General features: G+C 68.1%; 54 protein-coding genes, 1 tRNA gene and 1 pseudogene (1 of these 56 running past the window's edge). 36 read left to right on the top strand and 20 right to left on the bottom strand.

What is annotated here, in order from left to right; translation table 11 throughout:
* The 10 genes from eccB to eccE form a co-directional block, all read left to right on the top strand.
* Positions 1-215, top strand: the end of a protein-coding gene (gene eccB / locus A5732_RS08125; protein WP_076053779.1) for a type VII secretion protein EccB. 1,399 nt of this gene lie to the left of the window's left edge; the window shows 215 of its 1,614 coding nt (coding positions 1,400-1,614); its start codon lies beyond the left edge, outside the window; its stop codon occupies positions 213-215.
* Positions 212-4,180 carry a type VII secretion protein EccCa gene (gene eccCa / locus A5732_RS08120; protein ID WP_076101908.1) on the top strand — a complete coding sequence of 1,323 codons (3,969 nt, stop codon included), beginning with the start codon at positions 212-214 and terminating at the stop codon, positions 4,178-4,180. The genes eccB and eccCa overlap by 4 nt, the downstream gene beginning before the upstream one ends.
* A gap of 43 nt (positions 4,181-4,223) precedes the next feature.
* A complete protein-coding gene (locus A5732_RS08115; RefSeq protein ID WP_064953654.1) occupies positions 4,224-4,532 on the top strand; it encodes a PE family protein in 309 nt (102 codons plus the stop codon).
* A gap of 2 nt (positions 4,533-4,534) precedes the next feature.
* Positions 4,535-6,031: a PPE family protein gene (locus A5732_RS08110; RefSeq protein WP_076101907.1), complete on the top strand. Its 1,497-nt coding sequence runs from the start codon at positions 4,535-4,537 to the stop codon at positions 6,029-6,031.
* A 63-nt stretch (positions 6,032-6,094) separates the two neighbouring features.
* On the top strand, positions 6,095-6,388 hold the full coding sequence (esxG, locus tag A5732_RS08105; protein ID WP_007768837.1) for a type VII secretion system protein EsxG: 294 nt from the start codon (positions 6,095-6,097) through the stop codon (positions 6,386-6,388).
* Between the two features lie 32 nt (positions 6,389-6,420).
* A complete protein-coding gene (locus A5732_RS08100; protein WP_007768835.1) occupies positions 6,421-6,711 on the top strand; it encodes a WXG100 family type VII secretion target in 291 nt (96 codons plus the stop codon).
* 11 nt (positions 6,712-6,722) lie between these two features.
* Positions 6,723-7,610, top strand: a complete 888-nt coding sequence (locus A5732_RS08095; protein ID WP_076101906.1) for an ESX secretion-associated protein EspG — start codon at positions 6,723-6,725, stop codon at positions 7,608-7,610.
* Positions 7,611-7,685: 75 nt separating this feature from the next.
* Positions 7,686-9,110 (top strand): type VII secretion integral membrane protein EccD, encoded by a 1,425-nt coding sequence (gene eccD / locus A5732_RS08090; protein WP_142256575.1) that lies wholly within the window; start codon positions 7,686-7,688, stop codon positions 9,108-9,110.
* The gene (gene mycP, locus A5732_RS08085) at positions 9,107-10,516 is read left to right on the top strand and encodes a type VII secretion-associated serine protease mycosin (RefSeq protein ID WP_076101904.1); all 1,410 of its coding nucleotides are present in this window, start codon (positions 9,107-9,109) and stop codon (positions 10,514-10,516) included. The genes eccD and mycP overlap by 4 nt, the downstream gene beginning before the upstream one ends.
* The gene (eccE, locus tag A5732_RS08080; protein WP_081396003.1) at positions 10,513-11,541 is read left to right on the top strand and encodes a type VII secretion protein EccE; all 1,029 of its coding nucleotides are present in this window, start codon (positions 10,513-10,515) and stop codon (positions 11,539-11,541) included. Before mycP ends, eccE begins: the two co-directional genes overlap by 4 nt.
* Here eccE and A5732_RS08075 read toward each other — a convergent pair.
* Entirely contained in the window at positions 11,531-12,730 is a 1,200-nt protein-coding gene (locus A5732_RS08075; protein ID WP_076101902.1) for an alpha/beta hydrolase family protein, read from the bottom strand. The genes eccE and A5732_RS08075 overlap by 11 nt on opposite strands.
* A gap of 164 nt (positions 12,731-12,894) precedes the next feature.
* On the opposite strand from A5732_RS08075, the gene A5732_RS08070 reads away from it, so the two are divergent.
* On the top strand, positions 12,895-13,680 hold the full coding sequence (locus A5732_RS08070; protein WP_076053793.1) for a trans-aconitate 2-methyltransferase: 786 nt from the start codon (positions 12,895-12,897) through the stop codon (positions 13,678-13,680).
* A 32-nt stretch (positions 13,681-13,712) separates the two neighbouring features.
* Here A5732_RS08070 and A5732_RS08065 read toward each other — a convergent pair whose 3' ends face one another.
* A complete protein-coding gene (locus tag A5732_RS08065; RefSeq protein WP_076053795.1) occupies positions 13,713-15,143 on the bottom strand; it encodes a sulfatase family protein in 1,431 nt (476 codons plus the stop codon).
* Between the two features lie 68 nt (positions 15,144-15,211).
* The gene (gene bluB / locus A5732_RS08060) at positions 15,212-15,880 is read right to left on the bottom strand and encodes a 5,6-dimethylbenzimidazole synthase (RefSeq protein ID WP_064953646.1); all 669 of its coding nucleotides are present in this window, start codon (positions 15,878-15,880) and stop codon (positions 15,212-15,214) included.
* A gap of 76 nt (positions 15,881-15,956) precedes the next feature.
* On the opposite strand from bluB, the gene A5732_RS08055 reads away from it, so the two are divergent.
* The gene (locus A5732_RS08055; RefSeq protein WP_076053797.1) at positions 15,957-16,238 is read left to right on the top strand and encodes a hypothetical protein; all 282 of its coding nucleotides are present in this window, start codon (positions 15,957-15,959) and stop codon (positions 16,236-16,238) included.
* Here the strand turns inward: A5732_RS08055 and A5732_RS08050 are convergent.
* A complete protein-coding gene (locus tag A5732_RS08050) occupies positions 16,222-16,704 on the bottom strand; it encodes a hypothetical protein (RefSeq protein ID WP_076053798.1) in 483 nt (160 codons plus the stop codon). The genes A5732_RS08055 and A5732_RS08050 overlap by 17 nt on opposite strands.
* 80 nt (positions 16,705-16,784) lie before the next feature.
* Here A5732_RS08050 and A5732_RS08045 point away from each other — a divergent pair, with 80 nt between their 5' ends.
* Entirely contained in the window at positions 16,785-17,462 is a 678-nt protein-coding gene (locus A5732_RS08045; RefSeq protein WP_076101901.1) for a phosphatase PAP2 family protein, read from the top strand.
* A 99-nt stretch (positions 17,463-17,561) separates the two neighbouring features.
* A complete protein-coding gene (locus A5732_RS08040) occupies positions 17,562-18,221 on the top strand; it encodes a L,D-transpeptidase family protein (protein WP_064953740.1) in 660 nt (219 codons plus the stop codon).
* A gap of 4 nt (positions 18,222-18,225) precedes the next feature.
* On the opposite strand, the gene A5732_RS08035 is transcribed toward A5732_RS08040, so the two are convergent.
* Positions 18,226-18,702, bottom strand: coding sequence for a nuclear transport factor 2 family protein (locus A5732_RS08035; protein ID WP_371915806.1), 477 nt, complete (start codon positions 18,700-18,702; stop codon positions 18,226-18,228).
* Between the two features lie 4 nt (positions 18,703-18,706).
* Positions 18,707-19,327: a TetR/AcrR family transcriptional regulator gene (locus A5732_RS08030; RefSeq protein ID WP_076101900.1), complete on the bottom strand. Its 621-nt coding sequence runs from the start codon at positions 19,325-19,327 to the stop codon at positions 18,707-18,709.
* A 38-nt stretch (positions 19,328-19,365) separates the two neighbouring features.
* On the opposite strand from A5732_RS08030, the gene A5732_RS08025 reads away from it, so the two are divergent.
* The 4 genes from A5732_RS08025 to A5732_RS08010 all read left to right on the top strand — a co-directional run bounded on the left by A5732_RS08025 (position 19,366) and on the right by A5732_RS08010 (position 24,770).
* The gene (locus A5732_RS08025) at positions 19,366-20,595 is read left to right on the top strand and encodes a hypothetical protein (RefSeq protein ID WP_076101899.1); all 1,230 of its coding nucleotides are present in this window, start codon (positions 19,366-19,368) and stop codon (positions 20,593-20,595) included.
* 153 nt (positions 20,596-20,748) lie between these two features.
* A complete protein-coding gene (locus tag A5732_RS08020; protein WP_076101898.1) occupies positions 20,749-22,710 on the top strand; it encodes an Hsp70 family protein in 1,962 nt (653 codons plus the stop codon).
* 131 nt (positions 22,711-22,841) lie between these two features.
* Entirely contained in the window at positions 22,842-24,290 is a 1,449-nt protein-coding gene (locus tag A5732_RS08015) for a DUF7159 family protein (protein WP_076101897.1), read from the top strand.
* 114 nt (positions 24,291-24,404) lie between these two features.
* Positions 24,405-24,770: a hypothetical protein gene (locus A5732_RS08010; RefSeq protein ID WP_371915815.1), complete on the top strand. Its 366-nt coding sequence runs from the start codon at positions 24,405-24,407 to the stop codon at positions 24,768-24,770.
* A gap of 13 nt (positions 24,771-24,783) precedes the next feature.
* Here A5732_RS08010 and A5732_RS08005 read toward each other — a convergent pair whose 3' ends face one another.
* Positions 24,784-25,467, bottom strand: coding sequence for a DUF3060 domain-containing protein (locus A5732_RS08005; RefSeq protein WP_076101896.1), 684 nt, complete (start codon positions 25,465-25,467; stop codon positions 24,784-24,786).
* A 58-nt stretch (positions 25,468-25,525) separates the two neighbouring features.
* Here A5732_RS08005 and A5732_RS08000 point away from each other — a divergent pair, with 58 nt between their 5' ends.
* Positions 25,526-26,545 (top strand): NADP-dependent oxidoreductase, encoded by a 1,020-nt coding sequence (locus A5732_RS08000; RefSeq protein WP_076053616.1) that lies wholly within the window; start codon positions 25,526-25,528, stop codon positions 26,543-26,545.
* On the opposite strand, the gene A5732_RS07995 is transcribed toward A5732_RS08000, so the two are convergent.
* Positions 26,542-27,159, bottom strand: a complete 618-nt coding sequence (locus tag A5732_RS07995) for a hypothetical protein (RefSeq protein WP_076101895.1) — start codon at positions 27,157-27,159, stop codon at positions 26,542-26,544. The genes A5732_RS08000 and A5732_RS07995 overlap by 4 nt on opposite strands.
* Positions 27,160-27,465: 306 nt before the next feature.
* On the opposite strand from A5732_RS07995, the gene A5732_RS07990 reads away from it, so the two are divergent.
* Complete coding sequence (locus A5732_RS07990; protein ID WP_076053620.1) at positions 27,466-28,293, top strand: glycoside hydrolase family 16 protein; 828 nt, start codon at positions 27,466-27,468, stop codon at positions 28,291-28,293.
* On the opposite strand, the gene A5732_RS07985 is transcribed toward A5732_RS07990, so the two are convergent.
* Positions 28,294-29,736: a glycosyltransferase family 39 protein gene (locus A5732_RS07985; RefSeq protein WP_253189025.1), complete on the bottom strand. Its 1,443-nt coding sequence runs from the start codon at positions 29,734-29,736 to the stop codon at positions 28,294-28,296. It lies immediately after the preceding gene.
* Between the two features lie 231 nt (positions 29,737-29,967).
* On the opposite strand from A5732_RS07985, the gene A5732_RS07980 reads away from it, so the two are divergent.
* The 3 genes from A5732_RS07980 (at position 29,968) to A5732_RS07970 (ending at position 31,728) form a co-directional block, all read left to right on the top strand.
* Positions 29,968-30,273 (top strand): hypothetical protein, encoded by a 306-nt coding sequence (locus A5732_RS07980; RefSeq protein ID WP_076101893.1) that lies wholly within the window; start codon positions 29,968-29,970, stop codon positions 30,271-30,273.
* A 74-nt stretch (positions 30,274-30,347) separates the two neighbouring features.
* Positions 30,348-31,001: a GAP family protein gene (locus A5732_RS07975; RefSeq protein ID WP_171974980.1), complete on the top strand. Its 654-nt coding sequence runs from the start codon at positions 30,348-30,350 to the stop codon at positions 30,999-31,001.
* A gap of 55 nt (positions 31,002-31,056) precedes the next feature.
* Positions 31,057-31,728 carry a GAP family protein gene (locus A5732_RS07970; RefSeq protein WP_076053645.1) on the top strand — a complete coding sequence of 224 codons (672 nt, stop codon included), beginning with the start codon at positions 31,057-31,059 and terminating at the stop codon, positions 31,726-31,728.
* Here the strand turns inward: A5732_RS07970 and A5732_RS07965 are convergent.
* Positions 31,716-32,489, bottom strand: coding sequence for a hypothetical protein (locus tag A5732_RS07965; protein WP_076101915.1), 774 nt, complete (start codon positions 32,487-32,489; stop codon positions 31,716-31,718). The two genes, A5732_RS07970 and A5732_RS07965, sit on opposite strands and share 13 nt — an antisense overlap.
* A 28-nt stretch (positions 32,490-32,517) precedes the next feature.
* Between A5732_RS07965 and A5732_RS07960 the strand changes: the two genes are divergently transcribed.
* Positions 32,518-34,017 (top strand): bifunctional phosphatase PAP2/diacylglycerol kinase family protein, encoded by a 1,500-nt coding sequence (locus A5732_RS07960; RefSeq protein WP_076101891.1) that lies wholly within the window; start codon positions 32,518-32,520, stop codon positions 34,015-34,017.
* Here the strand turns inward: A5732_RS07960 and xylB are convergent.
* The 4 genes from xylB to A5732_RS07940 form a co-directional block, all read right to left on the bottom strand.
* On the bottom strand, positions 33,962-35,404 hold the full coding sequence (xylB, locus tag A5732_RS07955) for a xylulokinase (RefSeq protein WP_076101890.1): 1,443 nt from the start codon (positions 35,402-35,404) through the stop codon (positions 33,962-33,964). The two genes, A5732_RS07960 and xylB, sit on opposite strands and share 56 nt — an antisense overlap.
* The gene (locus tag A5732_RS07950) at positions 35,401-36,804 is read right to left on the bottom strand and encodes a mannitol dehydrogenase family protein (protein ID WP_076101889.1); all 1,404 of its coding nucleotides are present in this window, start codon (positions 36,802-36,804) and stop codon (positions 35,401-35,403) included. The genes xylB and A5732_RS07950 overlap by 4 nt, the downstream gene beginning before the upstream one ends.
* Positions 36,805-36,853: 49 nt before the next feature.
* On the bottom strand, positions 36,854-37,198 hold the full coding sequence (locus A5732_RS07945) for a DUF732 domain-containing protein (protein WP_064954578.1): 345 nt from the start codon (positions 37,196-37,198) through the stop codon (positions 36,854-36,856).
* A 192-nt stretch (positions 37,199-37,390) separates the two neighbouring features.
* A complete protein-coding gene (locus A5732_RS07940) occupies positions 37,391-37,732 on the bottom strand; it encodes a DUF732 domain-containing protein (protein ID WP_076053632.1) in 342 nt (113 codons plus the stop codon).
* A 119-nt stretch (positions 37,733-37,851) separates the two neighbouring features.
* On the opposite strand from A5732_RS07940, the gene A5732_RS27295 reads away from it, so the two are divergent.
* Both A5732_RS27295 and A5732_RS07935 read left to right on the top strand, forming a co-directional pair.
* Positions 37,852-37,995: a hypothetical protein gene (locus A5732_RS27295; protein ID WP_170880058.1), complete on the top strand. Its 144-nt coding sequence runs from the start codon at positions 37,852-37,854 to the stop codon at positions 37,993-37,995.
* Positions 37,996-38,142: 147 nt separating this feature from the next.
* On the top strand, positions 38,143-38,682 hold the full coding sequence (locus tag A5732_RS07935; RefSeq protein ID WP_064954580.1) for a hypothetical protein: 540 nt from the start codon (positions 38,143-38,145) through the stop codon (positions 38,680-38,682).
* A 211-nt stretch (positions 38,683-38,893) separates the two neighbouring features.
* On the opposite strand, the gene A5732_RS07930 is transcribed toward A5732_RS07935, so the two are convergent.
* Positions 38,894-39,709 carry a L,D-transpeptidase gene (locus A5732_RS07930; protein WP_076101888.1) on the bottom strand — a complete coding sequence of 272 codons (816 nt, stop codon included), beginning with the start codon at positions 39,707-39,709 and terminating at the stop codon, positions 38,894-38,896.
* Positions 39,710-39,984: 275 nt separating this feature from the next.
* On the opposite strand from A5732_RS07930, the gene A5732_RS07925 reads away from it, so the two are divergent.
* Positions 39,985-42,609 (top strand): ATP-binding cassette domain-containing protein, encoded by a 2,625-nt coding sequence (locus A5732_RS07925; RefSeq protein ID WP_076101887.1) that lies wholly within the window; start codon positions 39,985-39,987, stop codon positions 42,607-42,609.
* A gap of 4 nt (positions 42,610-42,613) precedes the next feature.
* On the opposite strand, the gene A5732_RS07920 is transcribed toward A5732_RS07925, so the two are convergent.
* Both A5732_RS07920 and A5732_RS07915 read right to left on the bottom strand, forming a co-directional pair.
* Positions 42,614-45,799: a serine/threonine-protein kinase gene (locus A5732_RS07920; RefSeq protein WP_076101886.1), complete on the bottom strand. Its 3,186-nt coding sequence runs from the start codon at positions 45,797-45,799 to the stop codon at positions 42,614-42,616.
* Between the two features lie 113 nt (positions 45,800-45,912).
* A complete protein-coding gene (locus tag A5732_RS07915) occupies positions 45,913-46,716 on the bottom strand; it encodes a mycofactocin-coupled SDR family oxidoreductase (protein ID WP_076101885.1) in 804 nt (267 codons plus the stop codon).
* A gap of 183 nt (positions 46,717-46,899) precedes the next feature.
* Here A5732_RS07915 and A5732_RS07910 point away from each other — a divergent pair.
* The 5 genes and pseudogenes from A5732_RS07910 to A5732_RS07890 all read left to right on the top strand — a co-directional run.
* A pseudogene (locus tag A5732_RS07910) lies at positions 46,900-47,079 on the top strand (DUF4926 domain-containing protein); the annotation flags it as partial.
* A 463-nt stretch (positions 47,080-47,542) separates the two neighbouring features.
* Positions 47,543-47,872 carry a hypothetical protein gene (locus tag A5732_RS07905; RefSeq protein WP_076101883.1) on the top strand — a complete coding sequence of 110 codons (330 nt, stop codon included), beginning with the start codon at positions 47,543-47,545 and terminating at the stop codon, positions 47,870-47,872.
* 207 nt (positions 47,873-48,079) lie between these two features.
* Positions 48,080-48,409, top strand: a complete 330-nt coding sequence (locus A5732_RS27725) for a tyrosine-type recombinase/integrase (protein WP_081396004.1) — start codon at positions 48,080-48,082, stop codon at positions 48,407-48,409.
* Between the two features lie 233 nt (positions 48,410-48,642).
* The gene (locus A5732_RS07895; RefSeq protein WP_076101882.1) at positions 48,643-49,242 is read left to right on the top strand and encodes a hypothetical protein; all 600 of its coding nucleotides are present in this window, start codon (positions 48,643-48,645) and stop codon (positions 49,240-49,242) included.
* On the top strand, positions 49,239-49,994 hold the full coding sequence (locus A5732_RS07890; RefSeq protein ID WP_076101881.1) for a hypothetical protein: 756 nt from the start codon (positions 49,239-49,241) through the stop codon (positions 49,992-49,994). Before A5732_RS07895 ends, A5732_RS07890 begins: the two co-directional genes overlap by 4 nt.
* A gap of 449 nt (positions 49,995-50,443) precedes the next feature.
* On the opposite strand, the gene A5732_RS26960 is transcribed toward A5732_RS07890, so the two are convergent.
* From A5732_RS26960 to A5732_RS07880, 3 genes are all read right to left on the bottom strand, one after another.
* Positions 50,444-51,250, bottom strand: coding sequence for a hypothetical protein (locus tag A5732_RS26960; protein ID WP_142256574.1), 807 nt, complete (start codon positions 51,248-51,250; stop codon positions 50,444-50,446).
* 71 nt (positions 51,251-51,321) lie between these two features.
* Complete coding sequence (locus tag A5732_RS26955) at positions 51,322-51,912, bottom strand: hypothetical protein (protein ID WP_142256573.1); 591 nt, start codon at positions 51,910-51,912, stop codon at positions 51,322-51,324.
* Positions 51,913-52,134: 222 nt separating this feature from the next.
* A tRNA-Gly gene (locus tag A5732_RS07880) sits at positions 52,135-52,208 on the bottom strand.
* A 158-nt stretch (positions 52,209-52,366) separates the two neighbouring features.
* Here A5732_RS07880 and A5732_RS07875 point away from each other — a divergent pair.
* The 4 genes from A5732_RS07875 to A5732_RS07860 all read left to right on the top strand — a co-directional run.
* Positions 52,367-53,002 carry a hypothetical protein gene (locus tag A5732_RS07875; protein WP_216351571.1) on the top strand — a complete coding sequence of 212 codons (636 nt, stop codon included), beginning with the start codon at positions 52,367-52,369 and terminating at the stop codon, positions 53,000-53,002.
* A 30-nt stretch (positions 53,003-53,032) separates the two neighbouring features.
* Complete coding sequence (gene dcd / locus A5732_RS07870; RefSeq protein WP_076101878.1) at positions 53,033-53,605, top strand: dCTP deaminase; 573 nt, start codon at positions 53,033-53,035, stop codon at positions 53,603-53,605.
* 107 nt (positions 53,606-53,712) lie between these two features.
* A complete protein-coding gene (locus A5732_RS27555) occupies positions 53,713-55,773 on the top strand; it encodes a DUF7159 family protein (RefSeq protein WP_076101877.1) in 2,061 nt (686 codons plus the stop codon).
* A 244-nt stretch (positions 55,774-56,017) separates the two neighbouring features.
* Positions 56,018-57,293, top strand: a 1,276-nt coding sequence (locus A5732_RS07860; RefSeq protein WP_076101876.1) for a DUF7159 family protein, incomplete at its 3' end; no start/stop codon positions are given.

Here is a 57,293-nt window from a genome sequence, read left to right as displayed (position 1 = left end):
TCGACAACGAGTCGGAGCACTCCGCCGCCGGACACGGCAAAACGGTTGAGGCCCTTGGTCTTAACGGATCGCCGGTCCCCGTTCCGTGGTCGGTGCTGTCGCTGTTCGCGAATGGTCCGACGTTATCGCGCGCCGACGCGCTGCTGGCTCATGACGGGTTGACGCCCGATCAGAAGCCCGGCCGTGTGGCATCTGCCGAGGGAGCCCCCCGATGAGCCGACTGATCTTCGAAGCGCGCCGCCGTCTGGCGCCGCCGGTCACCCGCAAGGGCACTATCGCCATCGAGGCGCCACCCGAGCTGCCCCGGGTGATTCCGCCGTCGTTCCTGCGCCGTGCGATGCCCTACGTGCTGGTGATCCTGATCGTCGGCATGATCGTCGCCCTGTTCGCCACCGGGATGCGGATGATCTCCCCGCAGACGCTGTTCTTCCCGTTCGTGCTGTTGCTCGCCGCCACCGCGATGTATCGCGGTGGCGACAACAAGATGCGCACCGAGGAGGTCGACGCCGAGCGCGCCGACTACCTGCGCTACCTGTCGGTGGTTCGGGACAACATCCGCACCCAGGCCACCGCGCAGCGCGCCGCGGCGCAGTGGTCCCACCCGGAGCCGTCCGCGCTGGCGACCGTGCCCGGATCGCGCCGCCAGTGGGAGCGTGACCCGCACGACCCCGACTTCCTGGTGCTGCGGGCCGGCCGTCACCACGTGCCACTGGCCACCGCCCTGCGGGTCAACGACACCGCGGACGAAATCGACCTGGAACCGGTGTCGCACAGCGCATTACGCAGCCTGCTCGACACCCATCGCACCGTGCGCGACGTGCCGACCGGAATCGACCTGACCAAGGTCTCCCGGATCACCGTGCTGGGCGCGGAAGACGAGGCGCGGGCGGCGCTGCGCGCCTGGGTCGCTCAGGCCGTGACCTGGCACGACCCGACCGTGCTCGGCGTCGCGCTGGTCACCCCGAATCTGGAGAGCGCGGACTGGTCCTGGCTGAAGTGGTTGCCGCACATCGACGTTCCGGGTGAGCTCGACGGCGTCGGGCCGGCCCGCTTCATGTCGACCAACGCCGACGACCTGGTCACCAGCCTGGGTTCGGCCCTCGTCGATCGTCCGGCGTTCACCGGCGAGCCCGCCGATGCGCTGCGTCACCTGCTGATCGTCATCGACGACCCCGACTACGACCTCAACGCGTCGACGCTGGCGCTGGGCCGGGCCGGTGTCACCGTCGTGCAGCGCAGCGCCACGGCGCCGAACCGTGAACAGTATTCGGATCCGGAAAAGCCGATCCTGCGCGTCTCCGGCGGTGCCATCGAACGCTGGCAGACCGGCGGCTGGCAGCCCTACATCGACGACGCCGACCAATTCGGCGCCGACGAGGCCGCGCACCTCGCGCGCCAGTTGGCACGCTGGGACTCCAACCCGACCCACACCGGGCTGCGCTCCGCGGCCACCCGCGGTGCCACGTTCACCACGATGCTGGGCATTTCGGATGCCTCTCAGCTGGACGTGCCCACGCTGTGGGCGCCGCGCCGCCGCGAGGACGAGCTGCGTATCCCGATCGGCGTCACCGCGACCGGTGAACCGCTGATGTTCGACCTGAAGGACGAAGCCGAGGGTGGCATGGGCCCGCACGGGCTGATGATCGGTATGACGGGTTCGGGTAAGTCCCAGACCCTGATGTCGATCCTGTTGTCGCTGTTGACGACTCATTCGGCCGATCGGTTGATCGTCATCTACGCCGACTTCAAGGGTGAGGCCGGGGCCGACAGCTTCCGCAACTTCCCGCAAGTCGTCGCCGTCATCTCCAACATGGCCGAGAAGAAGTCGCTGGCCGACCGCTTCGCCGACACACTGCGCGGCGAGGTGGCCCGCCGGGAGACGCTGCTGCGGGAAGCGGGCCGCCGGGTCCAGGGCAGCGCGTTCAACTCGGTGGTGGAGTACGAGGCCGCCATCGCCGCCGGACACGACCTGCCGCCGATCCCGACGCTATTCGTGGTCGCCGACGAGTTCACCCTGATGCTGGCCGACCACCCCGAATACGCGGAGCTGTTCGATTACGTTGCGCGTAAAGGCCGCTCGTTCCGCATCCACATCCTGTTCGCGTCGCAGACGCTGGACGTCGGCAAGATCAAGGACATCGACAAGAACACCTCCTACCGCATCGGTTTGAAGGTGGCCAGTCCCAGCGTTTCCCGCCAGATCATCGGTGTGGAGGACGCCTACCACATCGAGTCCGGCAAGGAGCACAAGGGCGTGGGCTTCTTGGTGCCCGCCCCGGGTGCGACGCCGATCAAGTTCCGCAGCACCTACGTCGACGGCATCTACGATCCGCCACAGAAGGCCAAATCCTTTGTCGTGCCGTCTATCCCGGAGCCGAAGCTGTTCACGGCCGGGCGCGTCGAACCGGACCAGGACACGGTGATCACCGCCCCCGAGGAAGACGAATTCACCGGACCGCCGCGCAAGCTGATCGCCACCATCGGCGACCAGCTGGCGGGCTACGGTCCGCGGGCGCCGCAGCTCTGGCTGCCGCCGCTGGACGAGCCGATCCCGTTGACCGCCATGCTGGCCCGCGCCGGCGTGCCGCCCCGGCAGTGGCAGTGGCCGCTCGGCGAGATCGACAAGCCGTTCGAGATGCGCCGCGATCCGCTGGTGTTCGACGCCGCCTCGTCGGCCGGGAACATGGTCATCCACGGCGGCCCGAAATCGGGCAAATCGACCGCGCTGCAGACGTTCATCCTGTCCGCGGCCAACCTGCACTCGCCGCGCGAGGTCACCTTCTACTGCCTGGACTACGGCGGCGGCAAGCTGCGGGCGCTCGAAGACCTGGCGCACGTCGGCAGCGTGGCGTCGGCGCTGGAGCCCGAACGCATCCGGCGCACCTTCGGCGAACTCGAGCAGCTGCTGCTGTCGCGGCAGCGCCGAGAGGCGTTCCGGGACTCCCGCGGTGCGGCCCCCGACGACGGGTTCGGCGAGGTGTTCCTGGTCATCGACAACCTGTATGCGTTCGGCCGGGACAACACCGACCAGTTCAACACCCGAAACCCATTGCTGGCCAGGGTAAGCGAGCTGGTCAACATCGGTCTCGCCTACGGCATCCACGTCGTCATCACCACCCCCAGCTGGCTCGAGGTTCCGCTGGCCATGCGCGACGGCCTCGGATTGCGGCTCGAGCTCAAGCTGCACGACGCGCGGGACAGCAACGTGCGGGTGGTCGGCGCCCTGCGTCGCCCCGCCGAAGCGGTGCCGCACGACCAGCCGGGACGCGGATTGACCATGGCCGCAGAGCATTTCCTGTTCGCCGCCCCCGAGCTGGACCAGGTCGCGGCCCTCAATGCGCGCTACCCGGGCGTCACGGCGCCGCCGGTGCGGCTGCTGCCGACCAACCTGGTGCCCGAAGCGGTCGGGTCGTTGTATCGCGGGCCGGAGCAGGTCGTCATCGGCCAGCGCGAGGAGGACCTCGCGCCGGTGGTGGTCAACTTCGCCGAGAACCCGCTGCTGATGGTGTTCGGCGACAGCAAGTCCGGGAAGACCACGCTGCTGCGCCATCTCATTCGCACGGTGCGGGAGCACTCCACGCCCGATCAGGTGGCCTTCACGGTGCTGGACCGGCGGCTGCACCTCGTCGACGAGCCGCTGTTCGCCGACAACGAGTACACCGCCAACATCGACCGCATCATCCCGGCGATGCTGGGGCTGGCCAACCTCATCGAATCGCGCCGGCCGCCGGCCGGCCTGTCACCCGGCGAGCTGGCCCACTGGCGCTACGCGGGCCACACCCACTATCTGATCATCGACGACGTCGACCAGATACCGGATTCGCCGGCGATGAGCGGCCCCTACGTCGGGCAGCGGCCGTGGACCGCGCTGATCGGATTGCTCTCGCAGGCAGCCGATTTGGGGCTACGGGTGATCGTCACCGCACGCGCCACCGGCTCGGGGCACGCTCTGATGACCAACCCGCTGCTGCGCCGGTTCAACGACCTGCAGGCGACCACGTTGATGCTGGCGGGTAACCCGCAGGACAGCGGCAAGATCCGCGGTCAGCGGTTCGGCCGGCTGCCTGCGGGACGGGCGATCCTGCTGGGCGACAGCGACGCCCCGACGTACGTGCAGTTGGTCAACCCGTTGGTCGGGGAGTCCGTGATAGAGGGCGCTACAGACGGTTTCGCCCACTGATGTTTATCCAAGTCCGAAGAGAAGGACCAGGAAAGGAGTAACCATGACCTTACGAGTGGTTCCCGAAGGTCTGGCCGCGACCAGTGCGGCAGTGGAGGCCCTGACGGCACGGCTGGCGGCCGCGCATGCGGCGGCGGCCCCGGCGATCACCGCGGTGGTGCCGCCGGCGGTCGATCCCGTATCGCTGCAAACGGCGGTCGGATTCAGCGCTCAGGGCCAGGAGCACTCCGCCGTGGCCGCCCAGGGCGTCGAAGAGCTTGGCCGCGCCGGCGTCGGCGTCGGGGAGGCCGGCGCAAGCTATCTCGCGGGCGACACCGCGGCCGCTGCGACGTTTGGAATCGCGGGCGCCTGACGATGACATCCCCATTCGGACCCATCTGGATGGCTTCGCCACCCGAGGTGCATTCGGCGTTGCTCAGCGCCGGTCCAGGCCCGGGGCCGCTGTTGGCGGCCGCCGGGGCGTGGACCTCGTTGAGCACCCAATACGCCTCGGCGGCAGCCGAACTCGGTGGGCTGTTGGGGGAGGCCCAGGCGGGGGCCTGGGAGGGGCCGAGCGCTGAGCAGTATGTGGCGGCCCACCTGCCGTACCTGGCGTGGCTGCAGCAGGCCAGTGTCGACAGCGCGGGTGCCGCCGCGCAGCAGGAGGTCGCGGCGACGGCGTACACGGCCGCATTGGCGGCCATGCCGACGCTCGCGGAACTGGCCACCAATCACACCGTGCACGCGGTGTTGGTGGGGACGAATTTCTTTGGCATCAACACCATTCCGATCGCGGTCAACGAAGCCGACTACGCACGCATGTGGGTCCAGGCGGCCACCACCATGGGCACCTACCAGGCCCTGTCCGGTTCGGCCCTGGCCGCGTCGCCGCGCACCATGGCGGCGCCTGCCATCGTGAATCCCGGCGGCCAAGCCAACAGTCTCGCGTCCAACGCCACGCAGAACAGCCCCGCGGATTGGTGGCAGAACTTCATCCAGCAGCTGTCCAAGTTCTTCCAGGACTTCTTCCAGAACATCCAGCAGATGATGCAGAACTTCTTCTCGAATCTGCCGGCGTTCCTGGCCGCCAACGGGCCGCTGCTGTTCTTCGTCGCCTACCAAGTGTTTTTCAACGCCGTCGGCTGGCCGACCTGGGGTGCGATCCTCACCGCGCCGTTCCTGATCCCGCTACTGCTGGGAATCGGGCTCAGTTCGCTGCTCACCACGCCCGTCGTCGAGGCCGCGCCCGATGCCGCCCCCGCCGTCGTGGCCCCCGTGCTGACGTCGAACAAGCCGCCGTCCATGCTGCCGGCGGTCGCGCTGGCCCCAACGGTGGCGACTCCGGCCGGGGCCCCCGCCACCACGGTCGCCGCGGGTTCCGGTGCGCCGGCCGCGCCGGCGCCGGCGGCAGCGGCCGGCAACTTCGCCTACCTGATCGCCATGGGCGGTGACCCGGATGCCGGCGTCGGGCCCACGCTGGGTGGCCGCGGCGGGGCCAAGGCTCCCGCGGCGACCATCCCGGCGGCCGGTGCCGCGGCGGCCAGCCGGGCCGAGTCCCGGGCCCGGCGCCGTCGGCGGGCCGCACTGCACGACCACGCCGACGAGTTCGCGGACATGGACTCCGATTTCGGTGTTGCCCCGGACTTCGGCGACGACGAGGAGCTGGCCGCGGCCGTCGCGTCCGGCCGGGGCGCCGGGGCGCTGGGATTCGCCGGAACCGCGCAGCGACAGAAAGCATTTCAGGCGGCCGGATTGACCAAGCTGGCCGACGACGACTTCGGCGGCGGGCCACGCATGCCAATGGTGCCCGGCACGTGGGAGCACGAAGCCGAAAACGGAACGGGCCCAACCGAGCCGGGGAAAGGGGGGTGAGGCACTCAGCAAGATGAACGTGAATTACCGAAATCCCCACGGACGCAACAGAAAGGAATCAACATGAGTATGTTGGACGCTCACATTCCGCAGTTGGTAGCCGCACAGTCGGCCTTCAGCGCCAAGGCGGCGTTGATGCGCAGCACGATCAGCCAGGCCGAGCAGGAAGCCATGTCGGCGCAGGCGTTCCACCAGGGCGAGTCCTCGGCCGCCTTCCAGGCCGCGCACGCACGGTTCGTCGAGGTCGCCGCTCGGGTCAACACCCTGCTGGACATCGCCCAGGCCAACCTCGGTGACGCCGCCGGGACCTACGTGGCCGCGGACGCCGCCGCCGCCTCCGGCTACACCGCGTTCTGATCTCACCGCTAGCAACCGCGAAAGGACTTGTCATGTCGCAGATCATGTACAACTACCCGGCGATGTTGAGCCACGCCGCCGACATGTCCGGCTACGCCGGCACCATGCAGGGGCTCGGTTCCGATATCGCCAGCGAGCAGGCCACGTTGTCCAACGCCTGGCAGGGTGACACCGGTATGACCTACCAGGTGTGGCAGGCCCAGTGGAACCAGGCGATGGAAAGCCTGGTGCGCGCCTACCAGTCGATGGCCAGCACCCACGAGGCGAACACCATGTCGATGCTGGCGCGCGACCAGGCCGAAGCCGCCAAATGGGGCGGTTAGTTCTCACCTGAATGAACGCGCCACCCAACGCCGTCGAGCTGACGGTCGATCACGCTTGGTTCATCGCGGAAACGATTGGGGCGGGGAGCTTTCCCTGGGTATTGGCCATCACCTCGCCCTATCGTGATGCCGCGGAACGCAACGCGTTCCTCGACCGTCAGAAGGCTGAGCTGACCGAACTGGGTCTGGTCTCAGAAGGCGGACTCGTCAACCCCGCGGTCGCCGAGTGGATCAAAGTGGTGTGTTTTCCGGAGCGGTGGCTGGACCTGCGGTACGTCGGCCTGGCCAAGGACACCGGTGAGGGCGGCGGCGCCGAGTTGCTGCGCGGCGTCGTCGCGCAGCGCAACGGTGTGGCCGGCAAGCCGTCGCTGACGGTCGTCGCGTTGCGCAGCGCGCAGCTGATCACGTTCACCGCCATGGACATCGACGATCCGCGTGCGCTGGTGCCGGTGCTCACCGTCGGCCTGGCGCAACGCCCACCCGCCCGGTTCGACGAGTTCAGCCTGCCGACGCGGGTGGGTGCCCGTGCCGACGAACGGCTGCGTTCGGGCGCTCCGCTCGCCGAAGTCCTTGACTACCTGGGTGTTCCGCAATCGGCACGAAGGGTGGTGGAATCGGTGTTCAACGGACCGCGCAGCTACGTCGAGATCGTCGCCGGCTGCCACCGCGACGGTCGGCACTCCACCAGCGAGGTGGGAATGAGCATCGTCGACGCACGCGAAGGGCGGGTGCTGGTCAGTCCGTCCCGCGCCTTCGACGGCGAGTGGGTTTCGACCTTCGCGCCCGGAACGCCATTCGCGATCGCGGTCGCGATTGAACAACTGACCGCCCTACTGCCAGACGCCGGATGGTTCTCCGAACACCGGTTAGCCCGAGATTTTTCCGTCCAACATTCATAGAAAAAGAGAAGAGAGCACGATGTTCGAGCAACGGCCACAACAATTTTCGAGGGTCCGGTGACGTCCGGAACCGTCATGCCGATCGTCCGCGTAGCCATCCTCGCGGACAGCAGGTTGACGGAAATGGCCTTGCCCGCGGAGCTGCCGCTGCGTGAAATCCTGCCAGCCGTCCAGCGTCTGGTGGTTCCCGCCGCGACCAACGGTGACTCGGAAGACGGCGCCGCCGGGCGCGGTGCCGCCGAGATCGGCGCGGCGACCCAGCTGAGCCTGGCCCCAATCGGTGGTGCGCCGTTCAGCCTGGACGCCAGCCTGGACACGGTCGGCGTCGTCGACGGCGACCTGCTTGCGCTGCAAGCGGTGCCGGTCGGTCCGGCCGCGCCCGGCATCGTCGAGGACATCGCCGACGCGGCCATGATCTTCTCGACCTCCCGGCTCAAGCCGTGGGGCACAACGCATATCCAGCGTGGCGCCCTCGCCGCCGCCATCGCGGTGGCGTTCCTGGCCACCGGACTGTCGGTCACCTACCGGGTGGCCACCGGCGCGCTGCTGGGACTGGTCGCCGTCAGCGCGGTCGCGGCGTTGACCGCGATCGTCGGCCTGCTGGTCACCGCGCGCTCGGCGCGCACCGGAATGGCGCTCTCGATCGCCGCGCTGGCTCCCATCGCCGCCGCACTCGCGCTGGCCGTGCCGGGCGGATTCGGCCCCGCCCAGTTGACGCTGGCCGCCGCCGGCGTCACCGCGTGGTCGCTGATCGCCTTGATGGCGCCCAGCACCGAACGTGAACGCATCGCCGGCTTCTTCACCGCGACCGCGGTCGTGGGTGCCGGGGTGCTGCTGGCCGCCGGCGCCGAATTGCTCTGGCACCTCAAGCCGATCGCCATCGGCTGCGGGCTGATCGTGGTGGCGCTGCTGGTCACTATCGAGGCGGCCCAACTGTCCGCGCTGTGGGCGCGCTTCCCGTTGCCGGTCATCCCGGCGCCCGGGGACCCGACCCCGTCGGCGCCGTCGCTGCGGGTGCTCGAAGACCTGCCGCGCCGGGTCCGGATCAGCGACGCGCATCAGAGCGGATTCATCGCCGCCGCGGTGCTACTCAGCGTCCTGGGTTCGGTCGCGATCGCGCTGCGGCCCGAGGCGCTCAGCGGCGCGGGCTGGTACGTGGTGGCGGCCACCGCCGCGACCTCCGTGCTGCGCGCCCGGGTGTGGGACTCGGCCGCGTGCAAGGCCTGGCTGCTCGCCCAGCCCTTCCTGGCCGCCGGCGTGCTGCTGGTGCTCTACACCTCGACCGGGCGCTACGCCGCCGCCCTGGGCGCGGTGCTGGTGCTGCTGGTGCTCGTGGCCGTGTGGATCGTGGTGGCGCTGAACCCGGGTATCGCTGCGCCGGAGAGCTATTCGCTGCCGGTTCGCCGGCTGGTGGGCTTCGTCGCGACCGGGCTCGACGCGTCGCTGATCCCCGTCATGGCGTTCGTGGTCGGTCTGTTCAGCTGGGTGCTCAATCGATGATTCGGCCGGCATCAGCCTGCTGCGCGGCGGTATTGGCCTTGCTGCCCGCCGCCGCGACGTGGACGAGTCCGCCGGCATCCGCGATCAGCCCGCCGACGGTCGATCCCGGCGCAACACCCCCCAGCGGGGCGCCGGGACCCGAGCAGCCGATGGAGCAGCGCGGACCCTGTAGCACGGCCGGCGTCGTTCCCGGCAGCGACCCGGGTGCCATCACGCCCAGCCAGTCGATGCTGAATCTGCCTGCGGCATGGCAATTCTCACGGGGCGAGGGCCAGCTGGTGGCGGTGCTCGACACCGGGGTACGGCCGGGCCCCCGGTTACCCAACGTCGAACCGGGCGGTGATTTCGTCGAGACGACCGACGGGCTGACCGACTGCGACGGGCACGGAACGTTGCTGGCCGGGGTCATCGCCGGCCAGCCCTCGCCCGACGACGGGTTCTCCGGCGTGGCGCCCGCGGCGCGGGTGGTGTCGATCAGGACGGCGTCAGCCAAGTTCTCGCCGCGGACACCGGGCGGCGATCCGATGATGGCGCGCGTGTCGGCCGAGGTGTCGACGCTCGCGCGGGCGATCGTGCACGCCGCGGATCTCGGTGCCCGGGTGATCGACATCGGCTCGGCCACCTGCATGCCCGTGGACCGGCCCGTCGACCAGGCCGCGCTTGGCGCCGCCGTGCGGTACGCGGCGGTGGACAAGGACGCGGTGATCGTGGCCGGCGCCGGCAACAGCGGGCCGACCGGAGCGGCCGGCGGCGGAACCTCGTGCGAGTCCAACCCGCTCACCGACCTGAGCCGCCCGAACGATCCACGAAACTGGGCCGGCGTCACGTCGGTGTCCATCCCCTCGTGGTGGCAGCCGTACGTCTTGTCGGTGGCATCGCTGACCCCGGACGGCCAGCCGTCGAAATTCACCGTGGCGGGGCCGTGGGTGGGCGTCGCGGCGCCCGGCGAGCGCATCGTGTCGATCGGCAACGCCGACGGCGGTGGACTGGCCAACGGCCTGCCCGACGAGCACCAGCAACTCGCCGCCCTCAGCGGAACCGGTTACGCGGCAGGCTACGTGGCCGGTGTGGCGGCGCTGGTCCGCAGCAAGTATCCAGACCTGAACGCCACCGCGGTGCTGCACCGCATCACTGCGACCGCGCACAACGGCGCCCGCGACCCGTCGAACGTGGTCGGCACCGGCAGCGTGGATCCGGTGGCGGCCCTGACCTGGCAACTGCCCGCCGGTAACCAGCCAGGCGCGGCATCGGTGAAACCGGTGGTCGTGCCGCCGGCACCGGCGCCCAAGGACACCAAACCGCGGACCGTCGCGGTGGCCGGCACCTCCGCACTGGCCGTGCTGGTCGCGGTGGCCGGCGCCGTCACCGCAATCGCCGCACGCCGACGAAAGGAACCGACCCCGTGAGCATGCATCGGATACCGACTCCCGGGAGCGGTCGAATCACGTTGGCGCTGCTGGCCATTGTGCCCGTGGTGATGGCCTACCCGTGGCGAACGCCCCGCGACTACTGGCTGCTGGGCATCGCGGCCGCCGTCGTGATCGTGTTGTTCGGCTGGTGGGGCGGTCTGCATTTGACCACCATCCTGCGCCGCCGCCTGGCGATGATCGGACGCGGCAACGCCGTCCCCGCGGCCACCTCTGACGCGGCGGAGACCGCCCTGATTCGCCTCGGCGCACCGGATGACGACTCCGATGTGCTGCCGCTCCCGCTGATCGCGAGCTACCTGGACCGCTACGGCATCCGGGCGGACAAGATCCGAATCACCAGCCGCGACAACGCCGCCGACGCGTCCCGCCGCGAGACCTGGATCGGGCTCACCGTATCGGCGCCCGACAACCTGGCCGCGCTGCAGGCCCGCTCGCCGCGGATCCCGTTGCACGAGACCGCTCAGGTCGCGGCCCGCCGGCTGGCCGATCATCTGCGCGAGATCGGTTGGGAGGCCACCACCGTCGCGGCCGACGACGCTCCCCGGCTGCTGACGTCCAACCCTCGCGAGAGGTGGCGCGGAGTGCAGCGTGGTGCCTCGGATTACCTTGCGGCATACCGAATTCAGGTGGACGACGCGCTGCCGGAGACGTTGGAGGCGATCCGGGCGTATACCGCGCGCGAAACCTGCACCGCGCTCGAGGTTGCCGGTGACAAAAGCCGGCCCACCGTCGCGGTTGCCTGTGCGTTCCAGACGGAGAGCGCCCCGGACGGCAAGGCGCCGGTCGACGGGCTGACCCCGCAACGCGGAAACCACCTGCCCGCCTTGACCGCACTGGACCTCTTGTCCACGTATCGGTTGGACGGACACACCGCCGCGCCGGAGGACCTGCTCGCGCAGCTGCACTGGCCCACCCTGACCAGCGGGGCCCACCGGGCTCCGCGCGGCGAAGCCGGCGGCGGCGCCGAGAGCGACGACACCGTCGAGGTGGTCAGAACATGACCTCCTGCAGGAATGCGGTCATCCGGCGCAGGTAGTCCAGCTGGCTCACGTGCAGCACGTGACTACCCGGAAACCAGTGCAGCGCACAGCGATCCCAGTGTTGCCATAGCTTGACGGCATGGTCGGGCGGCGCCATCCGGTCGCCGAGACCGGTGATGATCATCCGGCGGTCCCGGGGCACCAGCGGCCGGTAGTTCAGCGGGCAGTGGTACGCCAGCCCGGCCGCCAGGTCGTCGTGGCTGATGTCGGAGAGGCGCAGGCCCAGCCGGACCAGCTTGTTGGCCGGGAACCATTCGTCGAACAACGTCGACGGGGTGACCACCGGACAGTTGGGGATCACGGCGTCGAGCCGATCGTCGGCCGACGCCACCAGCGCCGAGGTGTAACCGCCCAGCGAGAGGCCGGTGAGCGCGATGCGGTCGACCCCGGTGTGGCGCAAATAGTCGATGATGGAACGAAAGTCGTGCACGGCCTGCGCCATGGCCTCGGCGAAACCGCTGAGCCCGCCCGCGAAGTAGCCGAAACCGCTGAAGGGCGAGTACTTTTCGGCCCGCTTGCCGTGAAAAGGCAACGTGTACAACAGCACATCGTAGCCGGACCGGTAGTACCACGGCATCGCAAAGAACCGCCCGTTGGCCAGGTACGACGATCCCATGAACCCGTGGATCACACACAGCGTGGGACGGGGCCCGTCGTCGTGACGCCAGTGCTGTGCGCGCACCATGTTGTTGGATCCCCAGGCTGCCCAACGCGTGCGCATGGCGGGGTTGATGGCGGTGAAGCTGCTGGGGAACGCGATGTTGTCGACCGTGCCGCGCGCGACCCACTCCGCCAGCGGGCTGCCCCGCCGCGACGTCACCCGGGGCAACTCGGTGGGTGGCGGGAAGGACCGCGTCGGGTCATTCGCCGCCCCCAGCTCCGCGTAGAAGTCGAGGTTGCCGCGCTCGGTGGCGGAATCGGTTTGGCGCAGCGTGCCGACGACCACGAACGGCGCCACCGTGGTGGTGAGCAGCGAGGCCACCCAGGTGCGCAGGGCCAGATCGCCGAGGGCCGATGCCTCGACTACCATTCGCTGGCGGGGCGACAACGCCGAGTGGGGGGGTAATCCGCCGGCGCCGGCCGGTAGATCGGCGCCGGAGACGTCCGGAACGGGGATGGGCGGGTCGATCGGATCTGAGTCGGACGCCACGAACGCCGATGGTAGCCCGACGCGCGCGCGTCTCCCGGGCGTTTCGACCGGTTTCGGTCGTCGCGGCGTTGTCCCGGGACCATTCGGGCCGCACCGGCGCACCATAGGAGTTATAGGTTTGCTATCGGCGCGCTGGCGGCGGCGCGAGGATCGGGAGGATCGACATGTGGGATCCGGACGTCTACCTGGCCTTCGCCGACCATCGCGCCCGCCCCTTCTACGACCTGCTGTCGCGGGTGGGCGCCGAGCGGGCGCGTCGCGTCGTCGATCTCGGTTGCGGCCCCGGTCACCTGACGAAGTATCTGGCCCGGCGCTGGCCGGACGCGGTCATCGAGGCGATGGACAGCTCGCCGGAGATGGTGGCCGCAGCCAAGGAGCGCGGCATCGACGCCGTCACCGGCGACCTGCGCGACTGGAAGCCGAAGCCCGACACCGACGTGGTGGTCAGCAACGCGGCGCTGCACTGGGTCCCCGAGCATGCCGACCTGCTGCTGCGGTGGGCGGGGCAACTGGCGTCCGGATCGTGGGTCGGCGTCCAGATGCCAGGCAACTTCGAGTCGCCGTCCTACGCCGCGGTGCGGGCGCTGGCCCGCCGGGAGCCGTATGCGAAGTTGCTGCGCGACATACCATTTCGGGTCGGCGCGGTGGTTCAGCCACCCGCGCACTACGCCAACCTGCTGCTCGACGCGGGATGCAAGGTCGACGTCTGGGAGACCACCTATCTACACCAGCTGACCGGCGAACATCCGGTGCTGGAATGGATCACCGGCACGGCGCTGGTCCCGGTGCGCGAACGGCTGGACGACGAGACCTGGGAGCAGTTCCGCGAGGAGCTGATCCCGCTGCTGCGGGACGCCTACCCGCCCCGCTCCGACGGCACGACGATCTTCCCGTTCCGCCGGGTGTTCGTCATCGCCGAGGTGGGGGGCGCGAGCCGCTCAGCTGGGTAGCCCCAGCAGCGGCGCCGCTCTCGCGACAGCCACTAGCGCTGCGTGGGCTTGCCCTCTTCTTCGATGCCGCGGTCGGCCGCGATGGCCGAGCGGGGGGTCGGCTTGGCATGGTGGATCTGCATATACGTTTCGGTGTACCGCGCGGAGATGCGGGTACCGGCGAACTCTGACGGGATGACGTCGCCGGTGCGCTGACGCCAATCATGAAGTCGCACAGCGAGGTTAGCCGCGACATCGTCGGCCGCGGTCCCGTCTTCGGCCAGCAGGTTGGTGGTCTCGGTGGGGTCGGCGCGCAGATCGTAGAGTTCACGCTCGGGCCGCGGCGACTTAACGAATGGCGCGACGGCCATCCCGGACGGGCTTTCCTCGATGTCCAGCGGCAGATCCAGCAGCGGCCGGGGCACGTAGTTCTCGATGTAGCTGTAGTCCTTGGTGCGAATCGCGCGGATCGGATCGAACGAGTCGTGGTAGGTCTTCATGGTGTAGACGTGATCGCGCACCGGCGTGGCCGGGGGATCCGGCTCCAGCAGAACGGACGCGTGCGAGACACCGTCGACTTCGGCCGGGGTGTCAATTCCCAACAGCCCCAACAACGTCGGGACCAGGTCGACCGCACTGAACAGCTCGTCGTAGACGCGGGGAGCCACGGTCCGGTTGGTGGGCGGCCGAATGATCAACCCGATGCCGGTGCCGGCGTCATACAGCGTGGATTTCGCCCGGGGGAACGCCGGGCCGTGATCGGTGAAGAACACCACCCAGGTGTTGGCGTCCAGACCGGTGTCGGCGAGCGCGTCCAACAGCCGCCCCACCGCGGCGTCGGCCGTGCTGATGGCTCCGTAGAAGTCGGCGAGGTCGCCGCGCACCTCGGGGATGTCGGGCAGGTAATCGGGCGGGTCCACCTCGGCGCTGTCGGCCGGCGTGTACCGGTCCCGCGGGTAGGGCCGGTGCGTCTCGAAGAAGCCGGCAGTCAACAAAAATGGCTGTCCGACAAGGCCGTCGGCGCCTTGCCGCAGCCACTCGTCGGCCCTCTCGGCGACGTAGTCGCAATAGGAGTTCGACACGTCGAACTCGTCGAAACCTAACCGCTTTGGGTAGGAGGTCTCGTGCTGCATGCCGAAAAGCGCTGAGTACCATCCTGATTCGGACAATATCTGGGGCAGGGTGCGAATCCCGTCGCGGTATTCCCAGCCGTGGTGGGCCAGGCCGATGAGGCCGTTGTTATGCGGGTAGCGGCCGGTGAACAGCGATCCGCGCGACGGCGAGCACAGCGGCGCGGTGGCATGCGCCCGGGTGAACAGGATGCCCTCGGCCGCAAGGCGGTCCAGACGTGGGCTCGACACGTCGGTGTGGCCGTAGGCGCCGAGGTAGCGGCCCAGGTCGTGCCAGTGCACGATCAGCACATTGTCTTTGCGGCCCGTTTTCCGTTGTTGGTCCGCTATGTCGCCCGGCGTCAATGGCGTCACCTCTCACATTGCCTTGCGACCGGCGACGTTACCGCAACTTCCCTCGGTGTTTCCTGAGTGCCGACGCGTCAGGGCGTCGGCAGTTGACCCCATCGGTTCTCGCAGACGAATTCCGACAACGGTCGCGCGACCGCCCACCCGTCCAGTTCCAGCGCCGGGCGGTCGGGGAATTCGGGCACCGGCCCCAGGCACAGGATGGCCACCGGCTCGGCGCCGTTCGGCATCTCCAGCAGCGCCGCCAGCCGTTGCGGATCGAACAGCGAAACCCAGCCCATGCCGAGGCCCTCGGACCGGGCCGCCAGCCACAGGTTCTGGATCGCGCAGGACACCGACGCCAGGTCCATGTGCGGCAGAGTCCGCCGACCGAACACGTGCGCGTCGCGGCCGTCGCCCAGCGCCACCACGAACAGCTCCGCGCACTCGAGGATGCCCTCGACCTTGAGCGCCAGGAACTCGTCGGCCCGCTCGCCCAAAGCTTCCGCGGTGCGCGGGCGTTCCTCGTCGACCAGGGCGTGAATGCGCCGCCGCAGCGCGGCGTCGGTGATGCGGATGAAGCGCCACGGTTGCATCAACCCGACGCTGGGCGCGGCGTGCGCGGCCTGCAGCAGGCGCGCCAGCACGGCCTCGTCCACCACCGCGCCGGGAACGAACCGGCGCATGTCACGGCGCTCGTAGATGACGCGATATACGGCCCGCCGCTCTTGCGGGCTGAATGCCTCACCGGTCACGTCAGCCATCGTAGGAAATCCGCGTTAGCGTGGAGCCTGCCGATGCCTGAGCACCTGGTGAACCCCCAGGAAGGGAGTGGTTTCAGTGAAGCCTTCCGATCTATTCGATCAGCTGGGCGTCGATGCCGCCGGGCGCGGCTACGGCGAGCCCTATCAGACCCCTGACGGCACCACCGTCATCGTGGTCACCAAACCGCTGGGGGTGTTCGCCATCCGCGACGGGCAGGCCTCATGGACGCCGGCGGTGGACGGGGGCCGCATAGCGCTGATCGGGGTGATCACCGGCCTGCTGGCCGCGGTGATCGGCAGTCTGGCGGTGCTGCGGCAGCCGCCGTGGCCGCGCATCACGATCAGGGACTATAGGTAACTCCGACCGCGCGGAACACGTAGTCCGGCGGCATGTCGAACGCCAGCGACCGCCGGGGCAGGCTGCTGAGCACATCGGCGGGAATGGTGACCTTGTAGTGCAGCGACAGGTCGCCGCTGAATTTCTCGTCGACCCGGGACACGTCGACGTCGACCTGCAGTCCGGTCGACGAGATCTCCACCTGCGCCGCGCCGGTCTGCGGCGCGTTCCACCGCACGTTGACGGTCGGGCCGGCCAGCCGCGGCAGCATCGACAGCGTCGCCAGCACCCGCTCGGAGGTGAAGACCAGCGAACCGGTGTAGCTGGCGACGCTGTGCGGCAGCCGCACGCCGGGGATGGTGCCGCTGAATCGCCGGGTCACGGCGACGTAGTCGGCGAGGTAGGTGAGGCCCTCCGACTCGAGCTGCGCGTGCAGCTCGTCGGGGAGCTTGCCGATGCCGAACAACCTACGGACGAAGACGGCCATATCGACAGTATGACCGCGCGAGGTATGCCGTGCAGCGGGTCGCACGGTGACACCGGCGACGCTGCTGGTATCGGTTGGTTATGACTCGCCCCAGGACGCCGGTGGCCGTGTGGGTCGCGGTGTTGGGGGCCACCGTGTACGCGGTGATGTGGGCGGGCTACTGCCGGCACTGGACGTGGCTGTACCGGATGGATTGGTCGGTGCTGAACGCGGCCCGCGACGTCGCGCTCAAACACCCGCTGTGGCTGCGCTTTTGGGAAGGGGTGTCGTATGCGCTGGGTCCTGTCCCGATGTCCGCGCTGGGCATTGCGATGACGGTGTTGGCCCTGGTGATGCGCAATCTGCGGGCCGCGCTGGTGCTGGTGCTGGCGTGCGGGCCGCTCAACGAATTCGCGACCGCCGCAGCCAAGGCCCTGGTCAACCGGCCGCGCCCGGCGACCATGCTGGTCGCCGCGCCGTCCACCTCGTTCCCGTCCGGGCATGCGCTGGAGGCGATGGCGGCCCTGCTCGCCGTGTTGTGCTTTTTCTTTCCGATGATGAGCCGCTTGCTCCGCCGCATCGCGGCCGCGGTGGTGGCGGTGGCGCTGGTGACGGTCGGCGTCTCCCGGGTGGCGCTGAACGTGCACTACCCGTCCGACGTGCTGGCCGGCTGGTCGCTGGGATACCTGTATTTCCTGTTGTGTCTCTACATTTTTCGTCCTCCGGTCAGGCCCTCCGCCGGGCCGCTTCGCACGTCCGAAACCGCCACCGTGCCCTAACAGCGCTGTCCCGGTGAGCATTTGGTCACGGCGCGGTGACCTAACTGGAGCTAAAGCTTTACTTGACCCTGAAGATGTGCCCGTTTGACGATGGAGTGCATGCACCGACTGCTCACTTCGCTGTGCGCCGCGGCGTGCGTAATCTTCGCTTCAGTGGTGCTGGCGCCGATCAGTGCCGCCGCCGGCGCTCCCTGGTTCGCGAACGCGGTTGGCAATGCGACCCAGGTGGTTTCGGTGGTGAGCACCGGCGGTTCCAACGCGACCATGGAGATCTTCCAGCGCACCGGCACCGGCTGGCAGTCGCTGCGGTCCAACATTCCCACCCACGTCGGTTCGGCGGGCATGGCGCCGCAGGCCAAGAGCGGCGTTCCGGCCACCCCCATGGGCGTATACAGCCTGGACTCCGCGTTCGGCACGGCGCCGAACCCCGGCACCGGGCTGCCCTACACCCAGGTTTCCGGTGCCAACTACTGGTGGAGCGGCGACGACCACAGTCCCACGTTCAACTCCATGCAGGTGTGCCAGAAGGCGCAGTGCCCGTTCAACACCGGCGACAGCGAGAACCTGCAGATCCCGCAGTACAAGCACGCCGTCGTGATGGGCGTCAACAAGAACAAGACCCCTGGTGGGGGAGCCGCGTTCTTCTTCCACACCACCGACGGGAAACCCACCGAGGGCTGCGTGGCGGTCGACGACGCTCAGCTGGTGTCGATCATGAAATGGCTGCGGCCCGGCGCGGTCATCGCCATCACCAAGTAGCTTCTCAGTCGGCGGCGATGGCGCGGCCGGGTTTGAGGGTGAAATTCAGTCCCTCCAAAGACATTGTGGCGTCGTAAGTTCGGTCGTAGCCGGTGCCGCTGATCTTCCAACCGGCATCGGTGCGACGGTAGGTGTCGCGGTAGAAGGCCGCGCCGATCAACATGAAGTTGAAGTCGGCGACCATGACCCGGTCCTGCAGATACCAACTGCCCGTTGCGGTGTCGCCGTCGACGGTGATGTCCGGATGCGTCACCCGGTGTTCGGTGATGACGTTCGCGGGCAGCGACGTCCGCATGTACTCCACCAGGTCGGCCCGGTTCGTGAAGTGCAGCTCGTTGCCGATCGACGGCCCGTAGTCGGCCTTGATGTCCTCGGCCAGGGTGTCGGTGAAGTCGTCCCAATGCTTGGTGTCCAGCGCGCGCAGATACCGGTATTTGACTTGCTTGATCGCTTCGATATCGGCGAGATCGTCGAGGGTCATCAGGTCATTGCAGCACACGGGTGACCATGTCGACGAGGGCACGTCGTTCCAGGCTCCAATCGATGGCGGCGCCGGTGACCATCTGCGCCAGCACCGCACCGCGCAACGTGGCCCAAATGACCTCGGCCACACCGGCATGCGCGGGATCGGTGGTGATCAGTCGCCCCAGCTGGCCGACCGCGGAGTTCATGTCGAGCAGGTGGCGCCGCGAGGACGGGTCCGGACCGCCGCGGGTCTCGCGCAGGATCTCGAAGGCGGCCATTGACGTCGGGCTGCTGTAGCAGTTCCAGGCGGTGTCGACGACGACCTCGATGCGCTCGCGCAGCGGCAGCTCGCTGACGTCGGCCGACGACAGGCTGTCCACCAGCCGGGCCACCCCGTCGTCCACCACCGCCATCAGCAGCCCGTTGCGATCCCCGAAGTGGTACTGGATGACTCCCCACGTCACGCCGGCGCGTTCGGCCACGTGCTTGGCGGTGGCGGCGGAGAATCCCTCCTCGACGATGCAGCGGACCGTCTCATCGATGATTTTCGCGCGGGTGTCATTGCCGCGCTTGCGTGGCGCGGTGGTTCGCCGGGTGGGGCCAACCGGGCGATCGGGGGTCTGGCCAGCGACGATGGACATTGTTGACTTTATAACATAGTCGAGTCTATTTTTGGGGCGTGAGCAGCCCCTCGCGATACGCGCAATTGTCCCGTGACGAACTCGTCGTCCTGGTTCCCGAACTGCTGCTGATCGGGCAGCTGATCGACCGATCCGGGATGGCCTGGTGCATCTCCTCATTCGGCCGCGACGAGATGGTGCAGATCGCCATCGAGGAGTGGGCGGGCTCCAGCCCGATCTACACCCGGCGCATGCAGAAAGCGCTGAACTATGAGGGCAACGACGTGGTGACGATCTTCAAGGGCCTGCAGCTCGACATCGGTGCCCCGCCGCAATTCATGGATTTCCGCTACACCGTGCACGACCGCTGGCATGGTGAATTCCAGCTCGACCACTGCGGCGCCCTGCTCGACGTCGAGCCGATGGGCGAGCAGTACGTGTTCGGCATGTGCCACACCATCGAGGACCCGACCTTCGACGCCACCGCGATCGCGACCAACCCGCGCGCCCAGGTGCGTCCCATTCATCGCCCGCCGCGGACGCCGGCGGACCGGCATCCGCACTGCGCGTGGACCGTCATAATCGACGACTCCTACCCCGAGGCGCAGAGCATCCCGGCGCTGGACATCGTGAGCCAAACCCGGGCTGCGACATGGGAACTCGACCCCATCGACCCCTCGGACGAGGGACAGGCGGACTACTCCGGCCCGTTGCTGTCCGATTTCGACTTCGCCGCCTTCTCGCATTCGGCGCTGGTCCGGATGGCCGACGAGGTGTGCCTGCAGATGCACCTGCTGTACCTGTCGTTCGCGATCGCGGTGGCCGCGCGGGCCGCCAACGACGACGAGGCGGTGGGCGTGTGCACCCGCGGCCTGATCGGCATCGCGGGCGTGGCCGCCGAGCGCATTCACCGCGCACTGAAACTTCCGGGCGGCACCGAAGGCGTGCTGCGCGTCCTGGAGCTGCACCCGCTGCTCAACCCCGCGGGCTACGTTGCGGCCGAGACGGAATCGAACCGGCTGCACGTGCACCCGTCGCCGGCCCATGACGATGAATCCTGGATCTCGCTGTGCTCACCGGAATCCGTGCAGCCGCTCCAGGCGATCGCCACCGCGGTGGAACCGCGCATCGAGGTTCGAGTTAGCGGTACGGCCGCCGACTGGACGGCCGAGCTGGTCGAAACCGACACTCCGACCGAGGAACTGCCAGAGGTTTCGGTGGTCAGAGTCAGTGGGGGAGCGACATTTCAGTTCGAGCCCAGGCGTTCGCTGCCGCTGACGGTGTTGTAACACAAAGCTTTTTGTCAAGGGGTATTCGGTACCGCTTCGGTGACGCAAGCGCATCGAGCGGATACCAATGACATTGCGAAGCATCGGCTTTCCGCGTGTCCGCGGCTATCGTTAACGCTGGCCACCGACCCCTATAGACGAGGTTTTCGCTCTATGTACGACCCACTCGGGTTGTCGATCGGGACCACGAACCTGGTCGCTGCGCGTAACGGAAGCCCACCGGTTAGCCGCCGGTCCGTGCTTACCCTTTATCCGCACTGTGCACCGAAAATCGGTGCACCCGAAGAGAACCCGTCCCTAACCGAGCCTGGCGTACCGATGAAGGGCTTTATCGAGCGCATCGGTGATTCCGTCGCGCTGGTGTCACCCGACGGTTCCGCGCACGATCCGGAGCTGCTGACGGTGGAGGCGCTGGACGCAATGGTGCTTGCCGCCGGTGCGGATGCGGCGTGCTCGGAGATTTCCATTGCCGTGCCGGCGCATTGGCAACCCGCGACGGTGCAGGCGTTGCGGGACGCCCTGCGAACGCATCTGGGCTTCGTGCGAAGCGGTATGGCGCCGCGGCTGGTGTCGGACGCGATCGCGTCGCTGACCGCGGTGAAGTCCGAGCTCGGCCTGCCCGACGAAGGCGTGGTGGGGTTGCTCGACTTCGGCGGCAGCGGCACGTCGGCCACCTTGGTCAATGTCGCGGGGGATTTCGAACTCGTCAGCGCCACATTGCGTTACGCGGCGTTGTCCGGCGACGAGATCGACCAGGAGTTGCAGCTGCGTGCCTTCGACGAGTTGGGTCACGGCAGCGGCCTCGACCCGGGCAGCACCGCAGGTGTCGGACAGCTCGTCGAACTCAGGGAGCAGTGCCGCGCGGCCAAGGAACGGCTCTCGACCGACATGGCCACCGACATCACCGCGGTGCTGGGCGGGCGCAGCTGCAGCCTGACGCTGACGCAGGACGACCTCGAACAGCTGATTCAGGACCGGTTGACCGGTTTCATCTACGCCTTCGACGACATGCTGGTGCGCTACCGCAAGGGCTGGTCGGACCTTGCGGCGGTGGTCACGGTCGGTGGCGGCGCGCGCATTCCGTTTGTCACCGAACGGCTTTCGATGCACGGCCGCACGCCGATCCTGACGCCGTCGCAGCCGGCACTGGCCGCGGCCAGCGGGGCGCTGATCCTGGCCTCGCGCGGCGGCGAGCTGGATCTGCGCACGCGGACGTCGATAGGGCTGCTTGCTTCGGCCGACGCGAGCGGTGATGTCGTCGACCTGGGCGCCGGCGATGTGCTGGTGATCGACGACGAGGCGATGACCGATCGCGAATTGGCTTGGTCGCAGACCGAATACCCCGGCGATCTGCGGATGCGGTTCGGTGGCGAAACCTACGACGAGGACGGTCCGGCCGGCTGGTCGATGCGGCTCAACGTGATCGAACCGCCGCGGGAACGCCGGCCCTGGCTGCGTCTTCGGTTCTCCCAGTTGATCATCGGCATGTCGGCCGTGGTCGCCATGACGGCGATCGGCGGGGTGGCCTACACGCTGACCGGGATCGAAAACCGTCCGGCCCCGCCGCCGCCCTCCGTCGCGCCGCTGCCGGCGCCGCCGGCCAACTCCGTGGCGCCGCGTCCGGTGGCACCTCCGCCGCCCACCGCGGTACCGCCGCCGCCTCCGCCGCCCAGCGCGCAACCCATCCCGAGCCCGGCGCCGCCGCCGCCTCCGCCGCCGTCGCCTCCGCCCCCACCACCGCCACCCCCGGTGGTGGTGACCACCGCGCCGCCGGCGCCCGTCTATACCCCGAGGCACACGGCGCCGCCGACGACCGCGCCGCCGCAACCGACGATCACCACAACGGTTCCGCCGCCACCGATGGAAACCACTACGCCACCGCCGCCACCGCCGCCGACCACCACCAGCACGACGGTGCCGATGACGACGGAGTGGATCCACGTCCCCCTGCTGCCGATACCGATTCCGGTGCAGGTTCCGCAGCAGCAGGCCCCATCGACCCCGCAGTACCCGCAATATCAGCCGTATCCGGGCAATCAGTATCCGCAGTACCCGGGGAGCCAGTATCCGCAGTATCCGGGCTCGCAGAATCCGTTCCTCGGGCCGGGTTATTAGCGTCGTTCCTGCGTACGCATACCTCCTGCGCGCCTAGCCGCACGCGCGTAACGTTTAGGTCACCAAGTTCAGACGGGTCCATCCCGTCATGCCCTCGCGAAGGGCGTTGAAAAAGACCTTGGAGGCGTTACGTGGACATCGTGCTTGGGGTGTCGATGGCTCCCAGGACAGTCCGCCTGGTAGCGATCGAAGGCCAAAATGCTGACGGCGTGACCGTCGAACAAGAAGAGTTCGCGGTTGCGGCCGCAGGGAATTCGGCCGCTGGGGCGGTCGATCAGGTGATCGACGCGATCATCGGCAGCCGCGAAGGCGTGTTGGAGGGCGGTCACCAGTTGACCTCGACGGGGGTCACCTGGAGTGACCCCGCCGGCGTCGGCGCGCTACGGGAGGCGATCGCCACCTACGAGCTGGGCGGCGTGATGCTGGTCGCGCCGTTGCTCGCCGCGGCCGCGCTGGCACAGACTGTGGGCTACGCGCTCGGCTACGAGCGGCTCGCGATGCTGTTCGTCGAGCCGGCGAACGCGACGCTGGCCGTGGTCGACGTCGCCGACGGATCCATTGTCGACCTGCACCGGCGCCAGACCGGTGACGGTCGTGCGGGAGGCCTAGCCGAGGAACTGGCGACGATGGTCTCCGGGCTGGATGCGCGCGGGTCCCGGGCCGACGGTGTGTTCCTGGTCGGCTGCGGAACCGACATCGTGGCGCTGAAGTCCACGCTCGAGGCGGCGACCTCACTTCCGGTCACCGGGCCCGAAGAGCCGGACATGGCTCTGGCCCGCGGGGCGGCGCTGGCGTCGGCGAATGCCCCGCTGTTCGCGTCGTCGACGGCGGCCCTGGCCTACGCGCTGGACCCGGGCACCGGAGAGCTGAGCCCGCCGGCGATCAGCCCGACCTACCTGGACGCCTGGGGCGACGTCGACTTCGGCACCGACGTCCGGGCGTACAGCGCCGTCCCGGACGAGGACGAGAAGCCCCCGCGCCGGCCGTGGTCCATGCTGCTCGCCGGTAGCGCCCTGGCCGCCATCGTCGCCGCGATAGGTGGGGTGGTGCTGGTGACGTTGACCTCGGATAGCCCAGGGTCCGACGGTCGGCACCATTCGGGCGTGAGCATCGCCACCCCGAGAGTCCAGCTGCCGGCGCCGCCGCCGAGCAACCTGCCGCAGGCGCCCCCGCCGAGCAACCCGCCGCAGGCGCAGCTGCCTGCTCCGAGCCCCGCGCCGTCGCCCGCACCCGCGCCCAGCCCGTCCGAGGTGGCCGCCCCGGCCCCCGCGCCGTCACCGGTGCAGCAGCCCGCTCCGCAGACCCCGGTCACTCAGCCGCCCGCGGCCCCGGTCTATCGCGCCCCGACCCGGCAGGCGCCGCAGTACGTGCCGCCGCCCGTCCGGCAGGCGCCCCCACCGGTTCAAGAGGCGGCGCCCCCGCCGGTCGCGGAACCCGCGCCTCCGCCGGCCGCACCGGCGCCTGCGCCCCCGCCGGCTGCACCGCAGCTGCCCCGGCAGCCACCGGTGACGATGTACCTGCACTTCCCGTTCGTCACGGTGCCGATTCCGATCAACCCGCCGCCGCCGCCCGGCCCGTAAGCACGTGGCAAACCCTGCCGACTGAGCGCACACTGGCAGTTACGGCACGAGCGCCTAGGAGGTCGCGTGGGCGAGCACAGTGGATTCGGATTCGACCCCGACGAGTTCGATCGAATGATCCGGGAGGGCAGCGAAGGGTTGCGCGACGTTTTCGAGCGGGTCAGCAAGTTTGTGGCCGCTCCCGGTGGCCGGGGGGGCTGGTCCGCCGTTTTCGACGACCTGTCGCGGCGCCCGCGCAGTGCCCCGGAAACCGCCGGCGAAGCCGGTGAGGGTGTGTGGGCCATCTACACGGTGGACGCCAGCGGTGGCGCGCGCGTCGAACAGGTCTATGCGACCGAGCTCGACGCACTGCGGGCGAACAAGGAAAACGTCGATCCCAAACGCAAGGTGCGTTTCCTGCCCTATGGCATCGCGGTCAGCGTCCTCGACGACGATACCGAAGAGGTCGTCGACGATGATGCCGCCGAAGGGCCTGCGTAGCAGCCGTTTCGGCTCAGCCCTGCTGCACCACGTTCGACCCGCCGGAGTTGCTGATCTTCGGTGCGCCCGAGTGGTAGGTGACCTTGTTGTCGAAGCCGGAGGCCTCGATGCTGTCGACGGCCTCGATGGTGATCGAATTCTGCACGCCGGACACCGACAGGCTGGTGCAATGCCCGGTGATCGTCACCGTGTTGGAAACCCCACTGACGCTGACGATGTTGTCGTTGCAGGCGATGGTCCGGTTCTCGTTGATGCCGGCGACGCTGAGCTCGGTGCCCGGCGGTGCGGCGGGCGAGGTCGACGGCGAGGGTGACCTCCTGCGTGAGGTCGACGGGCCGGGTTTCGTCGAAATGCTCGGCGGACTAAACGTTTTGGAGATGGTCGGCGGCGTGGCGATGATCGACTTCACGCCGGAGAGCTGGTGTGCGGCAAAGGCCGCGATGCCACCCGCGAGCGCCAATATGCCGATGACGACGACCGTGCCGAGGATCCACCAGACGCGGTTGCTGGAGGGGCGTTGCTGGGGTGGGCCACCGTAGGTCCACGGTGCCGGCGGCGGGGGTGGGGGGCCTGCCGGGCCGGGCGGATAATTCTGGCCGGCGGGCTGCGAACTGCCCTGTTCTGACGCCCGGGCCGTCTCGGCGAGCGGGCGCTCGAGTTCCCGGATCCGGTCTTCCGGGTCTTCGTTTGCTGCCATGGGAATGAATATGCCATTCGCTTCTGCGTTTTCGGCCCGTTCGGTAGTTTTTACGATCGTGCCCGATTTGCCGAATCGCCAGGTCCTCCTTCGTCGTCGCCCCTCCGGGCTTGTACAGCCGGATGACACGGAAATGGTCACCACCCCCGCGCCCGAACCCGCCGACGGCGAGGCGCTGTTGCGGACCACCTATGTCGGCATCGACGCCGCCGCGCGCACCTGGCTGGACGACCAGCCCAGCTATCTCCCGCCGGTGCAGCTGGGCGAGGTCATCCGGGCGGCCGGGATCGGCGAGGTGGTCGCGTCGCGGTGCGACGCCTACGCCGTCGGCGACGTCGTCACCACGCTGACCGGCTTCCAGGAATACGCGCTCATCCGCGACGACCTGTTCAGCACGCCCATCCCGGGCGAGGACGATCAGCTGGCCATCATGTCCGTCTACGGGCCGACCGGCGCCACCGCCTATTTCGGGATGACCGACATCGGCCGGCCGCAGCCCGGGGAGACGGTGGTGGTGTCGGCGGCCGCGGGTGCCACCGGGTCGGTCGCCGGGCAGATCGCCAAGATCGCCGGCGCCCGGGTGGTGGGCATCGCGGGCGGGCCGGAGAAATGCCGGGCGGTGGTGGAGGACTTCGGGTTCGACGCGTGCATCGACTACAAGAACGACGACCTCGCGGCGGCGCTGAAAAAGCATTGCCCGCAACGCGTCGACGTCTACTTCGACAACGTGGGCGGCCCGATCCTCAACGCCGTGCTGGGCCGCCTGGCCGCCCGCGCGCGCGTCGTCCTGTGCGGCGTCATCTCGAGCTACCTCACCGGAGACCACCCCGGGCCGTCCAACTACGTGAACCTGCTGTCCAAGACCGCGCTGATGCAGGGGTTCAATGCGCTCGATCAGTGGGGCCGCTTCGACGAGGCGTTCGCCGCGCTACGCCGGTGGGAGGCCGAAGGCCGACTTCACCACCGGCAGACCATCTTTGAGGGCATCGAGTCCTGTGTCGATGCCCTCAACGGCCTCTTCACCGGCGTCAACGTCGGCAAGACCCTGGTCAGGCTCAGCGAACCCAGCCCCCGCTAGGACTCGCCGAGAACCCGGTGCAGCGCCTTGCGGGCATCGGTCAGCGCCTCGAGCACCTTGGTCCGGGTCTCGGCGAGCTGCTGCTTCTGCTCGTCGGTGCCCGTCCATGCGATGGTGCGGGCCAACCCGGCGATCTCGAAGAACTCCTTGCGGATCTTGAGAACGTCGCCGAACTTGGCCGCCCGGCCCAGGAAGGCGTGCGCGGTCTCGCTGCTGATTCCGCGCCAGGCCAACAGGTTTCGGCCGAGTTCGGTCAGCGTCGCCACGCCGCCGTCGACGGTGACCACGCCGCGGCCGGCGAGAATGCCGATCGCCAGCTCTGCCACGTCCTGCGGCGGGGTGAACGCGCCGCCGGTCGCGTCGGACACGCGCTGCACCACCTGCGCGGCGTCGGCCGGCCCGTCCAACAGCAATGCCGCGGTGACGAACGCCGCGCGCTTGAGGCCGTGCCGCTTGCCGAAGGGCGCGAAGCCGGGACCGCCCGCACCCGGGCCGCCGAAGCCCGGACCACCAAAGCCCGGACCACCAAAGCCCGGGCCACCGAAGCCGGGTCCACCAAAGCCGGGACCGCCGAAACCGGGTCCACCGAAACCACCGAAGAATCCATGAGACATGGCTGTTTTCCTTTCTCAAACCATCAATCTCCTTGATACCAGCGGCGCGGGGGATGTCAACGTCGTTGATGGTTGGTGCCGGAAATCCCAGGAAGTCGGCCCCGCAACTGCTATCGTCGCTTACTTATGCCAGGGCGATGGCGACGACGGACCGGCGCGCGGGTCGCGACCGGGAACGCCGCGCGCGGGTCGCGACGGCGGGATGCGGGCCACCCCACCGCGTGGTTTCATAACACCGTTTGCGAGAGTTGCCTGGGGAGATCGCGCCGAGCTTGACGAGCCGGCTTTGAACGATTGGTGGTTTAGATGGATCGTCGCAGCATGATGTTGATGTCGGGCCTCGGCATGATCGGGGCTGCGATGCGCTTGCCGGGTGCCTGGGCCACCCCGTCGGGCCCGTCGGTGCCGGCCGCGCCGTCGGCGGGCGGCGGCAGCTACATCTTCGCCGACGAGTTCGACGGCCCGGCTGGCTCGGCTCCCGATCCGGGCAAATGGACCGTCCAGACCTGGCAGGACGACGTGTTCCCGCCGGTCGCGGGGATATACCGCGACGACCGCCGAAACGTCTTCCAGGATGGCAATTCCAATCTCGTCTTGCGTGCCACCCGAGAAGGGGACACCTACTACGGCGCCAAACTGCGGGGCAACTTCCGCAGCATGATCAACCAGACCTGGGAGGCGCGGATCAAGCTGGACTGCTTGGAGCCGGGCCTCTGGTCGGCCTTCTGGGGTGTCAACGAGGATCCGCTGCCGGACGGCGAGGTTGACCTTTTCGAGTGGTACGGCAATGGCTCGTGGCCCCCGGGAACGACGGTGCACGCCGCGTCGAACGGCAAAACCTGGGAGGGCAAGTCCATCCCCGGCATGGTCGACGGCGCCTGGCACACCTGGCGAATGCATTGGGGCGAGGAAGGGTTTCAATTCGCCCGCGACGGGGCGCAGTACTTCAGCGTCCCGAACAAACCCATCCACGTCCACGGGGGCGCCCCCGACGACTTCCGGTGGCCGTTCAACAATCCCGGCTACTGGATGACGCCCATGTTCACGCTCGCGGTCGGTGGCGTCGGCGCCGGCGATCCGGCCGCAGCCGGGCTCCCGGCGGACATGCTCATCGACTGGATCCACATCTGGTGACTATCGCTGGGCTTTGAGCACCTGGACCAGATTGAACTGCCAGCGCTCCACCAGCCGGAAACCCAGGTCGTGCGGCACCGCGAAGGCGGTGCTCGCCCAATAGACCGGGCCGGGCGGCAGCGCCGCACCCTGCTCGTGCGCCGGCTGGGACGCGTCGGCCTGGGTGATGATCCAGACGACGCCGCACTGGCTCAGCGGCCGGGCCACCACCTCGGGGATGAGATTGGTGTCGAACACGTCGTTGCGGTCGGTCGCCTTCTGCCACAGCGTGAGATCGATCAGTTTGCGATAGGCGTCCGGGCGCGCCGCCAGCAGTGGGCGCATGGGCGCCGGCATGAACGTCACCGTGTCGTTCACCAGTAGGCAATCGCCCGGCGCGGCCTTTGCGGTGATCAGGTCGGCGACCTGACTGTAGTCCATGCCGTACTTGGCATACGGGTTACGTTGCACCCGAACGTAATTGGGCGCAGCGGCCACCGCGAAAAGGCCGACGACCGCCGTCGTCACCCACGGCTTGGCGGCCACCGCGCCACCGCAGACGCCCAGGATCAGCGCCAGCGCCGGCGCGGTGAAACACAGGTAGCGCGGCGTGTAGATCGGATGAACCAGCGCCGAATACATCACGATCGCGGCCGTCGGCGCCACGAGCCACCCCGTCGCGAGCACCAGCAGCTGGCGCTGCGCATCCGCCAAGCGCGCGGACCCGCTGAGCCACAACACGATTGCCGCACCGATCAACAACGCCGACAGCACGGCGAACGGCGGGCATCGTTCGAAATACTGCTGCATCAGCACGTCTTCGATGGTGCGGTGGCCGATGGGCGCGACCCAACTGATCTGGTGCGCCTGCCCGGCGACCGTCATCAGAAACGGCATCAGCGCGCCGACGGCCACGGTCGACGCAATCACGAAGCCCAGCAACGCCGTTCGGCTCCGGTGGAAGATGCCGATGAACACGGCGTAGGCCGCCAGCAGCAGCGCGAGGTAGGCGTCCAGCACGATCGAGCCGGCCAACGCGACGGCATAGGACAGCCACAGCCAACCGGTGTCACGGCGCGCGGCATAGACCAGCAGGACGGTCAGCCACACGGCGGCCATCATCGACATGGCATAGGGGCGGGCCTCGATGCCCGCCCAGGTGGTCCGCGGCAGGATCGCGCAGAACACCCCGGAGGCCACTGCGACGGTGCGGGACGAGAACTGCTTGCCCAGCACGACGACGCCGGCGCCGACGGCGCCCACCGCCAGGGCGCTGGGCGTGCGCGACCAGAACTCGGTGGGCGGGAAAACCTGGAACCAGGCGTGCATGAGCAGGTAATACAGGCCGTGGACGGCGTCGACGTTGCCCAGCATGTGCCACATCTGGGCCAGCGACCGGCTGTAGGCGGCCGAGATGGTCGCGGCCTCGTCGTACCAGAAGGAGGGGCGGGCGGCGCCGGCCATGCTCACCGCGGCGGCCACGATCGCGACGATCACCGGGTCCAGCGCGGCCGGTACGGCCGGTCGGTGGCCGCCCAGCACGCCGCGGCGACGCCGGGCTGCCTCGGTGGTTCCGATGCTCACCGAACCGCCCGGGACGTCGCGGTTTGGCTGAGCACACCGCTATGTTGCCAGAAGCGAACCGGGCCGCTCATGGGGCTCAACCCGCCGTCTATTCGAACGTATGATCGATCAATGGGTTCGCTCGCGTCGATCGGGTACAACGGCCAGCCGGTCCGGAGCCCGTTTCGGGTGGTGCGTCCGGCGGTCGCGGTTCTGGTCGACCTGACGGTGCTCTTCCCGCGCGAGCCGCACCGCTCGGGGCGGTATCAGCCCAACGGTCTGCAGCTGCACAAGGTCGTCGAGGGATGGTTGAGTTGCTGGGGCCTGTGCGAGCAGGGCGACTGGTGGGGGCTGGTGACCTATCCCGTCGCGTACGGCTCCAAGCGCAGGACGGTGACGCACTGGGTGCCCGCCTGGACGCTGCGCCGCAAAGGCTGACCGGCCCGGTCAACCGCGGCGTGAGCGCCACGCCAATGCGATGATTGCTGCCCGTGGACACAAGTTGGACCTCGGTGCTGAGCAAACTCGTCGCGTTGGCGGCGGTCATCGCGCTGTCCCCGATCACGGTCATCCCCGCCGTGCTGGTGCTGCACGCGCCTCGACCGCGCCCGGCCAGTCTCTCCTTTCTGGGCGGTTGGCTGCTGGCCCTGGTCGCCCTCACCGCCGCCTTCGTCAGCGGGTCGGAGTTGCTCAGTGGCTTCCACGCGACCCCGCCGAAATGGGCGGCCTGGGTGCGGCTGGCCTTCGGCGTGGCGCTCCTCGCACTGGCGGCCTACCACTGGTTCACCCGGCATCGGCAGCGCGGCATGCCACGCTGGATGCGGTCGTTCTCCACCCTGTCGCCGGTGCGCGCGGGGGTGATGGGGGCCGTGCTGGTGCCGCTGCGGCCCGAGGTGCTGATCCTGTGCGCGGCCGCCGGCCTGGCCGTCGGCAATAGCAGCCTGAGCGCCGGCGCCCAGGTGATCGCGGCCGCGATCTTCGTCGTGCTCGCCGCGTCGACGGTCGCCATCCCGGTCTTGGCCTACGTCGGCGCCGGGGACCGACTCGACGATGTCCTGGAACGTCTCAAGGCCTGGATGGAGGCGAACCACGACGCGATGATGGCCGTCATCCTGTTCCTGATCGGGTTGATGGTGCTCTACAACGGAATTCGCACGCTGGCCTGATTCGGTTCGGCGCGTTCGACGTCGCATCGCCCGCGGCAATGAAAGGATGCCGCCCATGGCAGGAAGCTGGGGGACGGTGCTGACCGGGCTCGTTCCGCTTGGACTGGTCATCTCCCTCTCACCGCTGACCGTCATTCCGGCGGTGTTGGTGCTGCAGGCGCCGCGGCCGCGGCCGAGCAGCCTCGCGTTTCTGGGCGGCTGGGTGCTGAGCCTGGCCGCGCTGACGGCGATCGCCGTCGCGGGCTCCGGCCTGCTGGGCGGGCTGGACAAGGCGCCCCCGCGGTGGTCGTCGTGGCTGCGCGTGGTGCTCGGGTCCGCGCTGATCGTGTACGGCATCTACCGCTGGCTCAACCGGCACGGCCAGGCCGAATCCCCGGCCTGGATGCGCTCGTTCGCCAGCATCACCCCGGCGCGGGCGGGGATCACCGGGGCCGCGCTGGCCGTGGTGCGGCCGGATGTGGCGCTCATCTGCGTCCCCGCGGGACTGGGCATCGGCACCAGCGGGCTCGGCCTCGCCGGTGACTGGGTGGCGGCCGCGTTCTTCGTGGCCATCGCCGCCTCCAGCGTGGCGATCCCGATATTGGCCTACGCGGCGGCCGGTAGCCGCCTCGACGACACCCTGGCCAGGCTCAAGGACTGGATGGACCGCAACAACGGCGCCCTACTCGCGGCGGTCTTCGTCGTGATCGGTGCGATGGTGCTCTATCACGGGATTCACGCCCTATAGCCTCCGTCGGCCAGGCCCGCATCCGCTTCGAGCCTGTTCACTGCGCCAAAGGCCAACTCGCGGAACAACTCCCGGCCGTAGCCCGCGAGCATGCCCAAATAGCCCCGGTCTGCCCATTGCACGGCGTGCCGCTCTTCGTGGTGCAACACCCGGTCCAGGTCGAGCCGGCTCGCACGCGGCGTGCCGCCGGCGTCGAGATACCAGGCATGCCCGGACGCGACGATCTGGCGAAGCTGCTCGCCGGGGTCGGCGACCCGGCCCGCGTTGACCATGAACAGGTCACCCCAGGTGGTGCCGCCGCGCCGGCTGAACAGCCGCTGAATCCAGTTGCCGCCCAGGCCCATGAGCATGCCGTTGGGGGTGGTGACCAGCCGCCCGCCGTTGCGGTGCACGAACGCGACGTCGCGGGTGTAGCTCCAGCGGTTTGCGTTCTGGCGGGCCATGATTCGCGTCACCTCGGCGGGGCAGTAGGGCGTGACCGGAAAGTCGGTGGTCCGTCCGCCCGGCTTACCGTAGCCGGTGCCCGCGTTGAGGATGTAGGTCATCAGCGCGGCGGCTCGCGCCCGCGCGCCGTCGGCGTAGGGCGGGATCAGGAAGAACGATTTGCCGTGCGGGTCGTGGAACTCGGCCATGTTCGCGAGGACCCCGAAGCGCGCGGCGGTGACGTCGTGCCGGCGCGCGATTTCGGCGACGACGTGCGCGGCCACGCCGCGGCGCTCGGCGTTCTCCCGCCACCTCATGCAATAGCCCTGTGCGTCCATGTCTTCGGACCAATTTAGGGTGTAGCGAATGAACACCGGGCCCTGGCAACGTGCGCGCGGCATCAAACAGGTCACTCGGGGACTGGGCACGCTGGATCGAGAACTGTTCGACGCCATCGCCGAGACGGACACCCCGCTCCTGGACACGGTCATGCCGCCGCTGACCCGGGCGGCCGACCATTCCAAGCTGTGGATGGGCCTCGGCGCGGCCCTGCTGGCCACCGGCAGGCAGAGCGCGCAGCGCGGCGCGACCCGCGGGCTGGTGACGCTGGCCGCCACCAGCCTGGTCACCAACCAGCTCGCCAAGCGGATCCGCCGTAGGCCGCGCCCCGGCTACGACCTGGTGCCCTTGGTCCGCCAGGTCCGCCGTCGCCCGACGTCGAACTCGCTGCCGTCCGGACACTCCGCGAGCGCGGCCGCGTTCGCCATCGGGGTGGGGCTGGAGAACCCGCCGCTGGGCTTCGGCCTGGCGCTGCTGGCCGGGCTGGTCGGTCTGTCGCGGGTGGCGACCGGCGCGCACTACCCGGGCGACGTCCTCGCCGGGTTCGGCATCGGCTCCGGCCTGGCCGTGCTGGGTGGCCGGCTCGTCCCGCCGATCGTCGAAACCGCCCTTCCGCGAACGGAACCGCTGCGCGTCGCGGCACCGCAGCGGCCCGACGGCGCCGGCGTGGTCCTGGTCATCAACCCGGAGTCGGGCAGCGGCACCGGGGCCCGGGTGGTCGACGAGGTGCGCGCGGCGCTGCCGAAGGTCGACATCCGCGAACTGGGCCCCGACGACGACGTGGGGCAGGTGTTGCGCAACGCGGCCGAACGCGCCGAGGTGCTGGCGGTGGGCGGCGGTGACGGCACGGTCGCGGCCGCCGCCGGGGTGGCCATCGAGGCGGGGCTTCCCCTGGCGGTGTTTCCCGCCGGGACGTTCAACCACTTCGCCAAGGACATCGGCTGCGACGCCGTGGCCAAGACGGTCGACGCGATCCGGCGCGGCCACGTGGCATGCGTGGACCTGGTGTGCCTGAACGATTCTCGGATGATCCTCAACACCGCCAGCGTCGGCGCCTACCCGGCCTTCGTGCGGCGGCGCGAAAAGTTGGAGAAGCGCATCGGCAAGCCGCTGGCCGGCCTGTACGCCATGCTGCGGACGCTGCGCAAGGAGCAGCCGGTGCGCATCCGTTACGACAACAAGACCCTGCTGACATCGCTGTTCTTCCTGGGCAATTCGCTGTACCTGCCGACCGGGTTCGCGCCGGCGCGCCGGACCCGGATGGACGACGGCCTGATCGATGTGCGCATCCTCGAGACCGGCAGCCACTGGGCCAGGACCAGGATCCTGACCGCGCTGGCCCTGGGCCGCCTGGAGCGCAGCCCGCTCTACCACGAGTTGCAGGTGCCGGAATTCAGCTTCAGCGCCGTCGACGGCCCCACGTCCGTCGCCTGCGACGGCGAGGTCGCCGGCAAATATGACAAGGCCAGCTTCAGCGTGAAATACCGGGTCCTTTCGGTGTTTCGTCCGCTTCCCGACCGCCGGTGACCCCCTCGGTGAGGTCGCGTACCCGCGCGTAGTGCGCCGGCACCTCGGGTGCGGCGTCGGCGGTGTATTCGTCTGTGGGTGGCGGATTCCACGCGGGTGGCCGGGGCGATCCGCTCAACGCCCACGCCGCCTGCAGCGCCGCGCCCAGCGCGACGTACTGCGCCGGCGTGGGCGCCAGCACCGGCATGCCGAACACCGTGGGCGCGATCGCGCGCAGCGCACGGGATTGCGCGCCGCCGCCGACCAGCAGGATGCGCCGCGCGACGACGCCGTGCGCGGCCAGGTGCGCGACGCCGTCGGCGAGCGAGCACAGCAGTCCCTCCACGGCGGCGCGGGCCAGGTTGGCCGGGGATGCATTGGCGACGCGCAGGCCGTGCAGTGCACCGGTTGCGTTGGGCCGGTTGGGAGTTCGCTCGCCCTCCAGGTAGGGGACCAGCACCAGCCCCCCGCTGCCCGGCGGCGCCGACAGCGCGAGCCGGGACAGCTCGTCCTGGTCGACTTGCAGCATCGCGGCGGCTGCCTGCAGCACCCGCGCGCCGTTGAGGGTGCATACCAGCGGGAGATAGCGGCCGGTGCCGTCGGCGAATCCGGCGACGAATCCCGCGTCGTCGCGGACCGGATCCGCGGTGACGGCGGCCACCACCCCCGAGGTCCCGATCGAGACGATCACGTCGCCCTCTTCGACGCCCAGGCCCAGCGCCGCGGCGGCGTTATCTCCCAGGCCCGCACCGAATGCCATTGTGCCGCAGCTTGTTCGGCCCGCCGGGTCCAGCACGGTCGGCAGTTGCGGACGCCGGCCGCGCAGCGCCAGCTCGAGCAGATCGACCCGATAGGCGCCCGTCGCGGCGTCGTAGTAGCCGGTGCCGCTGGCGTCGCTGCGGTCGGTGGTCAGCGCCGCGATGTCCGTCTCGCCGCGCAGACGCCAGGTCAGCCAATCGTGCGGCAGGCCGACCGCCGCGGTGCGGTCGGCATGACGTGGTTCGTGGTCGGCCAGCCAACGCAATTTCGCCACCGTGATCGCGGCCAGCGGTACCACGCCCACGGCCCGGGCCCACGCCCGCGCGCCACCCAGCTCGTCGGCGAGTGCGCGCGCGGCGTCGGCCGATCGCACGTCGTTCCACAGCAGCGCGGGGCGCACCACCTGTCCGGCTCCGTCCAGGCACACCATGCCGTGCTGCTGTGCGCCGACGGCGATCGCGTCGACGCCGTCCAGCCCGCCCGCCTTCGCAATCGCTTCTCGAGCGGCGGTTTCCCATGCCGCCGGGTCGATTTCGGTGCCGGCCGGGTGACCGGCGTGTCCCTCGCGGACCACCCGGCCGGTGGCGGCGTCGCACACCAGCACCTTGCAGGACTGCGTCGACGAGTCGATGCCGGCGACCAGGGTCATCGTCCGTCGGCCCCAAGCAGCGCCCGCAGCGTGGCGCGCGCGCCGGTTCGGTGCAGCGAGTCCAGCGCCCACAGGTAGGCCTCGCGGAAACGCTCGTCGTCGACGAGATCGCCGAATACGGGACGGTTGGCCAGGAACGCGACCGGGTCGTCGCGTTGCGAGCGGGCGATCGGGACCAAAGTGTCGGCGAGCCGGTCCACCACCTCGATCGGTTCGCCCTCTTCGTCGACGCCCTCGGCGTAGCGTGCCCAACTCGCGACGATCGCCGCGGACAGCCGCACCGGGCCGCCGGAGCGCAGATTGTCGCGCACCACGGGCAACAACCATTTCGGGATACGGTCCGAGGATTCGGCGCACAGCCTGGCCACGGTGTCGCGGATGTAGGCGTTGGCGAAGCGCGGCAGCAGCCCGCCCCGGAATTCATCCAGCCCCGGGACGCGCTCCAGCGTCGGTGTGGCCTCCGAATCCATATAGCGGGCAAGGAATTCGGCGATCAACGGATCCCGGGCGGCGTCGTGCACCAGCCGGTACCCACAGAGGTAGGCGAAATAGCACAGGCCCTGATGCCCGGCGTTGAGCAACCGCAACTTCATCGCCTCGTAGGGCGCTACGTCGCCGACGAGTTGCACCCCGGCTTGATCCAGCGGTGGTCGCCCGTCGGCGAAGTTGTCCTCGACCACCCACATGGCGAAGGGTTCAGCGATCACGGGCCAGGCGTCGGTCACCCCGAATTCGGAGTCCAGCCGCGTCAGCACATCGGGCGTGGTCACCGGTGTGATCCGGTCAACCATCGAATTGGGGAAGGTGGTCTGCTCGCGCATCCATTGCGCGAGTTCGGGATTGATTCGCTCCGCGTACGACGTGAAGACGCGTCGTGACACGTCACCGTTCCCGGCGATGTTGTCGCAGGAGACGATCGTGGGGGAGGGCAGGTCGCGCTCGCGCCGCCGGTTGCACGCCTCGGCCACCAATCCGAACACCGCGCTCAGCGGTGGCTGATAACCGCCCTCGGTGATGGTGAGCGAAATGATCCGGGTGGCCGGATCGGCGAGCAGCTCGATCACGGATTCGGGATCGTCAGGCGCATAACGGTAGTCGACGATGGAGCCGATGACGCGCGGTTGCCGGGTGCCGTCGGGGTGTTCGAGGATCAGCGTGTACAGGTGGTCCTGGCCGCGCAACGCGTCGCGCATGCGCTCATCGTTCGGCAGCACACCGATTCCGCAGATCCCGAAGTCGCGCGCGAGCCCGTCGCTGAGCAGCCGATCGATGTACATGGCCTGGTGCGAACGGTGGAAACCACCGACACCGAAATGCGCTATGCCGATGCCGATTTGGCCGCGGTCATACGTCGGGACCGGGATCTCGAGGCCGGCCAGATTCCGTGCGTTCAGCTTCACTCGAGTGACACCTTAGCGCGGACCACCGAGCGCGGGGGCTAATCCGCCGTCAGGCGTTGGGGCACAGATCGCGCAGGGCGAAGATCACCACGTCTGCGGCCTGCCGGCCGTTGATCCCGCCGGTGCCCTGGTCGGCGTCCGAGCGTTGCAATGCCAACCCCTCCAGTTGTTGCGGTGAAGCGCCCCACGAAAGCTGCTGGCACAGGTCCGCACCCATCTGCAACAGCTCCGGGTCGCCGCCGTTGACGGCGTGGATCCCGGCGTTGTGCAGGTCGTTGATGAAGGCGGCCTGGTCGGCCCGCGCCGGGCCGGCGCAGAGGACCCCGGCGAGCAGAAGGGGGCCGCTCGCCAGCGCCGCGCCCATGAACCGGCCATATAGCCTGCGTGCCGCCATCCAACCTTCTCCTTATGTCTGTGCCCGATGCGGATGATGCACTTTTACACAAAAGTGCGACGACCCGCTGCGCAAACAATTCGGGAGAGTGAATAGTCGGCGAAGAACGGTGGCCGGACGCGGCACAACCTGCGGCCCCGTGTGGAGCCGAGCGCCAGCGCGCTATGCACCGGCGAATTACGGAAGGTCAGGTCAGACGCCGGGGCAGAGATCACGCTCGGCGTAGCCGACGATGTCGTTGGCCTGCTGGGGACTGAGCCCACCTGCCCCTTGCCGTTCCTCGGAGCGCTGCAGCGCCAAGCCCTGGAGCTGGGATTCGGGAGCGCCCCACGACAGTTGTTGGCAGACGTTCAGCCCGGCCTGAAGCAGCGCCGCGTCACCACCGGTGACGGCGTGAATCCCGTCCCTATGCATGTCGTTGAGGAAACCGGCCGCGTCGGCCTGCGCTGGGCCGGCCCAGACGAGGCCGGCGACAAGTGGGCCGCCGAGCAGGGCGGAACCGATGAACCCGGTGGCGAGACGACGTGGTGACATAGCCCCTACTCCTCTTGACGTCAACAGTTCTAATCACGATGTTAACTTCTACGTAACCTTGAGAACAGTAACTGTTCACCAATAGTTCTCTGTGAATGACCTGCGGAAAAATAAAGTCCGTGCGAGCGGAAGTCGGTTCCGGCAAGGTCGCCGATCCGGTGCACATTCCGGCGCGAACCGCTTGCCGGGCCGAGGGCGCACGCGCATTCGTGCAGGTCGACCGGCGTCCGTCGGTGGTGTTCCGATTCGTGACGCCGTTGTGACGTCACCATTTGGAAACGGCGCGGTGCGGCGTGGCGCGTGTCGCGCGTCGCCTGCTGACAATTGGCGCGGTCGTGAAAGCGGCCTCGGTACGGCTAGGCGGGCCTGCTGCACCAAATGGGAAATAGCTGAGCGTGAATAAAGGAGAGTTGGCGCTGATGGCGATCGTCGATCGGTTCAACATCAAAGTAGTTGCCGGCGCTGGGTTGTGCGGAGCTGCTATCGCGTTGAGCCCCGACGCGGCGGCCGCCCCGCTGATTACGGGCGGCCACGCGTGCATCGAGGGGCAGTCGGGCGAGGTGGCGCCCGCCGCGGGCGGGCCGGGTGCGGCCGCCGGCACTGTGGCCGCGGGTGCACCGGCCGCCGGGGGCATGTGCGCGGCGCCCATGACCGATATGTCCGGTGTGCCAATGGCTGTGCCGGGGCCGCTGCCGATCGGTGCGCCGCTGCCGATCGTGCCGCCGTTGCCCCTCGCGCCGCCGGTGCCGATCGTGCCGCCGGTGCCGGTGGTCCCTGCCGGTGCGCCGCTGATTGCGCTTGGCGGGCCGCTGGCCGCCGGCGCTCCGTTGGAGGCGGCCGCGCCGATCATCGACATGTCCGGGGTGAAGGACGCGCCGACCGGTCCGGCTCCCACCGGTGGGCCGGTAGACGGTCAGCCGGTTCGCCCCGGTCCCTCGGGCGCGAGCTGAGGCCGAATCGGTTTCCAGTGAACGGGCCGGGCCCGCTGGTTTATCACCAGCGGGCCCGTTCCGTTTGTCGGCCATCGGTGGCCGGCTTATCCCTGCTCGGCATGCGCGAACCTGCGACCACCCCAGCGGGACTGAGAGACCCACGCCGTCAAGACAATTGAAGCTCCGCACCCGGCTTGCGCCTGGGTGCGGAGCTTCGTGAACTGCGGGACTAGTCCTGGACGATCACCGGGTCGCCGACGTGGACGTGGTCGTAGTACCACTCGGCGTCGTCGGGGCTCAGGCTGATGCAGCCGTGGCTGACGTTCTCCAGCCCCAGAGAGGGGACGGCCCACGGAGCCGAATGCACGAACAGTCCGCGGCTGGTGATACGGACGGCGTAATTGACCGTCAGCAGGTAACCGTTGGGGTCGTCGACCGGGATGCCGACGCTGCTCGAATCCATGGTCACCGCTTCCTCTTTGGCCAGGACGGTGTACGAGCCGACGGGCGTCGGGTATTCCGGCCTTCCCATCGACGCGGGCATCACGCCCTGCTCGCCGAAGTGCGGCCGGTGGTGCGGCGCCGGCAGTGAGGTCGGCGGTCCCGCTTCCGTACCGTCGATGCTCACGGTGAAGGTGTGCTCGGAGATGCTGGCGACGCCGATCACGGCAGGACCCGTTGTGATCTCCGCGGTCGCGCCGCCCACCGTCAACGCAATTGTGCTGTGCGCCGGCCAGTATCGGTCCGGAATCCACTGGACAACCTTGTTGTCGAGCCATTCGAACTTGCCGGTCATCGCGGGCGTCGATTTGACGTCAACCGCCCGTTCGGCCGCCCGCCGGTCGGCTGGGTTGGTAATGGGCGCAGTGAATTTCACCTGGATCGGGTGCGCCACCCCGACCACCTCGTCGCGGCCCGGCGAAATCGACGCTATCGCGAATCCATGCGACTGGTTCGCCGCCGCCAGGCTCACGCCGGCCGGCGTCACGACAACACTCGCAGCGGCTCCAATCACCGCAAGAACACACCGAACACCCGTCCGCATGGCCCCAATTCCTTTTAACTGACATAGTTGTAATACGGATGATAAATGTGCGCTGACCTGCGGAAGCGTAAGGGCGCGTTGATATTTGGCCACGCGGCGGTCACGGTTTGATCAAGGGAGGTTTAGTCCGGAGCCCTTATCGTGTTGTGACCGGGCCGTGACCCGCTCCGGCGTCGAATGTTTCTCCGGCGTGACCCAGCAAATGCGATCGCGGGCGGCGGACCAATATGGCGAAACCGCTGGAGTTTGCTGACGGCGGGTCGAATACTGATTGGATGAGCAGGCCCGCATCGCCCGTGCTGACGGTTCAATCCAACTGGTCACGGCGCAGTTTTGCCGCTGGAAACGATGTCGTCGTGGGGAGTGACCTGCGTGCCGACATGCGCGTAGCCCATCCGATGATCTCCCGCTCGCACCTGGTGCTGCGTTTCGACCGGGGCAAATGGGTGGCGATCGATAACGGCTCGTCGACGGGGATGTTCGTCAATGGCGGCCGGGTTGCCGTCGTCGACATCCACGACGGCCAGAGCATCAACATTGGCGGCCCCGACGGGCCGCGGTTGAGTTTCCAGATCGGACGTGACGACAGGGCGGTGGGCCAGCTACCGCCGACGGTCGAGGGGATGCAGGCCCTCGCACGCCCCGGCGCGTCGCGGCCGTCCCATCCGCAGCACCCACAGCAGGCCGGCGGCACGCCGCCCCGCATCGCGCGACCGCAACCCCCGCCGCTGCGTTACACCCATGCCGGCCCGCCGCCACCGTCACCGCAGCCGGCCGGCGGCCCACGCCGGGCCGTCGGCCATCCGAGCCCACCGTCGCCGCCCCGCCGTCCCCAACCGGCACCGCCGCCCGAACGGCAAGCCTGGTCGGCGCCAAAGGGCCAGCCGCAGACCGAGATCGGCGCCGAGGCGCTCGAAGCCGCGCAGTTCGACAGCACCAACCTGCGGCGCGCGGTGCAGCGCTCCCGGTCGGGCCTCGCGGCGCCACCCACGGGAGCCGCCGTGATCGGTCGCGCCGAAGACAGCGACGTCGTGATCTCGGACGTCTTGGCGTCGCGCCACCACGCCTACCTGGTTCCCGGCCCGAACGGCATGGAGATCCACGACGCGCACAGCATCAACGGGACATTCGTCAACGGCACGCGAATCTTGTCGGCGCCGCTGACCGAGGGCGACGTGGTCACGATCGGCAACGTCGACCTGGTGTTCAACGGTGAAATCCTGCTTCGCCGCGCCGAAGCGGCAACCCGCACCGGCGGGCTGGAGGTGCGCGAGGTCGACTTCGAAATCGACAGCAAACGGCTGATTCAGAAGGTCTCGCTGACAGCCAGGCCCGGAACGCTGACCGCCCTCATCGGTGGGTCCGGCGCCGGGAAAAGCACGCTGTCCCGGCTGATCGCCGGCGCGACCTGCCCCACCTCCGGCTCAATCACCTTCGAGGGACACGACATTCACGCCAGCTTCGCCTCGCTGCGTAGCCGGATCGGGATGGTGCCCCAGGACGACGTCGTGCACCGCCAGCTGACGGTGACCCAGGCGCTGAGCTATGCCGCCGAGCTGCGGCTGCCGCCCGATACCAGCAAACAAGACCGCGCGCAGGTCGTCGCGCAGGTGATCGAGGAACTCGGGCTGACCAAGCACGCCGATACCCGGGTGGACAAGCTGTCCGGTGGGCAGCGCAAGCGTGCGTCGGTGGCACTCGAGCTGCTCACCGGGCCGTCGCTGCTGATCCTCGACGAACCGACCTCGGGCCTGGATCCGGCGCTGGACCTCCAGGTCATGACGATGCTGCGGCAGCTGGCCGACGCCGGTCGCGTGGTGCTGGTGGTGACGCACTCGCTGAGCTACCTCGACCTCTGCGACCAGGTGCTGCTGATGGCGCCCGGCGGCAAGACGGCCTACTGCGGCCCGCCCGGGGAAATCGAAGCGACGATGGGAACCACCAACTGGGCCAAGATCTTTGGCATGGTGGGTGCGGACCCCGACGAAGCCAACCGCCGGTTCCTGGCCCAGCTCAAACCACCGCCGGCCGGAGCCGAGGCGGAAAAGCCGGCCGACCTGGGCGCTCCGGCGCGCTCCAGCACGCGTCGCCAGTTCGCCACGATCGCGCGCCGCCAGATCCGGCTGATCGTCGCCGACCGCGCCTACTTCATCTTCCTGGCGCTGCTGCCGTTCGTGATGGGCGCGCTGTCGCTGACCGTTCCGGGCTCGACGGGATTCCGTGTCGCCGATCCGAACGGCGACGGCTCCGACGAACCCGGCTCGGTCTTGATGTTGCTCACCATGGCCGCCGTCTTCATGGGCACCGCGCTGACGATCCGCGACCTCATCGGCGAGCGCCCCATCTTCCGCCGGGAACAGGCGGTCGGCCTGTCCACCAAGGCGTATCTGCTCGCGAAGATGGCCGTGTTCTTCGTCTTCGCCGTCATTCAGTCGGCCATCGCGACGACCATCACGATCCTGGGGAAGGGAGCCCCGACACGGCCGGCCCTGCTGCTGGGCAGCGCCACGCTCGAGCTGTACGTCGCCACCGCCGCGATGTGCGTCGCCGCGGCGATGGTCGGCCTGGTCCTGTCCTCCCTCGCCCGCTCCAACGAGCAGATCATGCCGCTGCTGGTGGTTTCCCTCATGCTGCAGTTGGTGCTCTGCGGCGGGATGGTCCCGGTCACCAACCGCATCGGCCTCGACCAGCTGTCGTGGGCGGTGCCCTCGCGCTGGGGCTATGCGGCGCAGGCCTCGACCGTCGACTTGTGGACGATCGAGCCCGGGCCGCTCGCCCCGAAAGACAGCCACTTCAAGCACACGGCGAGCACCTGGCTGTTCGATGTGGGCATGCTCGCGTTGTTGACGGTCGTGTACGCGGGATTCGTCGGGTGGCGCAGCCGGCTCAAGCGCCACTGATCCGCTAGATGAAGTCGAGGGCCTCGACCGTGGCGACGGGGCCTTCGTGGGTGGGCCGGTTCGCCCCGCCGATGCAGTAGACGGTGTTGCCCACCACCGCGACCACCTCGGCGTGGCGCGGAGTTGGCATGGGGCGCAACGTCGTCCACGTTCCTTCGGCGATGTCGTACATCTCGGCCACCCCCACCACCTGCGTCGGTTCCTCACCGCCGACCGCCACGATTCGGCCATCGATGAACGCGGCGCCGTAGCTGCCGCGAGGGGTCGGCATGTCGACCAACTTCGTCCAGGTCCCGGACTGCGGGTCGAACCGTTCGAACGCCGCGGAGTTCTTGTCGGCCGACAGGAATCTGCCGCCGAGCGCGTACACGTACGTGCCATCGGACACCGCGGCCAGATGCTCGCGCGGGGTCGGCATATTGGCCGCGTCGTGCCAGGCGTTGCCGTCGAAGACCTCGGTCTGGCCGACGAGTTGCTTGGCGTTCTGCCCGCCGACGACGACGAGTTTGTCACCGACCACCGCGGCCGCCAGCCCCGCGCGAGCGTGGGTGAGTCCGGGCAACTCGACCCACTTGCCGCCGCGCAACGCGAACACCTTGGCCGACGCCTGGGTGAGATCACTGCTGGCGCCCCCGAGCACCACCACCTCGCCGCGATAGGTCGCCGCCGCGGCGTGGTGCAGCGGGATCGGGAGTGCCGGTTGGGGTTGCCAGACGCCGGTGCGCGGGTCATAGCTCTCGACGGTCTGCAGCGCGACTCCGTCGCGCAGGCCGCCGACGACCCAGATCTTGTCGTCGAGCACGGTCCACGCCGTCATCAACCGCGGCGTCGGCGCGTCCGGCAGGGAACGCCACTGCGCGGCCGGCTGCATGCGGCGCGCCGGTAGTTGCAGCGCCTCCGCCGACGAGGTCGCCTGGCCGTCGCCGATGTCACTCGACCCGCCGATCGAGTACACGGCCTGCCCTATCGCGTCGACCGCCATGCCATGCCGCGCTATTGCCATGTCCGGCAAGCCCGCCCACGTGTTCGTCGTCAGATCGAGCACCGACACGCTCTTGAGGACCTGCCCCGCCGACTGCCCCCCGACGGCGACCAGGCGCCGGTCAGCGAGCGCCACGCCGAGGTCGCCGCGCGGTTGGGGAAGGTCGGGCAATCGCGTCCAGCTTTTCGCGGCAGGGTCATACGCCTCGACCGTCGCCAGGTCGGTGGTCCCGTTGGTGCCGCCCACCATGTACACCAGCTTCTCGTCCGACGCCGCGGCCAGCATCTGCCGGGGGGTCGGTATCGGGGCGCCGAGGGTCCAGGAATTGCCGTCGAAGATCTCGACGGTGTTCAGCAGGGCGCCGTTCGAGTCGACGCCGCCCGCGACGATGATGCGTCCACCCACCACCGCCGCCGCGGCCGCCGCGCGGGGCTGCAGCAGATGGGGCAGCTCGACCCAGTGGCTGTTGACCACGCGCCAAACCTGGTCGCTGGCAACCCTTTGCGGGCCCGCCGCGCGCCAGCCCCCGAGCACGATCGGGTTTCCCTGCCACGTCACCGCCATCGCATGCTGAACCGGAACCGGGAGGTCGTCCCCGCTTTTCCAGCTGTCGATGATCGGGTCATAGCCCTCGTGGTTTGCGACGAGTGCGTGGTTACTGCCCATTCCGCCGAAGATCCAGATCGTGCCGTCGGCCTGCGTGGTTGCCGCGGCCTGGCGCGCGATGCGGGCGTTCGTGATCGGCTGCCACCTCGAAATGGCCTGGGTGCTCGGTTGATTCGCGGCACCGCTGTGCTGTCTGTTGCCCTGCGTCAGCAGTACGTAGACGCCGGTGCCCAGCACCAGCACGGCCAAGACGATCCCCACCACGATCAACGCCGCCGTGACGCGTTTGCGCTTGTTCCCCGACGGGCTCAACCACGCCACCGCTCCGGTGGCCGGCCCGCGGCGCGCGGCCGCAGGCGGGTCAGCAGGGCCCGACGGAGCGATCGCGTCGGTGAGGCTGGTGTGCTCGGCGATCGCCTCGGTCGGCTCAGAAGTCCTGGGGGCGGCCGGAATTGTTTCCCGGCGGTCGAAGTTTCGTGGACCGGCGGGACGGGACGGCGGCGACACCGTTCGGCGATCGTTCAGCGCGCTGATCAGCGAGGTGGCGCTGTCCGAGTCGGCACCGCGTGGGCCCGGCTTGGCGATCCTCGGTGGTCGCTGTGTGGGCGGGCCCGCCTTACCGCCGCGTCCGGCCGGCGACAAGGTCCGCGCCTTCGGCAGCCCCGCCGAATTGCCCACCGATCGCCCCGAACCGGCGCCGACGGCGGTGATGGCCATTGCGTCGGCTTTCAAGCCGTTGCGGCGCTGACTTTCCTGCAACCCGCGGCCGAAATCCGCTGCGGACGCTGGTCTTTCAGCCAAGTCGGGCGCCATCGCCATCTCGATCGCCGAGCACACCGCGTCCGGGATTCCGTTATGGCGCAAGTCGGGAACCCGGGTGCTGTTGATCCTCGTGTAGTGCGCCAGCAGGTCGTCGCTGCCGCGGCGCTCGTACGCGGCGTTCCCGGCGATGAGTGCGTAGATGGTGGCGCCGAGCGAATAGACGTCGCTGCCGACCGTCGCGGGATCGCCCGTCATCACCTCGGGTGCCAGGTAATCGATTGTGCCGGAGAACAATCCGGCCGCGGTCTCGTACCCGCCGGGGACGTGGGCGGTCCCGAAGTCGGTCAGTTGCGGTTCGCCGTAGTCGTTGACGAGGACGTTCGCCGGCTTGATATCGCGGTGCAGGGTGCCGCTCAGGTGCGCGGTTTCCAGCGCCCCACACAATTTGACGCCGATGCGCACGGCTTCCGGCCAGGCGATCGGGCCCTCACGCTGCACGCGTAGCCCCAGCGAACCCGCGGGGCAGTACGACATGACGATGTACGGGCGGCCCCCCGCGGTCAGGCCGACCCGCAGGATGTTGACGATGTTCGGATGCCCGGAGAGCCCGCCCATCGCGTAGCCCTCGCGGAGAAAGCGTTCCCGGCTGGCGTCGTCGATGAACGTGGGTAGCACCTTGATCGCCACGTTGCGCCCCAGGGCGGTCTCGCGACAGCAATAGACCACTCCGGCGGCGCCTCGGGCGATCTGGCGCGCGTTGTCGAATCCGGCGGCGGCTAACTCCGCCACGATCTCGCTCGGTCCCGGCGCCCCGCCGCGAGCCTTGGGTCTTTCAGCCATTACCTGGCCCCAACTTCCCAGGCGACGTATCAATCGGGGTCAAGCGTAGCGAACATCCGGTCGCCGTCTAAGCGGTTCAGGCGACGATCATTGGACGGCTTCTCAGCCGTTCGTCAGTGGATGCGCGCGCTGCCGCCGAGGCCGATCTCGAGCACGCTTCCGGTGATGACCCCGGGGTCGGTGACCAGATACAGGACGCCGCGGCTGACGTCCTCGGGCTGCAGCCAGGGTTGGGGGATCGGGTTGGCCTTCGTCATCCGGCGCACCAGGTCGTCGGGGACGTCATCGCTCCCGGTGGGTTGCACCATCGGTGTCTGGGTAGTGGTCGGGCAGACGACGTTGATCGTGATGCCCTCCTTGGCGACCTCCAGGGCGGCGGACTTCGCCAGGCCGATGACACCCCACTTGGTGGCGTTGTACGCGGCTAGCTCGGGGATGCCCATGCGCCCGCCCATCGAGGAGGTCACCACGATCCTGCCGAACCGCTGTTGCCGCATCACCGGGATGGCGGCCCGCAGGACGTGAAACGCACCGGTCAGATTGGTGTCGATCAGCTGCTGCCACACCACGTCGCTGACGTCTTCCAGTAGCCCGGTGCTGACGATTCCGGCATTGGCCACCACGATGTCGAGGCTGCCCATGTCGGCGACCGTCTGCTTGATCGCGGCATTAACCGCACCCGCGTCGCGCACGTCCACGGTGAGCGGCAAGCAACGCCGACCCAGCTCTTCGACCAGCTTGGTGGTTTCCCGTAAGTCGTCCTCGGTGCCCAGCGGATAGGTCAGGTCCGTCATCGCGGCGGGGGCGTCGGCGACCACGATGTCGGCCCCTTCGCCCGCTAACGCCAGCGCGTGCGCGCGGCCTTGCCCTCGAGCTCCGCCGGTGATAAAGGCCACGCGTCCATCCAAGGCACCCATGGGCGTAAAGCTACCAGCGGATAAGCGCGTGCCGGGCCGCCGGGTGGGTTATGAAACCGATTGCTGCGGGCGAGGTTTCGGCGCCAAGACTGAGCGTGACATTCGCGTGGATGCGTAGTAATGAAAGAAAAGTCATGAAACCCGAAGAGCACGACGTAGTCCGGTTGGCGGCCGCTACCGGAGCGCGGCCTTCCGGCCGGATCACGAGGGACCGTCGTCATGGACTACACGAAGTCTTCGAACGCAGACTTGCCGCCTGCCTACGAAGTGGAGTTTGCAGACGCCGACGGCATCACCCAAGCCCTGGTCACGCTCTCCGACGATGACGTGGAAGTCGTGTGGCGACCGGATCCCGGTCAGTAGTCCGGGCCGACTCGGAAGCTCGCATAAACGTGGAGCCGATGACGGGAATCGAACCCGCGTGTTCAGCTTGGGAAGGTGGCTGAGTGAGTCCGAACACCTTCGCATCGGTTCATAAAATCGCCATCTTGCTGGCACTATCGTCCGGCGACGCTCGGAGCGATCCGTTGCTGTTCGGCGTGACTTGCAACATCGGCGCGACAATCTCGCACGTCGCAAGGCCTACCGCCGGTAGGGGTTAGGGTCGCGCACCGCTAATCACGATGAGGTCATTAGCTCGGCTAATCAAGGAGGATCTCATGACCACACCGTTCACCGCGAAGCACCTGCCCGCGCTTAAGGGGAATTTCCCCGAGTGGTCAGCCGAGCGAGGGCCAGCTTCCTCGCCTCCGTCGGTGGCGTGAGAGGCAGAACGGCGGCGTCGTCGTGCATGACGAGCGATGGCCCTCCTCGCTAAGGTCAGCAAATGACCCGAAGGAAGTGGGAAGAGGACGATAACATTGTGGTCGCTCGGTTGGTCCTGGTAGTGAATGATGGGGACCCCAACCCTGTTGTGCCAGAAGGCCACCCGGAGTACATCCGGGCGCGTGACGCGCTGGGAATTGACAACAAGCAGCTCACTGCGCGGGTCAATATGTTCCGCTCTAATCTGCCTGGCTACGTCGGCACCATTAGCGGCAACCCAATGCACGCCGATAACGCCATCGTGCAGCGGGTCCTTGGTCAAATGATCGCGTCACCCGGATATGTCAGGACGTGCGGCAACGCCATTCTCGAGCGACTTGAGGAAAACTAGACCTGTTCACCGCGAAGGAACTGCCGCGCTTAAGGCGAAGTTCACGAAGTGGACCGCCGAGCGCGAAGCTTCGAAGAAGTCGAAGGGCGAACCCAAGACGTCATAGCGCTCTACCCCGCCACAGGCCCTCAGGTCACCCGCTGGGGGTCTGCTTTTGGTTTCGATGTGTTCACGTACCGCAGAAGGGTGTTTTTGGCCCGGTATGGGATGCGGCACCTGAAGTTGCATGGGGCACGACACACAGCCGCCACGCTCCTGCATCTCGACGGGGTGCGCGTCGCTGTGATCGCGGCTTGGATCGGACACAAGGACGCGTCGCGGACTATGAAGCTCTACGCGCACTCGCAGGACGACGCGCTGAAGTTGGCTGCGACAGCCGTTGACTACTGCAACATTGAGCGCAACACAGAGGTTGCCGGCGACAGCGAATCAACCATCGCCGCAGTTCATCGTGGAGCCGATGACGGGAATGAACCCGCGTATTCAGCTTGGGAAGTATCTTCGACGCCCGAACAGGTGAGCGATAGTCGCTGGTAGGCGGGCTCCCGCGAACCCGCGTTTGCACTGGTCATATGCACTTTCGATACGGCTAGCGGACGCCTCCGGTACGGCGTCGGTACGCCCACAGTCGGGCTACGTCTACGGGAGCGTTACGGGACCAAATTGCTGGTGCGGACACGCAGCGCCGCGACTGTCGCTGTCGTCAGTTTCCTGCCGAATCGCTGTATCCTGGGGCGTTGCCGCGGACCGCAAACTGCCGGGGGAGATATATGACCGACGCCGATGGGGGCGCTCCCGAACCGTTCACTATGAGCATCAACGGCCCCGACATGTCGTTCAAGCGGGAAGTTGATCCGGCGATCATCCCCACCCTCATGCAGTTGGCATTCGGCGGAGGCGACGCTGGAACACCGCCACCACCACCCCTGTGGTCACCCGTTACCGACCCGCGGGTTGACCTGGATACCGACGAACCGAAATCGCCTACCAAGAAGGCCGCGAAAAAAGCTGCCAAGAGGGCGGGGGCGAAAAAGACCAACTACGACGTACCGAAGGGCGTCAACTACGCGCCGTCGGGCAAGCAGGCGCTGAAGGAATTCGCCGAATCAAAGAAGCCGACCAACAATCAGGAGAAACTGTTGGTCGTCGTCTACTGGCTTCAAAAGATCGCTGAAAGGGACGTAACGGCGGGAGAGGTAATCGCGGCCTTCAATTTTCTTGGCTGGCGCCCACCCGCCAATCCTCCAAATGCCCTTCAGGTGATAGCTACGCGGAAGCAGTGGTTTGACACGAAAGACATGAACAACGTCGAAGTGATGTGGACAGGCGAGAACTACCTCCAACACGATCTGCCGAAACCCGAGAAGTGATCGACCGCAGCAAGGCTTTGCAGAACATCCCACAGGGACTTCGCGACGAGTTGTTCACTGAGTTCGACAAGATCACGAAGAATTACCGCGAAAACCATTGGGAAGCAAGCGAACTTGACGGTGGTCGCTTTAGCGAAGTCGTCTATGCCATTTTGGATGGGTATGGGAGCGGGACCTACCCGGCGTCAGCGACCAAGCCGTCGAACATGAAACGCTCCTGCGAATCGTTGGAACAGTTGGCGACAACGTTTCCGCGTTCGGTGCGGATCACGATTCCGCGAATCTTGGTTGCGCTGTATGAGGTGCGCAATAACCGAGGTGTCGGGCACGTTGGCGGTGACGTGGACTCCAACCACATGGATGCGGAGTATGTCCTGCACTCAGCGCAATGGGTCATGGCGGAACTTGTGCGAATCTTTCACGGCCTCACCGTTGCCGAAGCGACTGCGACCGTCGATGCCCTGGTTGAGCGTACGACTCCATTGATTTGGGAGGTCGGGGGCAAGAAGCGCATTCTCAAGACAGAGATGTCGTTGGCTGACAAGACCTTGGTGCTGTTGTATTCGACCACCGGCCCCGTCCAAGACAAGGTGCTCGGCGATTGGCTGGAGCTAGAGAAGCAGAAGCTGAGCAACTACAAGGCGCGGGTGCTAAAGGCGTTGCACGCCAAGAAGTGGATCGAGTACGCCGCAGACGGTTCGGTGAGACTCTCGCCACTCGGCACCGCCGAGGTTGAAACCAGCCTCCTCTGAGGTCTCCGTTACTCGCTGCGCTTGGATCGCCTTGCCGCGTGCCCGCTGCGCGGGCAGCTCGGGTTGTGGCAGGTGGCTAGGCGGCCAGGGCGGGAGCGCCGGGTGCTGGTAACCCCCGCCCTGAACGTCTTAGTCGGCAACTTTGTCCTGTGCGTAACCTCGCACCTCGCCGTGTGGTCGCTTGTGCTGCTTAGGCTGTCCGACGCCACTGGCGGGGGGTCCGGTCGTTCCACTCGCTGCGCCATACGTACGCGAGCTTGTGCCTCGCGGCCCGCATCCGGCCCATCGACATCGCGGAGCTTATGGGCACCGGGACGTCAAGACGACGCTGACGGTCTACGCGCATCTGACCAATACCGACAACCACTCGGGCAACACGGCGGCTTTGGGCGCGTTGACGGCACCACTGCACGCGGAAAATGTTGTGCCGCTGTGAGGTTGAACGAAGGCTATTGGAGCCGAAGGTCCTTATCGATCCACTCTTCGACAGCCTTCTTGACACCGTTCGTGTCGTCCAGGTCGACGCTCTTATAAATCATGCCTACCAGATCAGTCGGCATCGATGAGATCGACTTATCCTTCAGAAGAAGACATCTGCGGCCGGTTGCAATCATGCCGCCAATTTCGATCGACAAGTTGTAATTCAGACCCCGTCCGGCTCGATCTTCAAAGATTCCAATCCCAAACTTGCACGCCCACATGTGTCCAGCAACATTGCGCCACAGGTCATCCGAGATAGCGCGGTCAGATGCCAAGTGAAACGTCATGCCACGGCCTGCGCATGCGGCTCTTGCGGCATCAAGCGCAGACTTCACCGGATCAGCGTCGGCATCGCTCGGAAAGCGGGTCATTCCAAACACATTGGAGTCAAACGCATAGCGCCCAAGGAAGTTGGCAATTGCGGGCGAAAGTTCGAGTGGTGCGAGCGTGGGTGGCACGACAGTGTGGCGAACTTGCCCGAGCAGCGAACCTCCGACCAGCCCCTCCAAATCTTTGGTTGACTTCGCACCGATCTGTTTGAGCAGCGTCGCGCACTCGTGTTTACCGAGTGGGGTCAGTCTCCAACGTCCTCGGGCAGATAGGTTGATGGCCCATCCGTTATTGCGTAGTGAACGCAAGGTGTTGTCAATGTTCGATGGTGTGGGTAGAGCGAGTTCCTCATACAGGTCTCGGAAGGCTGCCCGACCGAATGAGTCGCCCTCTCGCTCTTGTTGGATCTGCGCCAGGGCGAGCGCCTGCCTGTCGGCTCCAAGCATCTGGAGCCTCACAGACGCCGGGAAGGAATCTGATGATGGCCCGCTAGCGGTGGAGGTCAAGGCACGGTCCCCTAAGCGCTGGTCGCCTTCTTGGACCTAGCCCTTTTCCTTGGCAATCTAGGGAATTTGTTCGCGATGGCAGCCCGTCCGGTGCCAGTTACGTAGTAGGCGCCCTTCGTGGTCGTATCTTCGGCGATGTAGCGCGCCTTGGCGGCTGCTGCCACATCCCGCGGAAGGTTACCGGGTACATCTTCGCGGATTGCGAGGAGTTGTGTCCGGACATCGTCGCTCGTGAAGCTGCTTTGGCTGTTGTGCTCAGCGAGGTATTCCCCTACCGCCGCGATCTTGTCCACATTTGTCTTCGCTTCAGTTGCTGCGAGATATTCGCCGAGGGTCAGCTCAGGGCGACCAGCTGGGCGTTCGTCAGCGGGTGAGCCTGGCTGCTGCGGTTCAGTGGAGCTGACGCCCCCGGGCGAACGCATCGCCGGGGGTAGGCCCCCTCCCATCACCAGCTGAACAACGGCACCAGCAACCGCGTCGTCGACCTTGACGTCAAATGCCAGACCTTCGCCATCTACGCGTACCCGGCATCGTTTTGATGTATTGAGTGAGTCTCCGCTGTCAGTTGCGCCACCGGCGGAAACTCCCTGATCAAACGCCACGTTTGCCGGCCGCTCTCTGCGTCATGACTCAACATATACAGGAATGTTGCCGAGAATGCCCAGCATTCGAGCTCGAAACTGTTCGGGTGTCGGTAACTGTCGCCGCGCCGATCGCGCAAACGGCATCAGTTACCTGGCGTCGTGTGCCCGTCCCGCGGCGCGTCGGCGTACGGGACCGCCTGGTGCGCTAAGGGGCGGCGGGTGGCTTTTGCCTGGTACACGTGGAGCCGATGACGGGAATCGAACCCGCGTATTCAGCTTGGGAAGCTGATGTTCTGCCATTGAACTACATCGGCACTGTCGCCAAGGAAGGCTAGCACCCGGCGGCGGCCGTCGAGGTCAGGACGGCTCATCGACCGTGGCGCTGCGCGGTCGCGCCGAATCAGAGTTATTCCTTTCACAAAATCACATACTCATATTTATTATTTCGTTATTGCACCGTAATGTGCACGGCGTGGGTCGACACGCATTAGCCAGGAAGCGGCGCAAACCGTCAGTGGCCCTGGCAGCGGTGCTCGCCCCCGCAGCAGTGTTCTTCGCGGCGTCCGCCGACGTCCACCCCTCTGCGCCCCACATCGAGGCCAAACCCGTTATCAGCGACACCCCTCCGTGCTGCGTGCAAATCGTGACCGCGGCGTCGCATCGGCTCATCAAGGGATCCCCCGACGGCGAGCCCACCGCGGCGTCGCGGTATCACACCCGGGCCCGTTTCCTGACCGCCGACGTCGCCCCGGAACGGGGCATGCAGGTCCGGACGATCCTGGTCGCGCGCAGCATCACCGCCGACTTCCCGCAGATCCACGAGATGGGGGGAGTGCGCCCGGATCCGTTGCCGTGGCACCCGCTCGGCCTGGCGGTCGACGTGATGATTCCCAACCCGGGTTCCGACGAGGGCATCGCGCTGGGCAATGCGATCGTCGCCTACGTGCTGCAGAACGCCAACCGGTTTGGCATCCAGGACGCGATCTGGCGGGGCGTCTACTACACGCCCGGCGGAGCCCAGCCGAGCCGGCTCGGCCATTATGACCACGTGCACGTCACGACCACTGGGGGCGGATATCCCGACGGCAGCGAGGTCTACCTCCGCTGAACATGTAGGGCCGCCAGTTAGGCTCGTCGCGTGCTGCTCTCCGATCGCGACCTCAGGGGCGAAATCACCGCCGGGCGGCTGGGCATCGAGCCATTCGAAGCCGGCCTGGTGCAGCCGTCCAGCATCGACGTGCGGCTTGACTGCATGTTCCGGGTGTTCAACAACACCCGCTACACCCACATCGACCCGGCCAAGCAACAGGACGAGTTGACCAGCCTGGTCGAACCGGACGCCGGCGAGCCGTTCGTGCTGCATCCGGGCGAGTTCGTGCTCGGGTCGACGCTGGAACTCATCACCCTGCCCGACGACCTCGCCGGACGCCTGGAGGGCAAGTCGTCGCTGGGCCGCCTGGGCCTGCTGACGCACTCGACCGCCGGGTTCATCGACCCCGGCTTCAGCGGCCACATCACGCTGGAGCTGTCCAACGTCGCCAACCTGCCGATCACTCTGTGGCCGGGCATGAAGATCGGTCAGCTGTGCATTCTGCGGCTGACCAGTCCCGCCGAACATCCTTACGGCAGTACGCAAGTAGGTTCGAAGTATCAGGGCCAGCGAGGACCGACCCCGTCGCGCTCCTATCAGAACTTCATACGGACTACATAGGTTCTGAGGGGCTCTCACGCTCCCCTCGTGCGCGATACTTAGTTAGTCATGGTTTTTTCCTCCGCCTGGCCATGGCGCATCACGCAATACCTTTGGAGGGGTTTGTATTGGATATCGTGCTCGGGGTGTCGATGTCACCGTCATCGATCCAAATGGTCGTGCTGGAAGGCGAATACGCCGACGGCGCCACGGTAGAAGAGGACACGTTCGACGTCGCTGACGTCGACGAGGCGGCTACGACGACCGGGCCCGATCAAGTCATCTCCGCCATCCTGGGCACCCGCGAGGGTGCGGTCGACGCCGGTCTCGAGCTGTCGTCGATCGGCGTGACGTGGACGGATCAACTGGAAGCCGCGGCGCTGCGCGACGCGCTGGCCGCCCACCGGATCGACAACGTGATGCTGGTCTCGGCCTTTTTGGCCGCGGCGGCGCTGGCGCAAAACGTCGGCGGGGCAATGGGTTACGAGCGCACCGCCGTGCTGCTGGTCGAGCCCGACACCGCGACGCTGGCGGTTGTCGAGACGTCCGACGGTTCCATCCCGGACGTCTACAAACAACAGATTCACGCCGAGTCCTACGGCGATGCCGCCGAGCAACTCAGCGCGATGGTCGCCGGGATGGAGAAGCTGGAACTCCGGCCGGGCGGCCTGGTCTTGGTCGGCTCGGGCATCGACGTCGCCCCGCTGAAGCCGGTGTTGCAGGCGACGACGTTCCTCGACGTGAGTGTGGCCGAGGAGCCGGAGACGGCGCTGGCCCGCGGGGCGGCACTGGCGTCGGCGAACGCGCCGCTGTTTGCCTCGTCGACCGCCGCGCTGGCCTATGCGCAGGACCCGGGCACCGGCGCGGTCGACCAGTACTCCCTTCCCGAATACCTCTATGTCCCGTTCGGGCAGGAACCCGGCGACGACGAGCTCGCCTACAGCGCGGTGGGGGACGACGACGCCGATTCACCGACCGTCGTGATCGAGAAGCTGTTCCTTCCCGAAGAGAGCCAGCCGAAGCGGCGGCCGGTCCTGCTGGTCGGCAGCGGGCTGGCGGTGGCCGGGATCAGCGCGGTGCTGGCGCTCGAGATCGCGTTGGCGATCGGCATTCGCACCACGGGAACCGTTGCCTTGCAGCCCACCCCGGGCCAGCACCTCATCGTGCCCGAACAGGCCCCGGCGCCGGCGCCGGTGCAGGCGTCCGAACCGCTATCGAAGATCAGCCTGCCCGCCCCGGCGGCGGCACTCCAGCCGTTGAGCCCGCCGGCCGCCGCGCCGCTACCCGCGGTTCCGCCGCCGGCGCGCCCTCCACCGCCCGCCGCGCCGATCGTTCCGGTTCCCGTCGTGGTTCCCCCGGTACCGGTTCCGGTGCCCGTGCGTATTCCGGTTCCTGACCCGGTCGACCCCCCGATGCTGGCGGTCCCGCCGCGTCTGTCCATCCCCCAGCCGGTGCAGCCGCAACCTCCGGTGCACCTGCCCCAGCCCCCGCAGGTCACCGTGCCGCAGTCGCCGCCGCATCAGACGCCCCCTAGCGAGGGCACCCCGCCCAAGCCGAGCGGCCCCGGTAATTACGGCGGCGGCCATTCTCCGACACCCGGTGAGAACGGCCCGGGCGGGCACGTCCCCACGCCGGGTTCGGGTGGTCCGGGCGGCCACGTCCCGACACCTGGGTCGGGTGGTACGGGTGGCTCGAGTGGCGGGCACGTTCCCACCCCGGGATCCGGTGGTCCCGGCGGCTCGGGTGGCGGGCACGTTCCCACGCCGGGTTCGGGCGGTCCCGGTGGCTCTGGTGGCGGGCACGTTCCCACGCCGGGTTCGGGCGGTCCCGGTGGCTCTGGTGGCGGCCACGTCCCCACGCCCGGATCGGGCGGTCCCGGTGGCCTGGGCGGCGGCCACGCTCCCGCACCTGGCGGCGGCGGTCTCCCCGGTGGCGGCTTCGGCGGTGGTCACGCCCCGGCTCCTGGCGGCGGCGGTCTCCCCGGTGGCGGCTTCGGCGGCGGCCACGCCCCGGCTCCTGGCGGCGGCGGTGGTCTAGGCGGCTTCGGCGGCGGCCACGCCCCGGCTCCTGGCGGTGGCGGCGGCTTCGGTGGCGGTCACAGCGGTGGCGGCTTCGGTGGCGGTGGCGGCTTCGGCGGCGGTCACGGCGGAGGTGGCTGCGGCGGCGGCGGAGGCGGCGGGCACCACTAACCGATTTGCCAACCAACCCACAGCAATCGCGCCACTCCCTGCGAGCTCACACGGGTAGGGTCGGGGTAGTGAGGCTGGCTGAAAGATGCCGCCTCAGCCGCCAGAATTTCATCAGCCCAGCAATGTAGGCGGGCTTGCGGCCCTTGCCATGCTGTGGCAGGAAATCCCTGGGTATCGATAAATAGTGGTGTTGCCGACGGGCGTGTCGAGCAGCACAGCAAATTGGGCAGGGGGAGCTTAAGCGGTGGTGGGCATCGTGCTTGGCGTCTCGATGACGCCGACGAAAGTGCGCATGGTGCTGGTCGAAGGCGAGAGCGCCGACGGGGTCACCGTCGACGAGGAGGACTTCGACGTCGACACCCAGCGCACCGCCAGGCCCGGCACCGCGCCCAATGAAGTGATCTCGGCGATCCTCGGCACCCGGGAAGGTGCCACCGACGGCGGCTACCAACTGCTGTCGACGGGTGTGACGTGGACCGATCACGTCGAAGCGGCGATGCTGCGCGATGCCCTGATTTCACACAAGGTCGAAAACGTCATGCTGGTTTCGGCCTTCATGGCCGCGGCCGCGCTGACGCAGGCCGTCGGCGACGCCACCAACTACGCGCGCACCGCGCTGCTCTTCGTCGAGCCGTACAGCGCAACGCTGGCCGTCGTCGACACCGCTGACGGGTCCGTCTCGGAGGTCCGCCGCCAGGTCCTTCCGGAGGACGAGGACCAAGCGGTAGCCGAACTCGTCGACATGGCGTCCGGCGCCGAGGCGCTCGAAACGCACCCCGAAGGGCTGGTTCTCGTCGGTTCCGGCGTCGACGTCCCGCTGATCAAGCCGGTGCTGGAAGCCGCGACCTCGCTCGAGTTGTCCGTGCCCGACGAGCCGGAGATGGCCCTGGCGCGCGGGGCCGCGCTGGCGTCGGCGAACGCGCCGCTGTTCGCGTCGTCGACGGCCGCGCTGGCCTACGCGCTGGATCCCGGCACCGGCGAGGTCGACCCGCTCGTCCTCGCCGGGCAGTATCCCGGCCTGCTGCCCGGTTATCAGCCCGAATACCGCAGCCACATCGCGGCCCTGGCCGCCAATGTCGACAAGGGCAAGACCAACGTCGCCTACAGCGCCGTGGTGGACGACGACGACGCGGAGGCCAAAACCCTCATCGGTCTCGACGAACGCGCGCGTCGGCGCAAGTCTTTCTTACTGGTCAGCAGCTCGTTGGCGGTGATCTTCATCGCCGCGGTGGTCGCGCTGGAAATCGCGTTGGCGATCAGCATTCGCCCGACCGTGGCATTGCGGCCCAGTCCCAACCAAAACATCGTCGCCCCGGCTCCCACGCCGGCCCCGGCCCCGCTCAATCCCGGTCCGCCGGTGCAGGCGCAGCCCAAGATCGAACCGCCGCGGCCGCTGGCCGCGCCGCGCCCCGTCGCGCCGCCGCCTCCCGCCGCCCCGGCCCTACCGGCTCTGCCACCGCCTGTGTTCGTCCCGCCACCCCGGCTGCCCCCGCCCCCGCGGCCGCCGCCCCGGCTGCCGC

The organism is Mycobacterium colombiense, assembly GCF_001953985.1.
In the GTDB taxonomy this organism is placed as follows: Bacteria; Actinomycetota; Actinomycetes; order Mycobacteriales; family Mycobacteriaceae; genus Mycobacterium; species Mycobacterium colombiense_B.
Note: the sequence above shows the minus strand (reverse complement) of the source record. Positions and strands in the feature narration are given on the sequence as shown.

Bases quoted from the DNA above. Each gene is read 5' to 3' on its own strand.
- A5732_RS08010 (WP_371915815.1), top strand. From the start codon at position 24,405: ATGATCCGGGAGGGCAGCGAAGGGTTGCGCGACGTTTTCGAGCGGGTC.
- A5732_RS08095 (WP_076101906.1), top strand. From the start codon at position 6,723: ATGAACGCGCCACCCAACGCCGTCGAGCTGACGGTCGATCACGCTTGG.
- eccCa (WP_076101908.1), top strand. From the start codon at position 212: ATGAGCCGACTGATCTTCGAAGCGCGCCGCCGTCTGGCGCCGCCGGTC.
- mycP (WP_076101904.1), top strand. From the start codon at position 9,107: ATGATTCGGCCGGCATCAGCCTGCTGCGCGGCGGTATTGGCCTTGCTG.
- A5732_RS08050 (WP_076053798.1), bottom strand. From the start codon at position 16,704: ATGGCCGTCTTCGTCCGTAGGTTGTTCGGCATCGGCAAGCTCCCCGAC.
- A5732_RS08020 (WP_076101898.1), top strand. From the start codon at position 20,749: ATGTACGACCCACTCGGGTTGTCGATCGGGACCACGAACCTGGTCGCT.
- A5732_RS07990 (WP_076053620.1), top strand. From the start codon at position 27,466: ATGGATCGTCGCAGCATGATGTTGATGTCGGGCCTCGGCATGATCGGG.
- A5732_RS08035 (WP_371915806.1), bottom strand. From the start codon at position 18,702: ATGACCCTCGACGATCTCGCCGATATCGAAGCGATCAAGCAAGTCAAA.
- A5732_RS26960 (WP_142256574.1), bottom strand. From the start codon at position 51,250: ATGCTTGGAGCCGACAGGCAGGCGCTCGCCCTGGCGCAGATCCAACAA.
- A5732_RS08110 (WP_076101907.1), top strand. From the start codon at position 4,535: ATGACATCCCCATTCGGACCCATCTGGATGGCTTCGCCACCCGAGGTG.
- A5732_RS07965 (WP_076101915.1), bottom strand. From the start codon at position 32,489: ATGGACGCACAGGGCTATTGCATGAGGTGGCGGGAGAACGCCGAGCGC.
- A5732_RS07940 (WP_076053632.1), bottom strand. From the start codon at position 37,732: ATGTCACCACGTCGTCTCGCCACCGGGTTCATCGGTTCCGCCCTGCTC.
- esxG (WP_007768837.1), top strand. From the start codon at position 6,095: ATGAGTATGTTGGACGCTCACATTCCGCAGTTGGTAGCCGCACAGTCG.
- A5732_RS07925 (WP_076101887.1), top strand. From the start codon at position 39,985: ATGAGCAGGCCCGCATCGCCCGTGCTGACGGTTCAATCCAACTGGTCA.
- xylB (WP_076101890.1), bottom strand. From the start codon at position 35,404: ATGACCCTGGTCGCCGGCATCGACTCGTCGACGCAGTCCTGCAAGGTG.
- A5732_RS07995 (WP_076101895.1), bottom strand. From the start codon at position 27,159: ATGTCTCATGGATTCTTCGGTGGTTTCGGTGGACCCGGTTTCGGCGGT.
- A5732_RS07915 (WP_076101885.1), bottom strand. From the start codon at position 46,716: ATGGGTGCCTTGGATGGACGCGTGGCCTTTATCACCGGCGGAGCTCGA.
- A5732_RS07945 (WP_064954578.1), bottom strand. From the start codon at position 37,198: ATGGCGGCACGCAGGCTATATGGCCGGTTCATGGGCGCGGCGCTGGCG.
- A5732_RS07905 (WP_076101883.1), top strand. From the start codon at position 47,543: ATGACCCGAAGGAAGTGGGAAGAGGACGATAACATTGTGGTCGCTCGG.
- A5732_RS08005 (WP_076101896.1), bottom strand. From the start codon at position 25,467: ATGGCAGCAAACGAAGACCCGGAAGACCGGATCCGGGAACTCGAGCGC.
- A5732_RS08045 (WP_076101901.1), top strand. From the start codon at position 16,785: ATGACTCGCCCCAGGACGCCGGTGGCCGTGTGGGTCGCGGTGTTGGGG.
- A5732_RS07920 (WP_076101886.1), bottom strand. From the start codon at position 45,799: ATGGCTGAAAGACCCAAGGCTCGCGGCGGGGCGCCGGGACCGAGCGAG.
- A5732_RS08030 (WP_076101900.1), bottom strand. From the start codon at position 19,327: ATGTCCATCGTCGCTGGCCAGACCCCCGATCGCCCGGTTGGCCCCACC.
- A5732_RS07930 (WP_076101888.1), bottom strand. From the start codon at position 39,709: ATGCGGACGGGTGTTCGGTGTGTTCTTGCGGTGATTGGAGCCGCTGCG.
- A5732_RS08100 (WP_007768835.1), top strand. From the start codon at position 6,421: ATGTCGCAGATCATGTACAACTACCCGGCGATGTTGAGCCACGCCGCC.
- A5732_RS07970 (WP_076053645.1), top strand. From the start codon at position 31,057: ATGGCAGGAAGCTGGGGGACGGTGCTGACCGGGCTCGTTCCGCTTGGA.
- A5732_RS07985 (WP_253189025.1), bottom strand. From the start codon at position 29,736: ATGGCCGGCGCCGCCCGCCCCTCCTTCTGGTACGACGAGGCCGCGACC.
- A5732_RS27725 (WP_081396004.1), top strand. From the start codon at position 48,080: ATGCGGCACCTGAAGTTGCATGGGGCACGACACACAGCCGCCACGCTC.
- A5732_RS07960 (WP_076101891.1), top strand. From the start codon at position 32,518: ATGAACACCGGGCCCTGGCAACGTGCGCGCGGCATCAAACAGGTCACT.
- bluB (WP_064953646.1), bottom strand. From the start codon at position 15,880: ATGGCTGACGTGACCGGTGAGGCATTCAGCCCGCAAGAGCGGCGGGCC.
- A5732_RS08040 (WP_064953740.1), top strand. From the start codon at position 17,562: ATGCACCGACTGCTCACTTCGCTGTGCGCCGCGGCGTGCGTAATCTTC.
- A5732_RS07980 (WP_076101893.1), top strand. From the start codon at position 29,968: ATGGGTTCGCTCGCGTCGATCGGGTACAACGGCCAGCCGGTCCGGAGC.
- A5732_RS08115 (WP_064953654.1), top strand. From the start codon at position 4,224: ATGACCTTACGAGTGGTTCCCGAAGGTCTGGCCGCGACCAGTGCGGCA.
- eccD (WP_142256575.1), top strand. From the start codon at position 7,686: ATGCCGATCGTCCGCGTAGCCATCCTCGCGGACAGCAGGTTGACGGAA.
- A5732_RS07895 (WP_076101882.1), top strand. From the start codon at position 48,643: ATGACCGACGCCGATGGGGGCGCTCCCGAACCGTTCACTATGAGCATC.
- A5732_RS08070 (WP_076053793.1), top strand. From the start codon at position 12,895: ATGTGGGATCCGGACGTCTACCTGGCCTTCGCCGACCATCGCGCCCGC.